Consider the following 57,671-nt stretch of genomic DNA (forward strand, 5'->3'; position numbering starts at 1 on the left):
TCGGCTTGCTGTGCCACACTCAACTTGCCTGTATAACCTTGATAATTATCTTGTAAATAGGCTTCCAAACCTACTTGCTCATATCGCTGCCGATAGTTCCTCACTGTTCCTTCACTGATGCCTAAACTGGCACTAATCACCTCCATACTTTGACCCAAATGAAGCATTAAAAGCACAGTTATCTTCTTGTACGCTCTGGCATAGCGTTCATTGTGTTGTAACTCCCTTAGTAAATCATAGTCTGCTTGTGATAACATTTTTACTAATTTGATTACCAAATATTGTACTTTTTTCGTAATTTTCCTAATCCAAATTTCAAAACCTTTTACTTTTTAGTATAAAACCCCTGCGATTTGGGGTACGGTTTCTTTGAAAACCTCTAAGGCATACCTAAAATCTTTTGCTTCTTGCCTCTCAAAACTGACAAATTTTTCCAAAATTGCCTTCAATGCCTTTGCATCAGACATTGGGCAGGTTTCTCGCTCATCGCTGCGAATGAGCATTACCTTCTGCGAATTTTCGAAAAGCAGATTATCTGTCGGGTAGCCGATTTTTATTTTTTGGGCAAGTTTCCTCTCAAAGTCGTCCTCTATGTCTTTGGATTCCCAATAGCCGTACTTAAATTGGAAAATATCAATCAGCACGCCGTCGGGCTGTTTAGTAGAATTTGGGATTTTGATTTCATCGACCAATCTCAAATTTCGTTCTTTTGCAAAATAATTGATGAGTCCGGCAAAATAACGGCGAATAGAGGTTTCCTTTCTGCTCCCTGAAAACTATTGGGCTTCCAGCACCTCGTTGTAATACTGATTGATGCGAGCTATGGACATGAGTTCAATGTATTTTTCAACTGTTATGTAAATATTTGTACTCCTTTTCTAAGGTTAAAATATTCCAAATTTATGAAAAAAGACGTTAGAAAGTACTTTCCATACTTCTTTTTCGGACTGCAAGGGTAGGAAGTTTAACAAAATTAAACAAGGAACGAAGCTTTTTTTGTCTAAATTTGTAGCTTTTATGGAAGCGAATGTTTCACGTTCATATTTAAAGTGAAAAAATTGAATTATAAAAATATCTATACTGCTATTATAGCAGTTCTGTTTACCTTCTTTCCTTTTTTCTTATTTGCCCAACAAGGACAAAGCCAAGCGCAAGGAAAAAAAGAATACCCCAAAGGTACGCAAGTCGAGCTGATGCCGGGAGCAAGCGAACTGATTGGGGATATAGTCAATGGCGAGGCTGTGCGAAAGGTAAAAAGAGGAATAAGCTCACAAGTCTTTTTCAAACAAGGGCTTACGCTCATGTATTGCGATAGTGCTTACCAATTCGTGCAGCGAAATAACATTGAGGCGTACGGAAATATCATGTTCATAGACGCAGATAGTACGGTTACTACAGGCGATACACTTTACTACGATGGGAATAAACGATACGCACGCCTGAGAGGAAACGTAGTTATGCGGGACAGGGAAAAAATTGTAACTACGCGCTTTTTGGACTATGATTTGAATACCAAAGTCGCTCACTATTTCAATGGAGGTATGGTGCAAGACGATAGTTCTGCCCTAATGAGTGAAGTAGGGTATTATAACGTTGGCACAAAAGTTTCTAATTTCCGCAAAAATGTTCGCTATCAAAGCCCTGATACTCAGTTAGAATCAGATACACTGACCTATAATGCTATTACTAAAATTGTGGACTTCAATGCTCGCACCAATATCCGCACTCGTCAAGGGGTAGTAGTGGCAGACAGAGGTAGTTACAACACTGTCTTAGGAACTTCGGTTTTCAAAGGGAGGGCAAAAATAGATACACAAGAATATACTATCAGTGGGGATTTTTTGGATTACGATAAAGTATTGGAAAAAGGCATCGCCAAAGGCAACGTAGAATTTATTGGCAAAAAGGACAATGTTATTATCTTAGGCGATATAGGTAAATATGATGGCATTAACGACCGCTCAGAGGTGTATGGGAACGCAGTGATGATTAAGCCTTCGGACAATTCCAAAGATACGCTTTTCGTTTCGGCGGATACCTTGATAGCCATTAATGAAACACCTGATACCTTGGAAATGAGGGTAAAAGAACAAAAAACAGTCAAAAATGAGAAAGGGAAAAATCTCAAAATAAAAGAATCCACAGGAAAAACAACCAACAACAGCGAGGAGAAAAAAGAAGAAAAAGCAGAAGAAAAAAAAGAAGTGCAAATCACGCCTAAAAAACAACTTTTTGCTTATCGCAACGTCAAAGTATATCGCAGAGACTTCCAAGCTAAGTGCGATTCTTTATTTTATAACATTGCGGACTCTACCATTCGCTTTTATTACGACCCCATTATTTGGGCAAAAAATGCACAACTTACTGCCGATAGTATTCGCGCTGAACTTCGCAACAATGTGATAGACAAGATGTTTCTCAAAGAAAAAGCCTTTGTGATTTCCTTAGATACGTTAAAACAGTTCAATCAAACCAAAGGCAGAGAAATAGAAGCTCGTTTTAGAAATAGCGAAATCCGCAATGTATATGTCAAAGGCAATGCGGAAAGTTTGTATCATATCTTAGAAGCAGATTCTATCTTGACAGGGCTTAACTATATCCGATGTAGCGATATGGATATTTTCTTTAACGATTCTGCTCGTTTAGAGGAAATCATGTTTCGCCAACAGCCCGATGCCAAACTGATTCCGCCACACGAAATTAAGCCTGAGGACAAAGAACTCAAAGATTTTCGCTGGCGTATCCAAGAAAAAACCGAACAAGGCGAAGTGCTTGGCATTCATGCCGCTAACCAATACAAAAGCGGAGAACTCAAAGGAGCGAAACTCATCATAGAAGATGTATTCAAAGTTTTTCTCAAAGAAAATACGCTTATTTTTTACAAGCAAAATGCAGAAAAGAAAGACATAGAGGGTAAGTTTTTTGTCCAACTCTACCCCAAAGACAAGAACGACATCAACATAGAACTGCGCAAAAAGGGCTATGAAAGCATAGAGTTTAAGTTTCCTTCTGAAAGTTTACTCAACAGCACAGCCAAGCACAGCATTTCCCTGCCTGATTACAAAGTACTGAGAATGGCTATCGGGCAGATGGGGGATAAAAACAAAGTGATTTGGCAAAAGTTGTATATTGTGAAATAGAAATATATATATACCTAACAGGCTTGCTAAACCTATTAGGTGTAAAAAATGGCTAATAATACTTTCTCAATGAAAAAAATATTGATTATTCAAACTGCTTTTATTGGTGATGTGATTTTAGCGACTGCGGTAATAGAAAAATTACGCACTTATTTTCCTGATAGCCAAATAGATTTTTTATTGAGAAAAGGAAATGAATCTCTACTTACAGCTCATCCTTTTTTGCATGAAGTCATCATTTGGGACAAAAAGAACAATAAGTATCAAAATTGGTGGAAAATCCTTCAGAAGGTTCGCAGAGAAAAATACGACCTGCTTGTCAATTTGCAAAGATTTGCATCTATGGGATTATTTGCAGGGCTTTCTAAGGCAAAAAAAATTATTGGTTTCCGCAACAACCCCTTTGCTTTCTTATTTGACGAAAAATACGAGCATCGCATAGGCGACGGTACTCACGAAGTAGAGCGTAACCAACTCCTCATTACAAAACTTACAGACAGCCATGCACTCCGCCCTCAACTGTATCCTTCACTACAAGACGAACAAGCGGCAAAACCCTTTAAATCCAAACCCTATATTTGCATAGCCCCTGCTTCGGTTTGGTTCACCAAGCAGTACCCCAAGCACAAGTGGGTAGAGTTGATACTTGCACTGCCTAAAACTTTGAAAATATACCTACTGGGAAGTCCCTCAGACCAAGCCCTTTGTCAAGCCATTATCCAAGAAATTAAAGAGAAAACCCATCATGAGCGAGAGATAGAAAATCTTTCTGGAAAACTCTCCCTTTTAGCTTCTGCGGCTCTAATGCGCAAGGCAGTTATGAACTATGTCAATGATTCTGCCCCACTGCACCTCGCTTCCGCTGTCAATGCTCCTACCTGTGCCGTCTTTTGCTCTACCGTTCCTGAGTTTGGTTTTACTCCTTTGGCAGAAGAATCACATATTGTACAGATAAATAACCGATTATCCTGCCGTCCTTGTGGCTTACATGGACAAAAGCAATGCCCTCAGCATCACTTCCGATGTGCAGAAGAAATACAAACGGAACAGTTAGTACGTATTTTATGAGATAATATGCCCAGTAAACTGAGCCGTATTGTCTATGATTCTCCCTCCACGCCTGAAACCCAAAGCAGCAGCTTCATAGGCAAAAAATACGCCTGCTTGATAGCAGTTACCTTGGTAATCTCTTAGAAAATCTACATATTCTTGGTAAATTTTTGGATAACCTCCATAATCACCTTCTTTGGCTAACATCGTTTGGGCATTTTTGTCCAAAATCTTTACGTTTGCCCCTTCTCTACCAAATAATACCTTTTCTACGTAATACTCTTTGTTTTTCAAAGGCTTATCACTTGTTTCCAAAAGTAAGGGGTGCTTAGGGTACAAATCCCAAAGAATTTTCAAGATTCCCTTAGATTGGAAAAGAAGATTGTAGGCGGGATTAACCACAATGGCTTTGTGATTCATGACTATTTGGTTCAAAATTTCCATGAGTTCAGGCTCATCATAGGCAATGTATTCCCAAGGCACTAATTTGAACCAAAAGTTGAATTTGAAATATTCATCAAAATCATTGCGAATAAAAATTCCTTCCTCAGCGGAAAAATGTACATTTTCAACATGGCAATAGTCCACCTCAAATCCTGCTTCCTTTGCCGCCTCGCCCAATACTTCTACATTCGTATCGTCCTCAGGAAAGTCTTTCATAGTGGAAATGAGCAAGGTGGGGGCTAAATCTTCATTGAGTTCTCGCAATCTGGCAAAGTTTTCTTTTAATAGTTCGTACAAAGAATTAAACTGCAAAGATTCATCTAACTGATTGGCTTTGAGGTGCGCCCATTGGATAACAGCCGTTTCAGGAATACAAGTAGCTGTATCGGAGTTAAACTCAATGAGTTTGATAGGGTGCCCGTCAGTGCCTCCGCTAAAATCAAACCTTCCATACAGATGCAAATGCCTATCACTTTCCCAAGTATATTTGATTTGTTCTACCATGTTGAGCGGAATCGCCAGTTGGTTAAACAAATTATTATCAATTACGTACTGCGCCGCTTGTATATACATTTCGTAGAGTTCGTTGGCAGCGGCAGCATAGGCTTCTGCTTCTTGTTCAGTAATCTGCACTATATCTCCCGTGATGTATTGAAGTGTGTCAAAGCCCATCATCCACCCCCAACCAAGTGCATGAATTTGATTCTCAGGGCTTTTCCACAAAGATTTTAGTTTAATCATCTTTTTTATTTTAACTTAGCCAAAGTAGCTCCATAACCAAACTTTTCCTTTTGAGCATCTTGGAAATAAGCTACATTTTTGTGCTTGCTTAACCTACGCTGAATCTCTGTGCGGAGTGTACCGTTCCCTACCCCATGAATAAAAACCACTTCCTCTACATTCTCAAAAATAGCACTGTCTAAGGCTTTTTCAAATACATCTAATTGCAAGTTAAGCATTTCCGAGGCGTTCATCTTCTCTGATTTGTCAGTGAGTTTTTCTATATGCAAGTCTATTTCTTTTTTTCTTACTTTGGGTGGAAGTACAATTTTTTCCATGACCTTAGGTGTAGTGGGCAAGGCAGGCTCGTTGGCAGAGAGCATACTCTCTTTGATTTTATCTGGCTCTATGCTTACTATTTTTTGGTCTATTTGGAATACATAGCCCTCTTTGTCGAGCAGTGGGGAAGTCATCTTACTTTTGAAAAAAGTACTTGCATTAAATACAATTTTTCTTATCAGAGGCTCTTTGATAGAGCCGAAACCTGCCCTGAAAATCAGGGCTTGGACAAGCAAAGGCGACCATTTTTCAAAGCGGTCTAAGTTTGCTTCATCTACTTTCTGCCAAGTTTTTTTCCTTAGATGCCCTGCAGCAAGTCCGCTATAGTTGTTGTCTTTGATTTCCCCAATGGTAAACAAAATATCTATTTCTGTATTATTTACTAAGTTTACAGTCAGCTGCTTATCATTGATGGGAATAAAAACCAAGAAAAAGCCCACTTCTCCTATAATTTTTTCAGGGCTTGCATTTTTATCGCTTATCTTTGATTTGGTATCTCTAAAAACAATCGTTTCCTCTGTAGCAATCAGCGTAACCTCGTTTTTGAGTACAGGGATACGAAAACCGTCTTCTATCTCTACTTCTATCATATTGTTAGGCAAGAAGTTAGTGATGATGCCCTCTTCTCTGTGGTGTAAAAGCCGTACTCTATCTCCTACGTGCATAGTTTTGTTTAATGGTTGTGAATATGGAATATTAATAGCTTAATGGTCAAACAAAATTAGTCTTTTTTGTAAAAGGATTTTTTAATAAAAGTTAAATTTTTTTTGTGTAAGTTTTTTTGAAAAATTACGAACATTCTTAAACAAAAGTAATATATTGAGTCTGGATTCATGTTCAAATAATTGAAAAACAATAGCTTATATAGTAATATACTTTTGCTTTCTTGAAAAAATCTAATTATAACTTTTCTTAACTAATGGTTTTTTTGTGTAAAATTAGCACAAAAATTTTATTTGCTAATATAATAAATAATTGATAAACAAATATTTAAGTATAAGTTAATTGAATTTTCGCAAATTTACTTATTTATTAAATTGTTTAACGATATTGAAAAATAATTAAACAAAAATTTGTAATTTTGTCTAAGGCTTTCTATATTTGTCCTAAACAAAATCATACATCAATATGGAAATCACAAACACCGATTTTAGCCGCTCTTTGAATGAAATGACTGTTTCATTAAGACCTTTTGCGCTCAAATTGACCAAAGATTCTGAAGACGCAAATGATTTGTTGCAGGAAACTATGCTCAAAGCCTTCACCAATCGCGAAAAGTTTGCCGAAGGTACAAATTTGAAAGCATGGTTATACACTATCATGAAAAATACTTTTATCACTAATTATCAGCGATTAGTTCGTAAAAATACTTTCATAGATACTACTGATAATCTTCATTACATTAACTCTTACAATACAGCTACTTACAACTTAGCTTATTCTACTTTTGCTAACGAAGACATAGAAAGGGCAGTAGCAAGTATAGATGAAGCCTACCGAGTGCCTTTTATTATGCACTTTCGCGGCTTCAAATATCACGAAATTGCTGATAAGTTACGTATTCCTATCGGAACGGTGAAAAATAGGATACACATTGCTCGCAAAGAATTGAAAGATAAGTTGAGCATTTATGCTAATAATTAGTATGTAATCCTTTACTTTTGCCCTAAAAAAATATATATCTTCATGAGATTCATCTTTTTTTTAAAGGGTACGGCATCAAAAAACTTATACTTTTTTACTTTACTCGTTTGTTATTTGTTTTTAGGTTGTTTTGTGTTATTTTCTGTCCGAAAAGGTGATGAAGTGATTTGGCTTAATCAGTTTCATACTACTTTTTCGGACTTTTTTTTTCAATATATTACCCATCTTGGCGATGGACTTTTTTGTGTTTTGCTGAGTTTGTTTTTTTTAGCTTTCAAAAAATACAAAAATGCACTTTTGATTTTCCTTAGTTTTGCTTCCTCAGGCATTCTTGCCCAATTACTGAAAAGGTTGGCTTTTCCCGATATGCCTCGTCCTACGGCTTATTTATCAGAAAAAAATATCAACTGGCATTTCGTAGAAGGAGTAGAGGTGTTTACCGCCAATAGCTTTCCCTCTGGGCATACAGCAACTGCTTTTGCTACTTTTCTGATGTTAGCTTTGATAAGTAAGCATAAAGCTTGGGCAGGAGTATTCTTCTTCTTGCTTGCTTTTTTGGTAGGTCTTTCTCGTATGTACCTGCTCCAACATTTTTTCATAGATACCTACTTTGGTGCTATGTTAGGGGTTGTATGCGCCTTGCTTATTTATTATTTTAGTAATTCAAGTAAATAAAATAGCTTTTTTCATAAACTTGCAAAAAAGCATAAGATTCATAATTTTGTACCCAATAAAAGCACTGGATACATACTTTGGTGTGTTTGTTTTCAAAACATATCAAAAATAGCAAAGCCTCACATCTATTTATTTTTCTCATCTTAAACTTAAACTTTTTTACTTATGAAAAAAACATTTTCACACTTTTATCTGCTTATCAGCTTATTTGTTAGCTTTCAAGCCTTTGCCCAAGAAGGGGCAACGGTCAGCTTCGAGAAATTCATCTCTTTAAGAAGCGTAGGCAGTCCAAGTATTTCGCCTGATGGTCAGCATGTTGCCTTTACTGTAAGCACTACGGATTGGAAAGAAAACCAGTTTGACAGTGAAATTTGGCTTAGTAAAAACGGGGAAAAGCCTTTCCAACTTACTCGCACTACCAAAGGAGGAAGTGGACAAATTCGCTGGTCGCCTGATAGCCAATGGCTTGCATTTACAGCAGACAGGGGAAACAAAGCTCAAATCCACGTCATTAGGATTAGCGGCGGCGAGGCACAAGCCGTTACTAATGAGGACGAGGGCATTAGTAGCTTTGAGTGGACACCCGATGGAAAAAAATTTGTTTTCACGATGAGTGAAAAAGAAAGCAAAAGTGAAAAGTCGCAAAAAGAACGCTACGGGGCTTGGGCTGAGGAGGATACGGAATACCGATTATCTCATTTGTGGATAGTAGATTTTATGCCTGATTTGCCTTTGAACGAACTGCCTTGCATAGAAAACAAGAAAGACTCTACGAACAAGCAGGATTGCATTATCCTACCCAAAGCAGAAAGATTGACAGAAGGCAAGTTTACAGTAGGAGGTTTTGGTATTTCCCCTGACGGAACCAAAATTGCATTTGCCCACCAACCCAATCCTTTGATTAATACCTCTTTCAAGTCAGACATTTCAGTTTTAGATTTACAAACAAAGAAAATCAGTGTTTTAGTACAGAATCCAAGTAACGACAACTTTGTTACTTGGTCGCCTGACAGCAAGTCTATTTTGTATTTTTCCAATGAAAGCGATACAGTTTCTAATTATTATAAGAACAATAAGGTATTCAGATTGGAACTTGCCAGCAACAAATCAGAGCAAATACTTACTGATATAGACGAAAACGTGGGGAATGTAAATTGGCTCTCTAATGGCATCTACTTCATTGCCAATCAGAAAACCAAGCGTTTTATTTACCAACTCGACGCCAAGACCAACAAAAGCAAAGCAATTACAGGCTTGCCCGAGTACGTATTTACCATGAGTTTTTCCAAAGATGGCAGCCAGATGGCTTTTTCTGCTCAAACGCCCGCTACTTTGGGAGAAATTTACAAAACCAATACAAGTGTCTATAAACCAATGATTTTAACAGAAATGACCAAACAAATTGCAGATTGGAAGGTAGGTACAGCAGAGGTTATTTCTTGGAAAAGCCAAGACGGGGTAGAAATAGAAGGCGTTTTGCATAAACCTAAGAACTACGACCCAAAGAAAAAATATCCACTTTTGGTCGTGATTCATGGAGGTCCTACGGGCATAGACTATCCTACGCCTGTAACGGGTTATGTGTATCCTATTTTGCAGTGGGTAGAAAAAGGGGCTTTGGTTTTAAGACCAAATTATAGAGGTTCTGCGGGTTATGGCGAAAAATTCCGCTCTTTGAACGTCAGAAATTTAGGCGTAGGAGATATGTGGGACGTGATGTCGGGCATAGATTATTTGGACAAACAAGGCATGATAGATACGGAAAAAATGGGTGCTATGGGCTGGAGCCAAGGTGGCTATATTTCTGCTTTTTTGACGACCAATACCAATCGCTTCAAAGCCATTTCCGTAGGGGCAGGGATTTCCAACTGGATAACTTATTATGTCAATACTGATATTCACCCATTTACAAGGCAGTACTTGCAAAATAATCCTTGGAAAGACATGGATATTTACCTCAAAACTTCGCCTATGACCAACATCAAAAATGCCTCTACCCCTACTCTGATTCAGCATGGAGAGTTTGACCGTAGAGTCCCTATTCCCAATGCTTACGAACTCTACCAAGGTTTACAAGACATGAACGTTCCGACCAAACTTGTTGTTTACAAAGGCTTTGGACATGGAATCACTAAACCTAAAGAAAGATTGGCGGCGATTTGGCACAATTGGCAGTGGTTTAATAAGTATATCTGGGGCGAGAATGTAGAAATACCAATGGATAAATAAGCATGTTGCAAGAGAGTATAAATATTTGAAAAACAAGTATTTATACTCTCTTGCAAAGAATCTTTGCATTTTCTTTTGCCATTTACTCTTTTTTCTATAATTTACTGCTATAAATCAAAGCGGATAGCGTATTATAGGCTTTATAGATTTGGATAATGATAACATAGTAAATATGAAAAGAAGAGAATTTGTTGCGAATAGTATTCTGGCAAGCACAGCGACTGCCTTTGCTCCACATTTTTTCATTTTTCCTAAAAGAGCCAAGTATCGCACTGCCTTAATTGGCTCTGGGTGGTGGGGCTTAAATATTCTGCGTGAAGGCATTAGGACAGGAGAAGTTCAAGTGGTTGCGCTTTGCGATGTCGACCAAAATCAGCTTAGCAAATGCAAAGAAGAAGTCGACAAACTTTGCAATGACCAACCGAAAACCTACACAGATTTTAGAGAATGTTTGCAAAAAGAAAAGCCAGATATTGTCATTAATGCCACTCCAGACCATTGGCACGCTGTTATCGCTATTGAAGCCATGAAAAGTGGAGCGCATGTGTACTTAGAAAAGCCTATTTCGCATACGGTCAAAGAAGGAACAGCCATAGAAAAAGTAGCCAGAGATACTAAACGAATTTGCATTGTAGGTTTTCATAGACGTTATTCTCCGCACAATGTCAGTGGCATGGAATTTCTGAAATCGGGTAAAGTAGGAAAAATAAGAGAAGTAAAGGCTTTTGTGAACTATAATTTTGGCAAAGGTAAATTAGAGGAGCAGGTAAATCCTCCACAAGGGTTGGATTGGGATTTTTGGTGTGGCATGGCACCCTTAGTGCCTTATAACCCAAGCATCCACCCAAGAGGATTCAGGCAGTACATGGAGTTTGCCAACGGCATGATTGGCGACTGGGGACCGCATTGGTTTGACCAAATTCTTTGGTGGACGGAGGAGAAAGCACCAAAAAAAATCTATTCCGTGCAGAAAGGTGGCTGGCGAGAAACAAGGGCAAATGCCCCAGAAATCCAAACAGCCGTATTCGAGTTTGAAGAGTTTACGTGTACTTGGGAACACTCTATCGTCAATCCACATAATGAAATCAAAACGGAAAACGTAGGCGTATATTTCTACGGTACAGAAGGAGTATTTCACATGGGCTGGCAGAAAGGCTGGACTTTTTTCCCTAATGACAAAAACAAAGAGGCAATTCACGAAGATGCCCAACTCAACAAGCCCGATGACCAAAACATTGACTTGGTATGGAAGGACTTTTTAGCTTGTATCCAATCAGGGAAATTGCCTTTTGCTGACATAGAAAAAGGGCGACACGCGACCAACATGTCCCTGCTCGCTAATATCTCTGCTAAAGTGGGCAGAAGTATCGCTTGGGACTATCAAAAAGACCAAATAATTAACGACAAAGAAGCCAATAAATTATTAGTTAGAGCCTATCGCAAGCCTTGGGAATATCCTAAGTGGTAAATCTTATAATCTTGCTGTTACTATGTCCTTGTCTAAGAAAGATTTAATATCATAAATGACAGTTTTCTCATGCCGAAGTGCAGAGAAATCTATGGTTTTAAATTCCTTGTGAGCCACTGCTAAAACAATAGCATCGTACTTTTTATTGGGTTGGCTGATGAGTGCTAAGTTGTACTCATGGTGTACTTCTTCTGTACTTGCCCAAGGGTCATATACCTCTACTTGCGTACCAAAATCCTGTAATTCTCTAATTACATCTATCACCTTAGAATTGCGAATATCAGGACAGTTTTCTTTGAAAGTAATTCCAAGTACCAATACTTTGGCATTTTTGATATTCATACTTTGCTGAATCATGAGTTTCACCACCTTATTAGCTACAAATATGCCCATGTCATCATTGATTCTTCGCCCTGCTAAGATGACTTGGGGGTGGTAGCCCAAACTCTCCGCTTTATGAGTAAGGTAATACGGGTCGACACCAATACAATGCCCTCCTACCAATCCGGGCGAGAAAGGCAGAAAATTCCACTTAGTGCGCGCCGCCTCTAAGACTTGTATAGTGTCCAAACCCATTCTATCAAAAATAAGAGCTAATTCATTCACAAAGGCAATGTTAATATCTCTTTGGGCATTTTCTATGACCTTTGCGGCTTCTGCTACCTTGATGGAGGGAGCAAGGTAAGTCCCTGCGGTAATGATAGAAGCATATAGTTCATTGATTTTTTTAGCTATCTCTGGGGTGCTACCACTTACTACTTTTCTTATCTTACTCAAAGTGTGCTGTTTATCTCCCGGATTGATACGCTCTGGCGAGTACCCACAGAAAAAATCCTCATTAAACTTCAAACCACTCATTTTTTCTAAAATAGGTACGCAGTCCTCCTCCGTACAACCCGGATAAACCGTAGATTCATAAACAACTATATCGTTCTTTTTCAATACTTTACCCACAGTTTCACTTGCTTTGATAAGCGGTGTAAGGTCTGGCTTTTTAGATTTATCCACAGGCGTAGGCACGGTAACAATAAATACAGTAGCTTGTAGCAAATCTTCTACTTGATAGGAAAAAGTCAAATGTTGAGCAAGCGATAGCTCTTCAGTGGATATTTCCAAAGTATGGTCTTTCCCTTGACGAAGTTCTCGTATTCTTTCTTTGTTGATGTCAAAGCCAATGACTTTGTATTTCTTGCCAAATTCTACGGCTAAAGGCAAACCTACGTATCCGAGTCCAATGATTGCAATGGTCATTTTTAAATCGAGATGATGAAACAATAATGCAAATTTAAACTAAACATCAGAAAACCTATACCTTTATCAAATTTCATGCTTTTCATATAGTCTATCGCCAAGAATCCATAAAAAGAAAGCACTGTCTTTGATTTTTCCAAAAACAGTGCCTCCATAAGCCAATAAATTATATTTTTACATACTAAGCAGTAGCCACCAACTTATTCACATACTTTGCTAATCGCGATTTCTTGCGAGCCGCATTGTTCTTGTGAATAATATTCTTCTTTGTTAATTTATCAATCATTCCGTGTACTACTTTTAGCAATAATTGAGCTTCTTCTTTGTCTTTTGTAGTAAGCAATTTCTTGATATGAGTACGTGCCGTTTTATGTTGGTATCTATTTCTCAAACGCTTACGCTCATCAGACCTAATTTTTTTAATCGCAGATTTATGATTCGCCATTACCTTTAATTGAATTTTATATGTAAAAACAAATGATTTTTAATTCTTTATGTGAGTTTTGGGTGGCAAAGGTAGCACAATTTTTTTTTTCTACAAAATATTTTTATCTTTATTTATGTCAAAACGTATATTTACAAAAATATTTTTCAGGCGCAAATCTATTCTGAACAGACATTACTCCCAAATTAAACTTTGTAAAAATCAGCACCTATGCAAGAGTTTTTCATTCACTACCTTTGGCAGTTCCAGTATTTTGACAAAAAACAGCTACAAACTACCGCAAAAGAGGATTTGGAAGTAATAGCCGTTGGACACGCCAACCCCAATGCAGGGGCGGATTTCACGCAGGCTTGTGTAGTTATTAACGGCATAAAGTGGTACGGAAATGTAGAAATTCACTTAAAGACTTCTGATTGGCTCTTGCACCAACACCATGAAAACAAAGCCTACGACAATGTCATCTTACATGTAGCTTGGGAAGATGATTTAAATGATGCTCAAAAAATCAAAAGAAAAGATGGTTCCTCGATTTCTACACTGACTTTGAAAGAAAGAGTAGATAAACTTTTAGTGGAAAAATACTATTTGCTGATTTCCAATAAGCAAGATACAATTCCATGTGCCCCTCAAATACCTAATGTTAAGCCTATTACAAAAATTTCTATGCTCGACAAGGCATTGATTCAACGTCTGCAAAGAAAGGCGAAAGAGGTAATCGCTTTATTAGACTCAAACAGAGGTGATTGGGAAACTACTGCTTACCTCTGGACAGCTCAGAGTTTTGGTTTTAAAGTCAATAATGAAGCCTTTTTAAGATTAGCCAAAGCCCTACCCTACTCGATTGTAGCCAAATACACTGAAAACTTACTTGCCTTAGAAGCATTAATTTTTGGACAAGCAGGTTTCTTATCCGACAAAGCAGAAAGTTCAGATGCGTATTTTGATAAATTGGCTAAAGAATATGCCTACCTAAGTCATAAACACAAACTACAAGCATCGGGTTTAGCCAAACACGAATGGAAGTTTCTAAGGTTACGACCTGCCAACTTCCCTACGATTCGTTTAGCACAATTTGCTCAACTTTTACACAAGAAAAAATCTTTATTTAATGCTTTTACCCAAACTGAAAATTTTGAGCAACTTTATCAATTTTTGGATATTCAACAGTCTGCTTATTGGCAAAAGCACTACACTTTTGGCAAAGAAAGTCAAGGCAAAATAGTAGGATTAGGTAAGCAAAGCATTGCTAATTTGATTATCAATACGGTAGTTCCTTTGTTAGTGGCATATAGCAACCAAAAAGATAATCAATTGTTTACAGATAGAGCCATTTACTTTTTAGAGCAAATTCAAGCAGAAAAAAATCATATCTTATCAGCTTGGGAAAAGCTTGGCATCAAAGCCCAAAATGCCTTTGATAGCCAAGCCTTAATAGAGCTTTACAATCATTACTGCTCAGAAAAGAGGTGTTTGCAATGCAACATTGGAATTAGCTTGCTCAAATAATCTGCCCTTATCGTAATGCCTCCACATTGTCTAAAAAATAGCAATGCTCCCATTGGCTCATACCAATTTTAGGGTAGTAATGAATTGCTTTGGGTGCAGCTAATAAAATTAACTTTGCCTTAGGAGCATGATTTTTAATCATTCGGATTAGCTCTTTTCCAATTCCTTGCTTTTGATATTCCCCATCTACTGCCAAGTCAGAAAGATAAGTACAAAACGCAAAATCCGTCAAAGCACGTGCCACCCCTACCAACTTCCCCTCATTTCTTGCCGTTGCAATGAGATTGGCGTGTTGTAACATTTGGTTAATCCTCTCTATGTCATGAATAGGTCGTCTTTCTCCTAAGGTAGAATTGACCAATACCTCAATAAATTCCTCTGCTGTTAGTTTTTCCTCTATTTGATAAGTAATCATTTTGCTTTATTTTTGAGATAAATGTTACATTAAAATATTTTTTACTCGTCAGTCATCAAACTTGTCAAATCTATTGCAAGATATTTCTATTTTTCTGAAAATATTTACCATTTCTGCACGTTTCTTGGTATATGAATAAAGCTAAAATATATTCTTTTCTTAAAATATCTACCCAAATGAATACTAATATGAATGCCAACAAGCTAATAGTCATGCTTTTACCCCTCATTATCTCCTCCACCGTACTTGCACAGGTAGCTTATCGATATGAGGGCTTTATAGAGGTAAGTCAAGCTAAAAAGCTACCTATTACTGTCAAACTCACCGTACAAGGCTCACAGTTCACAGGCAGTTATTATTACACCAACAACGGAGAGCCTCTGAACTTAGCAGGTACAATCATTCAACAAGCCAATAAACAGTTTGAATTGCGAGAAACCAACGCAAAAAACTCTGTTACAGGATATTTTATAGGAAATTGGGACGAGAAGGAATCTATTATCAGTGGAAAGTGGCAGACCTTAGACCGTAAGAAAACTTACAAGTTTGTATGGAAAAAAGTAACACCGATTCCTTACGACATCATTTCTAAAAGTGAAATCAAAGAACAGAGCAAAGGCTCAAGCAAAGCCGTCAAATCTTACACTATACCCCAAATCAAAAACCACCCTGATGCCAATCTACAAAACAAATTTAACCAAGCTATGGCTGCCTTGAAACCTGAGATGTCTATAGATGACACAGAAATAGGCAATAATCTTTATACTAATATTACTACAACAGTTATCAGTGCCACTGATGAATTTGTTAGCTATCAGACCGTTAGAAGCCAAACAGGAGAATCAACTACTACTCAAGATTTGTATGCTTTTGCTACCTTTGATTTGAAAAAAGGCGATGTCATTTACCTTTCTGATATTCTAAAACCGGGCATCAATGCAGACAAGTGGCTCGCTCCTCATAAAGAAAAATGGGTAAAAGAAACAGCTATTGACTACGAAGGAAGTTGGAGCTTAGTGCTGACTGACAACACTTTGCAAATGATGTTTACTGATATGGGTAACTCTATTAACTACGATGTGCTGACCTACCAGCCAATTATTTTGCTGTATAGTCAAATTAAAGACGACATCAATCCCGATAGTGCTTTGGGGAGGTGGTTAGCTAAAAAATAACAAAACTATGTGTGATACCTTTGTGGCGATGCCCTCTTTTACCAAAAACAAAACCCTTATTTTTGGTAAAAACTCAGACCGCGAACCCAATGAGGCTCAGGCGATTGTTCGTATTCCTGCCAAAGAGCCAAGAGAAAAAACTGTCCAATGTACCTACATAGCTATTCCCCAAGTTAAGCAAACGGCAGAAGTTATTTTGTCTAAGCCTTTTCAGATGTGGGGAGCAGAAATGGGAGTAAACTATCATGGCTTAGTCATTGGGAATGAGGCACTTTTTACTAAGGTAAAGTTTAAGAAAACGAACCAAGGTTTGACAGGTATGGACATGCTGAGGCTGGCTCTGGAGCGATGTCCAACAGCTATCTCTGCCCTTCAACTCATCACTGACCTTCTCCAAGACTATGGTCAAGATGCCTGCGGAGGTTATCAAAACAAAGACTTTTTTTACCACAATAGCTTTATTATTGCCGACATAAAAGAAGCGTGGGTATTGGAAACTGCAGGAAAAGAGTGGGTAGCACAAAAAGTCAAAGATTTTCGCTCTATTTCCAATGGAATTACTATTGAGCATGAATTTGACCTGCACAGCCCCAACGTTGTAGATTTTGCTTTGAGGAATGGCTGGACAAAAAAAGGAGAAGATTTTAGTTTTCGTAAAGCATATTCTGACTGGTTTTTTACCAAAATGAGCAGTTGTAAGATTCGCCAGCAAGTGAGTAATGACTTGGGAAAAGCCAAAACTGACCATTTCGACACCAAAGATGCACTATCTATTCTAAGCCATCATCACCTTGAAAATGAACTATTTGCACCCTATAAAGCCACTACCCAAGATATATGTATGCACGCTACGGGCTTAACTAACCCGAGCCATACGGTAGGTTCTATGATAGCAGAAATCCGCCATGACCAAGTTCCTACTATTTGGCTCACAGGTACTTCCAGTCCTTGCTTGAGTATTTTTAAACCTTTTTTCTTTCAAACTCTTACTATCTCAGAAGAATCCTTTGTCCAACCTACTGCAAAATTAGATGATTCGCTTTGGTGGAAAGCAGAGCGACTGCATCGTTTCATTGCTCAGAACTATCAGAAAGCTAAGCACATAATAGATGCTGAAAGAATAAAGTTACAAGAAACATTACTGGAACAGCAAATAGAGATTTTTACAGACCAATCCCCTAAAGCAACTGATTTACAAGTCTTTTCTGATAATGCTCTACAAAAGCACTTGGATTTGATGGCTACTTGGTATGAAAAACTAAGCACAGCCTCCTCAAAAAGAGCCAACTATTTTGCCCCAATGTATCAATGGCATTGGAAAAAATGGAATGAAAGTGTAATTATTTAAAAAAGAAATAGTTAAAAAATATTTTTCCCTTTTGAAGGGTTAAAATGTGCTATTTATTAGGTTTATACATTATTTTCGTTAATTTTACAAAAAATCATAAAACAGTAATGCTTTATGGTTTTTGGTGAAAATTTTTAATATAAATTACAATTCTTAAATGAAAACAGGTAAAGTTAAATTTTTTAATGAGTCCAAAGGTTATGGGTTTATTATCGAAGATGGTTCAAGCAAAGAAATTTTCGTACATATCAGCGAAATAGCAAATGGTCTGAAACTCAACGAGAATGATTCGGTTTCCTTTGAGGTAAAATCAGGAAAAAAAGGGCTAAATGCAGTAAACGTATCAAAAATGTAGTTCTGCCTATGAAAGTGAGTCTGGATTTAAGTACGTTCTTAAATGAGTTATTTTATCATTCTTAAGTCATTCACTTTTCAATAGTGCAGATATTTTAAAATACCTATTTGTAAAAGTTCGCTAAATCCAGACTTTAACTACGCTCACAATCTACTCTTTATCAACTCCAATACATAGTTCCTATCCTCCAAACTGTGCCTTACGTCCAACTCGTTTACGTCTATGACGAGCAGTTCTGAAAGGTTATAGTTTTTAAAGTACTCCTTGTAATGCTGGTTAAGAGACTCCCAATAGCTTCGCTCTACTACTTTCTCAAACTCTCTGCCTCTTTCATGGATTCGTGCAATTGCATTCTCTACTGTAATGTCCAAATATACCATAAGTTTAGGTCGCTCAATATGTTCTAACATATTGAATAACAGCTCTTCGTACAAATGATACTCCTCCTTAGACATCAGCTCTCCTTCCATAAGCAATCTTGCAAAAATTACATCTCCGTAAATACTTCTATCCATAATGCACCCCATAAGTTGTGCTGCTTCTTTGAGCATTTTAAAACGCTTATTCAAAAAATAAATTTGGATAGGGAAGCTATATCTTTTTTGATCGTAGTAAAACCTGTCCAGTAGCGGATTGTTGTCCACAGGTTCTTTAAAAAAAAGCAAGTCTAAATCTTTTGCCAAAATTTCTCCCAAAGTGGTTTTTCCCGCCCCCACTACACCGTCAATACAGATTACTGATTCCATAATTTTTTCTTTTACAACTGTTTGCTTAAAAAATACTTGGTAATAATCAAGATAATTTATCTCCATTTCTTTTTTTTTCGCCCAAAAGTAAAAGAAAGTTAGGAAGTGCGAAATGATTTGAGCCTTTATTATTTTACTTCACACATGCTTATACGTTGCTTTATTTTTTATACCAAGTTTGCACTTAATCTATTTAGATGAAAATAAATTCACTTTTAGGAACTTTCTCACATAGGTTTTAGTTTTCAATTTCCCTATTTATTAAGAAAACAAAAATCTCTTATGCCTTGGAAATTAGCTTTAAACACATTTTTTTATGTGTATGACCATGAAAATGAATTAGATATTGATACTTTTAAACTTCTTCTTTCTGCTCGCCAAGCTGCTGAGAATGCGTATGCTCCATATTCCAATTTCTTTGTAGGCGCGGCTATTCTTTTGGAAAATGGAGCCATAGTCAAAGGAAGTAATCAGGAAAATGCCGCCTATCCTTCTGGCTTGTGTGCGGAGAGAACGGCTATTTTTGCCGCAGGTTCTAACTATCCTACTCAAAAAATCCTTATGGTCGCTATAACTGCCAAACGCAAAAATGAATCCCTTTTCTTAGCGGCTAACCCTTGCGGTGCTTGCCGCCAAGTACTTTCTGAATATGAAAATAAACAAAATCAGCCTATCAAAGTTATTATGGAGGCGGGTAACGGCAAAGTTTACACTTGCGATTCGGTCAATATGCTGCTGCCTTTGAAGTTCAGTAGTGGGAACTTATGACGTATTCTAACAAAACATAATTTACTAACTATGAAGTCATTAGAGCTTATTTTTTCCATTTTCAATGCACTTATCCTGCCTCAATGGATACTGATGATTTTTGCGCCGCGTTGGAAATGGACACTTTGGTTGGTCAATTCTTACCTTATTCCTATTGGTATTGGCATCGCCTATGCCGTTTTAGTCCTTCCCAATCTCTTTGGCAGTGGACAAGTGCCAGATTTCGGTACGTTGGACGGCATAAAAAATCTATTCAAAATGGGGAATGATGAGGTAGTAGTAGGTGGCTGGTTTCATTACTTAGCTTTTGACTTGTTGGTGGGGAGTTGGATACTCACAGATAGCCAAAAAAACAGGATAAAGCATTGGTTTGTTGCACCTTGCTTGTTTTTTACGCTTATGGCTGGTCCGGTAGGCTTTGTACTTTATCAAATTATCAAGTTTATTTCACCCAAAACTCAAAAACAAGCATAAAGCATTTTCCTTAGATAGCTGGCTATTTTTTCTGCTTGCCTATACCCTATCAAATTGCTTAATAACCTCATTTTCAGAGATTTTTTAGGTATATAATTGGGCTGAAGGGCATAAATCTGTCGGATACACATTTCAAACTTTGCATTATCTTTGCCTATAAATGCCTTTGCACAATCTCGTAAGGCTTCTATGATTTCTGCTTTTCTCTCATTGTCAAGAGTTTGCTGGCTTTCCCAGCGTTGGATAAAATACATGAGTAACTTATAATAATCTGTGAAGTAAGTAATTACCCCATATTTACGAGAAAGTGATTGGGCATCTACGTTGTATAAGACCCCTACAATAGGTATGTGAACATATTTCGGTTTTATCTCCGAAACAAGCAAGTAAAAACGTACATCATTAAAAGTCTTAAAACTGCTGTTCCAAGCACCTATTTTTTCAATGATATTTTTAGTATATAAAAAACATGCAGTAGGTCGCCAAAATTTTCTTATGAAATCTACATCGGGACGGTTTGAAAGAGTTTTGGCATATTTGCTTGCCTTTCTCGCTCCGTCTATATACAGTTCTTCGTAATCACAAAAAGCCACCTCTGCCTGTTCCTTTAAAAGTGTATTTACTTGACTTTCAATCTTTTGCTTATCTAACAAAATATCATCACTGTCCAAGTATTGGAAAAAATCTCCCTTCGCCAACGTCCTCCCTATTTCTAAGGCATGAGAAACGCCTTGATTTTTTGTGCTGACGATTTGAAAAGGAGTAGTGGTAGATTCTTTGTACTTTTCCAAGATACTCAATGAACTATCAGTAGAACCATCATTGACCACAATAATCTCTAAATGAGGATAGCTCTGCGACAGCGCCGAATCCAAAGTACGCACAAGCCATTTTTCTGCGTTGTAACAAGGAATAATGACAGATACCAAATAGTTCATAACAAAAAATGAGTTTATGGCAAAAAATTTGTTAATAAGATTTAAAAGCACTAAATACTATGAGTTTATGTTCAGATATACCAATATACTCATTTCATTACTTACTCAAGAATAATACCTTCAAACTTTTGACGAATTTCATTATTTAAATAACCATTCAGATAAAGTAATTTCCTTTATTCCAAAATTATTCCAGTGGATTTACCATTTAAGAACTTCATCAAAAATATTACTCAGTTTTCTATCTCAGGGCATTACGAAGATTTTTCTTTGGAACATAGGCTATTTAACAACTTGTGTTTTTTCTCTATGGCTGCTTGTGTGCTTACTATTGTATCCAATGCTTTAGTAGGGATTACGTGGCAGATGCACATAGTAGTACTATTACTAATGATTTTTTTTTCTTATTTCTACTATCTATCAAGATTTAGAAAACTTTACAAATCACTTACGATTCCTTACCACTTCCTTGTAGCTATCTTTCTTTCTATCATGTGGTTTTTTAATGGCGGCATCCAAGGTCCTATCGGCTATTTTTACTTCATGGCTATCGTAGGGGCTATCGTGTTTATTAGGTCGTTTCATGTCACTGTAGTATTATTGTTAGTTAATTTTATTATTCTTGTTTTTATAGATTACTATTTTCCCACACTTATTGTGGCTTATAAAGATAGTTTTTCTCATCATTTAGATATATGCGTAGGGGTTTGCACAGTATCCTTATTAATCAGCATTGGCATTAAAAAGCTCAAGGAGAACTATAACGTAGAACATCAAAAAGTAGAACAACAAAAACAGCAACTTAGCCAACTCAATGCAATTCAAAGTAAACTCATTTCTATTATTTCTCATGATGTTCGTTCCCCTTTTAACTCTATCAAAGGTACGCTGAACCTACTTAAATCAGAAGCATTGAGTAGAGAAGAAATCGCTATGCTTTCAGAGCGTCTTTCCCAAGAGGTAGATAGTACTATCAACTTAGTGAACAATCTGCTTTATTGGTCACAAAATCAATTACAAGGTTTGCAAGCTAATCCTGAAAAATTTGATATACAAGAGGCTATATATGAGAATATTAAATTGGTTAGTCCACAAGCCCAAAAGAAAAACATACGTATTGAATATCCCGAACAGCTAACAGTAGAAGTATTTGCCGACAAAGAAATGATTAGAACTGTACTCCGCAACTTGCTGACCAATGCCATTAAGTTTTCTTATGAAAATAAGGAAGTATGTATTAAAAAGTACATCAAGGAAAAAGAAGTTGTCATAGAAGTTTGCGATACAGGCGTGGGGATTCCCCAAGCAGTCAAAGAACAACTTTTTCACCTTAGTCAATACACTACTTTAGGAACTTCTAATGAAAAAGGGAACGGTATAGGATTAATGCTTTGTAAAGATTTTGTAGAGAAAAATGGTGGGAAAATCTGGGTAGAAAGTGAAGAAGGCAAAGGAAGTAGATTTTTTTTCACCGTCCCTATTTATATTGCTTAGAAAAAGTGTTACAATAAATAAGCAAAGCTTTGCAAAAATGAAAAATTTTTCATAGTTTATCATAGTTTTCTCATGCGAGTAAATCTATTCTTAGTATAGAAAATGTCCATATTCTTTAAGTTATACTTAGATTTGCTCTGTAATTATTTGGTATTTCTTTAAACCCTTATATAGATTTTCTGTTTTAAATGCTAATGAGGATTTTGCTATATAAAAATTCTACTTATGAAATTTAAAAATTGTGTACTTAATAAGTACTGCAAACGATGTCAATTTCTTTGGTTACTTTTTTTAACAATTCATTCCTTTACATTCGCTCAGAGGCAATCTATAGAAGCTAAAAATGGCATTTTAGACCTTTCCAAATACAATTTTGAGGAGAAAGGCACAGTAGTTTTGAAAGGGGAGTGGGAGTTTTATTGGCAAAAATATCTTAGAGGCATTGATTTTACGCTCCAAACACCTTCTGGATTGGTAAATGTTCCTGACAGTTGGAATAATTATGAAATAGAGCAAGGAAAGAAGTTACAAACACAGGGTTATGCCACCTATCGCTTGCGCATTAAAGTTCCCTCTCAATATAAGCAAAATGAGCTTTTAGGCATCAAAGTTGGGTTCATTGCTACTAACTACGCCCTTTACGTGCAGAATAAACTCTTGAATAGAGCCCGAGATTTGGGCAAAGATGCTTCAAACACCAAAGGCTACTATAATCCTGATGTATATTATTTTGTTCCTCAAAGAGATACCGTAGAAATAGTCATGCACATTGCCAACTTTGCTGACCGCCTTAGTGGATTGACTCAGACACTTACCTTAGGGAAAGCAGAGCAAATTCGTAAAGACTACGAGAGTAGCTTGATGATAGATTTCTTTCTTTTAGGAATATTAGTCATCATGGGCTGTTACCATGTAAGTTTGTACATATTCAGACAAAAGGTAAAAGCGACGATTTGGTTTGCCTTGTACTGTTTTTTAATAGCTATAAGAATCTTAGTTACAGACAACTACTATCTAACTGACCTGTTTCCAGATATACACTTTGAGGTAGGCAATAAACTCTCTTATCTCACCTTCTACTTGGGCGTTCCTTTATTGGCTGTTTTTGTTCATTCTCTATACAAAGAGGATTTTTCCACTTATGTAGTCAAATTTTACTTATTACTTGGAAGCATATTTTCTTTGGTAGTATTGTTTACTGACGGATTTTTTTATTCTACATGGTTGGTATATTTTCAGTTAGCGGCGCTGCTTATCATCGTGTATTCTATTTATTTTGTTGTCAGGATTCTTGTAAAAAATAGAGAAAATAGCAAAACTTTCGCCTTGGGTTTGTTCACCATTTTTTGTACTGCCACCAACGACATACTCTTTTCAAACCTCATCATCAATACAGCTAATCTCATGCCTTGGGGGCTTTTTGTATTTATCTTCTCTCAGACGCTTATTCTTTCTAAGCGATTTTCTAATGCTTTCAATCGCGTAGAGGAACTCTCTGAACAGTTACAAAAGGCAAATGCAGCATTAGAAACCAAAGTAGAAGCTCGTACCCAACAGCTCAAGGAAGCCAATGAGGAACTTGCACAGAATTTTGAGGAACTAAAAGCCAACTTAGAACTAATTAATCAACAGAATAAAGAAATCAAGGCACAGCACTTCAGCATTACTTCAAGTATTAACTATGCCAAAACCATACAGCAGAGCGTTCTACCCAATTTTGATAATATACAAACTCATTTTTCAGATAGCTTTTTGATTTTCAAGCCCAAAGACATTGTTTCTGGTGATTTTTACTATTTTAATCAAAAAGGAAATAAAATCTTCTTAGCGGCGGCAGACTGCACAGGACACGGCGTGCCGGGAGCGTTTATGAGCTTGATTGGTTATAAAACGCTCAATGCAATCATAGAGGTTCACCAAATCACCGAACCCGCACATATTTTAAAAAGCCTTGACATAGGCATTAGGCAAGTTCTTAGGCAGGGAGAGGATTCAAAGAGTCGTGACGGCATGGATATAGCTTTGGTAGTGATAGAAAAAGAGCAAAAGCAGATAAAATTTGCTGGTGCCAAAAACCCCTTAGTCTATATGTTGAATGGGCAAATGGAAGTGGTTAGCGGGGACAAATATAGTATTGGCGGAAGTGAAAATAGCAGTTTTAATCAAACTACCGTCCATTTTTCAGAAAAGGACAATTTTAGTTTTTATCTATTCTCTGATGGCTACCAAGACCAGTTTGGGGGGGAAGCCAATAAAAAATTGATGAAAAGGCATTTTAGAGAGTTGCTTTTCCAAATTAAAGGCTTATCTATGCAAGAGCAAGGCAACCTGCTCCAAGAATGGCACGAGGCATGGAAAGGAAATTTAGCCCAAACAGACGATATTTTAGTGATGGGTTTTCGTTTGTAATCGCTCATTGTTGTAAGATAAGAATGTTATTTTTTCTGTATAAAAGTATTTTTTTCAGGTATCTCATATACTTGCTAACAACAACACTTTTTTTTGCTTGTAGTGCTAAGAAAAAAGAAACTACAAGAGCGGAGAAAGGAGTGATAGACTTTTCTAAATCTAATTTTGAAACTCATAGTGCTATTGCCCTAAATGGAGAGTGGGAGTTTTACTGGAAACAATACTTGATAGGGAAAGACTTTGAGCAGGCATCTCCCTCTTATGTAGAAGTACCTAATAGCTGGGACAGTTATAAAACTATTTCTGGTGAAGTCCCCACTACGGAAGGATATACCACCTATCGGCTTAGGGTCAAAATTCCTTCTGTGTTTAGAGGTAATGAACTCTTGGCACTCAAATTAGAGTTTATTACTACGAATTATGCCTTGTTCATAGATAATAAACCTATGAATCAGCCAAAAAAATTAGGGACTTCGCCTGAAACCACCGATGGGCATTACGACCCAGAAATATATTTTTTCATCCCTCAAAAAGATACAGTAGAAATCGTTTTTTTTGTGGCTAACTATGCCTATCGACTTGGCGGGCTTACGCAAACTATTTCTTTGGGGAAAGCACAACCTATTAGTACAGAGAGAGAAAGAACCATACTTATCAATTTTTTCTCTATTGGTGTACTTGTCATTATGGGTCTTGCCCACTTGATACTCTTCTTTTTCCGCAGGCGGACTTGGGCTATTCTTTATTTTGCTTCTTACTGTTTTATCATCGCTCTTAGAGCCTTTTTCACTGATGATTACTATTTTACAGATATATTTCCTAACGCTGATTTTGAGGTAGGAAATAAACTTTCTTACCTGACATTTTCAATAGGAATGCCTATGTTTGCAATGTTTGTTAAATCTCTTTATTCTGAGGACTTTTCTTCCTATGTTATCAAAGTTTTACTTTTTTTCAGTGCCATTTTTTCCTTATTAGTACTATTTACTCGAGGCATAGTGTATTCTAATTATCTGATTTACTATCAACTAATTGCTTTTTTATTAATTCTTTATGCACTCTATTTCACTATTCGCATTTTGATAAAGCGTAGAGAGGGGAGCGTTATTTTTGCTTTTGGTATGGCAACCATAATCGTTGCCGCAACAAATGATATTCTTGTAGCAAATGTGGTCATAGATTCCATTAATTTGATGCCCATAGGCTCGTTTATTTTTATTTTTAGTCATACCCTTCTTCTTTCTAAAAACCTTGCTTCTGCTTACAAAAAAGAAGAAACTTTTTCCAAAGAGCTTTTACAAACCAATCAGATGTTAGAAGCCAAAGTGAAAGAAAGGACATCGAGCTTACAAGATATCCAAACTAAATTATTTGAAAATCTTGAGGAGTTAAAATCAAAAATCAACACTGTCAATGTGCAGAATAAGGAAATCAAGGCACAGAATCTTTATATCACTTCCAGTATCAACTATGCCAAAACTATTCAATACAATATTTTAAGTGATTTCAAAGTCATACAATCTCATTTCCCTGATAGTTTTTTGGTTTTCAAGCCCAAAGACATTGTTTCTGGTGATTTTTACTATTTTAATCAAAAAGGAGATAAAATCTTCTTAGCCGCGGTGGACTGCACAGGACACGGCGTACCGGGAGCGTTCATGAGTTTGATTGGTTACAAAATTTTGAACGAAATTATTGATGTCCAGCAAGTTTTTACTCCTTCAGAAATACTGAGAAACTTGCATTTAGGTATCAAAGAAATTTTTAATCAAGAGGCAAATACACATAGAAATGGAATGGACATCGCTTTAGTCATGTTAGATAAAGGAAATAGCACTTTGACTTTTGCGGGAGCCAAAGCTCCGTTGGTATATATCAAAAATGGAAAAATGAACATGATAGAAGGGGAAAATTTTTACATAGGAGGCAATTCTTCCAAGTCAGAGGTAAATTTTTCTCAAAGTACTATCTTTTTCTCAGCCAATGACCAATTTAGTTTCTATCTATTCTCTGATGGCTACCAAGACCAGTTTGGGGGAGAAGAAAATAAGAAACTAATGAAAAAGCATTTTAGGGAACTACTTTTCCAACTTAAAGACTTTCCAATGAAAGAACAGGGCAACTTGCTCCAAGAATGGCACGAAGCATGGAAAGGGAATTTAGCCCAAACAGATGATATTTTAGTGATGGGTTTTCGCTTGTATTAGTATATAGGATATATTAGACTTCTTGCGAAAGTGTTTTTTTATCGCCTCACCCCTGCTTCTCTCCTTCTGAGAGGGGAAGTAGGTACTTTCGCAAGAACAATGGTAAAATTTTACTCGTAATTGTTAGTTTTATTTCTACTCAATATTTTATATCTTTACAAGACTTATTGCATCTTTCAGAAAAAATTACAATGAAACATTACAAAGTTGTAGTATGTCAGGTTTATTTATTAATCTTCTCTCTTGCCTTATTTGCCCAGGACGAAGATTCTACTCAATTAGATAAATCTTTTAAATTTTCAGGGGATATTTCTATAACCAACAATGGGATTTCGCTTATTCCTTCGTTTGCCTTGGGTAAACCTGCATTACTTGCTTTTTTCTCTGCAAAAAAAGGAAGATTCAGCTACGAACCCCAATCTGGATTTAGCTTAGAAGCTAAGCCGTGGTTTACTTCGCATTGGCTACGATATAAACTCGTTCATAGGCAGGTATTTGATTTAGGTATAGGGACTTCTTTTTCTGCTGCTTTTTTTAGTTCAAGTATTGTGAGCAATGGAGTAGTCAGGGAGGCTATCTTAGCAGAACGCTTCATTAACTTAGAAGTCATGCCCGTTTATAAAATTTCTGAAACATCTTCTATCAGCCTAATGTATTGGTATGGATTCAATGTAGGAAAAGAAGCCAATACAGAAAGATTGCACTTCCTGACACTCAACGGCAATTTTTTTAGTATCCCCTTGGGGAAAAACTGGCGGGGCAGGCTTATCCCTCAAGTTTTTTATTTGTTTCAAGATGGGCGAGAAGGCATATATTTTTCTAACACACTCGGCATAGCCCACCGCAAGTTACCTCTTTGGCTGTCTTCGCAAATTAATCAGCCTATCCGCACCAATGTAGAGCCTAATTTGGGCTTTTTGTGGAATATCCTACTAACTTATTCGTTCTAAGCAACTTTTCTAAAATCTATTCACTGACTTGTATATTAGCTTTTTTAGCAAGAGAGGCTTTCCAATACTTTTCCTTGAAGCGATTGAAGAAAATGTAATAAACATCTGCATCGAATAGACGAGAGTCGAAGTAGGCTTGGCGCAAGAAAAATAAGCCAAAAATAGCCAAGATACCATTTGCCATCCAAACCCCAGTCAGTAGCCCTGTTACCCCTTCTTTGGCATATTTTTGCCCTGTAATAGTCAATACATAAAACAGAATAAAAAATACTATAGAAACTAACACAGGTACACCAAAACCTCCCTTTTTAATAATAGCTCCTAAAGGAGCCCCGATAAGAAACATAATAAAACACGCCACCGAAAAAGTAATTTTCTGGTGCATTTCTATACGATATACGCGTGAGTCAGTACGCAGTGTTTCTACTCTTTCTTTGGAGGCTGTGATTAAGTTTTTGATATTGCGTGTCTTATTGATAGCCTTATCATAAAACATAAACATATCTTCGGGGTTTATGACTTTTTTAAATTGAGTATAGTGTTTAGGCAAGGTATCTATACCTCTGGTCAAACTGTCATGGAGTATCGCCCCAAACTGATAATCGTAGTAAGGTTTAGAAATATGCGGTGTATTAGATAAGTAATGAGAGGCTTCCCTGTCCAAAGAATCTGCTACTTTCCTTAGTTCAAACATGGTCATCATTACCCTGTGAGATTTGAAAAGTTCTTCTGGAGTGCGATTCATGCCTAAGGCTTCCAAAGAAAAAACAAATTTAGCTTTTTTAAAATTATCTCTAACGAACTCCCTTTTGTAAGTATTTTCTGTTTGAGGCTCTGAAAAGCGATAACCATTTTGCAGTTCTATCACCAAATAGCTATCATTCAAGATATTATACATTTTCCCTGTATCTGCAATAATTAGGTCAGTATTTCCTCTTCTCGTAGTATGGTCATAAATCATTACGCCGTAAATGCCATTCCCGCCATCTCGGTCTTTGCGTTCTATGCGAATGCGGTAATCTGGTAAGTCATTGTAAAATCCACCTTCTTTGAACTCTAAGGCTGGTTTTTTCTGTCTAATATCATAAATGAGGCTATAAGCACGCAAATTTGCCTCTGGAGCTACGTAATTGTTAGAAAGAAAAGCAACCACAGAAATAAATACTGCATATACGCCCACAGGCAATAAGATACGCAAAAGAGAAATACCTGAACTTTTAATAGCGGTCAGTTCGCTATGCTCTCCCAAATTCCCAAAGCACATCAGCGAAGCTAAGAGCGTAGCTAAAGGAAAAGTCATTTGTGTCAAAGTGAGTGCAAAATAGAAAAATACTCTCAAATAGACATCTAAGCCCAAATCTTTGCCGACCAAATCCTCCAAGTATTGGGAAATGAAAACAGTAAAAAGGATAAATAATACTACAAAAAAAGTAAGAAAAAAGGTAGGAATAAAGGCTTTGGTAACAAGTTTGTCTATTTTGGTAAACACTTTGTATAGTAAATTATAGGTAATCAGACTGATTTTAGTATTTTAAATACAATTTACAAAAATAATGTTTAAGTATTGAAAGCTAATAAGTTGTCAGTTAATTATTCTTAAAAAAAATAATAAAGTCATAAATACAACTCAGGTATTGGCTTTATTTTGTAATTTTGAATGAGTAAAAATCAAAAGTCATAGGATTTGCCTCTACTTTTTCATATTGGATTTTTAGAAATTGCTTGGGTAGATATAATTGATATAGCCTTAGTGAGTGTATTGCTTTTTCAACTTTATAAGTTGGTAAAAGGCACAGTAGCATTGAAAATCTTTATTGGATTTCTGGTTTTATATCTCATTTTTCTTATCGTACAAGCTACACAGATGAAACTGCTGTCCGTCATCTTAGACCAGTTCATGGGGGTAGGCGTATTGGCGGCATTGATTCTTTTTCAGCAAGAAATCCGTTCTTTCCTCTTGCTCTTAGGTAAGTCGGCAGAGTTTCAAGGCTTTGACTTTTTCAAATGGAGTAAAAACAATAAAGAATATGACTTGAAAATTACTCCTATTATAGATGCACTCAAAGTCCTTTCAGATGAATATACAGGCGGTCTTATTGTCATTTCAAAAACCTCTGACCTCAACAATTACGCTGAAACAGGAGATTTGTTAGATGCTGAACTCTCTAAGCGGCTACTGCTTGCCATTTTTAATAAAGAGAGTCCTTTGCACGATGGAGCGGTACTCATCGTAGAAGGACGCATCAAAGCAGCTCGTTGTATCCTACCTGTTTCTCAAAATCCCAATCTCCCCGCTAACATGGGGTTAAGGCATCGCGCCGCTTTAGGTATTTCAGAAGTAACTGACGTATTGGTGTTGGTAGTTTCCGAGCAGACAGGACATATTTCCGTTATTCAGAACGGAAAAATAAGCACCAATCTAATGCTATCAGAAGTAAGGCAAAGAATCAATTTGTATATTTCTGCCGAAATAGAAACTCAGGAAGAGAAAGACAAAAAACCTCTTTCCGAAGAAATCCCTCCTCCCCAAGCTATCAAACATTAGTTTTTGCTTATTGGGTAAGATAATCTTATATCTTTTGATAGCTTTGCATTATTTCCAAAGTCAAAATAAAGAAAATGAAAGATAATTGGTTCAAAATCAAAAATGAGCAAGACTTAGACACTCCTTCACTGCTCATTTTCAAAGAGAAAGTATTGCACAATATCCAAGAAATGTTACATATCGTAGGTATGCCTGATCGCCTCATGCCCCATGTAAAAACCTACAAGATGGTAGAAATAGTACAAATGCAGTTGGCAAGCGGAATCACCAAGTTCAAAGCCTCTACTATCGCTGAGGCAGAGATGACCGCTATGGCAGGAGGCAAGTTCGTACTCATTGCTCATCAGTTAGTAGGTAATAAAATAAACCGCTTATTTCACTTGCAAAAAAAATATCCCGAAGTGCATTTTGCTTCTTTGGTAGATTGCAGAGTAGTTGCTGAGGCTATCAATGCCACTTTTGCCAAAGAAAATAGTTGTGCGTATGTGTTTATTGATGTCAATAATGCTATGGACAGAAGCGGCTTAGAGGTCAATGAAGAATTATTAGCTTTCTACCAAGACTTAGTTTACTCAAAAAAATATCCACACCTGATTTGCGAAGGTTTGCATGTGTACGATGGCAATTTTAGACAAAGTGATTTTGAAGAAAGAAAAAATGAAATAAACAAAGCCTTTGAGCCTGTTAATCAAATCATTGAAAAAATACAAGCTATGGGTTTGCCTACACCTATGGTAGTTTGTGGAGGGACTCCCGCCTTTACGGTTCATGCTTTACGACCACAAGTGTATTGCAGTCCAGGAACTTGCCTCATTTCAGATTGGGGGTATAGTGATTCTCTCCCAGAGCAAGCCTTTGAATGGGCGGGTGTCTTAATGACCAGAGTGATTTCTAAACCTAAACAAGGCTACATTACCTTAGACCTCGGGCACAAAGCCGTTGCCTCAGAAAACCCCTTGACAAAGCGAGTAAAATTCCTTAACTTGGCTGATTACCAATTCGTCTCTCAAAGTGAGGAGCATTTGGTCTTAGAGGTCAAAGACTGGGAAAGTATCTCCATAGGACAAATTCTATACGGGATTCCTTACCATATCTGCCCAACTATCAACTTGTATAACGAGGTATATGTGGTTGAGCATCAAGAAGTAGTCGGCACTTGGCAGGTAATTGCCAGAAATAGAAAAATTACATTGTGATAATACATTAGCATAAAAATATATCCATGAAAGTAGAAATTATCTTATTCGGAATTACCAAAGAAATCATAGGAAAAGATAAGCTAACTCTTGATTTACAAGAAAATAGCAAAGTCATTCAAGTCATGGAAAGACTCTATGTGGACTATCCCAAGCTAAAAAATCTAAAGTCGCTCTTAGTAGCCGTCAATAGCGAATATGCCGAAGATGAGCAGGTACTTAGCGAAAAAGATGAAATAGCCTTGATTCCTCCTGTAAGTGGTGGATAATAGCAGTTCAATAACTTTTCAGCACTTTGACTACTTTTTCCAACATGGCATCATCAAAATCTAAATGTGTTACCATGCGAATACTTTGCTTGCTAAAAGGATTGGCTAATATACCTTGCGCTTTGAGCCAAGCACTGAAATCAGCAGGAGAAAGATTATCAATAAGTTGGAAAATGACAATATTGGTGTAAACAGGAACTACCTGAGCTATATAAGGAAGTTCTGCCAAAGTTTCGGCTAATGTTTTGGCTCTTCGGTGGTCATCGGCTAACCTTTCTATATGATTATCAAGAGCATAGATAGCTGCCGCCGCTAAATAACCTGCCTGCCTCATGCCTCCCCCAAATAGCTTGCGGACTCTTTTGGCTTTTTTGATGTGTTCCTCTGTTCCTAACAAAGCAGAACCTACGGGCGCGCCCAATCCTTTGGAAAAGCATACAGAAATCGTGTCAAAGTATTTTCCATGTACTTCAGCCTTCTCACTCGTAGCTACCAAAGCATTAAAGATACGCGCTCCGTCCAAGTGCATTTTTAAGCCTTTTTCTTTGCTCAATTTACTAATAGCTTCTATTTCAATAGCATTATAATAACAACCTCCACCTTTGTTCACTGTATTTTCTAAGGCAACCAAGGCAGTAGGAGGAAAATGAATATCGTCAGGATTAATATTTTCTAATACATCTTCTGGCGTAAACTTTCCATAAGAAGAATGAATCAAACGTACCGAAGCATGAGAATTTGCCATGATTCCCCCCGCTTCATAGTTATAAATGTGTGCCATGCGGTCGCAAATGACTTCCTCTTGTGGTTGGGTCAGAATGCGAATAGCAATTTGGTTGGTCATCGTTCCAGATGGGCAGAAAAGTGCAGCTTCTTTACCAAATAAATTAGCCACTTTTTGCTCTAAGGCATTCACGCTGGGGTCTTCCCCGTAAACATCGTCGCCTACTTCCGCATGAAACATCGCTTCTAACATTGCTGGCGTAGGCTTGGTAACAGTATCACTTCTTAAGTCTATAAAACGCATCGAGTCTAATCGTTTAAGTTATACTCACCTCTGGCAGGTTTTGTAAACCTGCCAGAGGTAAAAGATTGATAATAATACTTTTTTACTCAAAATAAATTCACAAACTAATTTTGCTTGGGTATATTTTGTAATTCTACCTACAAGATTAAACTTTTTAAAAGAAAATAACAAAATCTACTGCAAAGTAAGTCATTAGTAATGGTTTTATCCATTATTTTTGGGCATCAAATTCTCAACCTTATAACTTAAAATTTTACATGGTCATTACTTTTGGTGAAATGATGATGCGACTTTCTCCTCCTGATTTCCAACGTTTTGAGCAAGCCAACACTTTGGAAATTATCTTTGGAGGGTGTGAGTCCAACGTGGCAGTAGCTTTGGCGAATTGGGAGATGCCCGCCTCGCATGTTACTCGCTTCCCTTCCAATCCTTTGGGGAAGGCAGCAAAACAATTTTTAGATAAAAACGGAGTTCATACCTCTTTCATTCAGCTACAAGGGGAAAGATTGGGCTTGTATTTTCTGGAAAATGGGGTAGCCATGCGTGCAGGACGCATTGTGTATGACAGATACCATTCCGCTTTTGCAGAAATAGAAGTAGGTGCATTTGACTGGGAGCAGATTTTTGAAAGTGCCAAATGGTTTCACTGGTCAGGCATTACTCCTGCACTTTCAGAAAACTGTGCTAAAGAATGTTTAAGAGCCTTAGAAGTAGCTAAGCAGAAAAATGTCTTTGTTTCTGCGGATATTTACTATCGCTCCAATCTTTGGAAATACGGCAAAAAGCCCCAAGAGGTCATGCCTGAACTGGTGCAGTACTGTGATTTGGTGCTGGCAAATGAGCAAAACTTAGAGGAGATTTTTGGAATAAAAATGGAAAAAACAGCCAATCCTTTTGTGAGTTCAGCAAGTAAAATGATAGAAAAGTACCCTAAAATCAAAAAAGTAGTAGATACAGAACGCATTTCTATCAGTGCCTCTCACAACCAAATCAAAGCAAAGATGTTTAACGGCAAAGATTTTTTAGAAACAGAGTATCAAGAAATCAATCCTATAGTAGATAGAATCGGTGGAGGCGATGCTTTTATGGCAGGATTGATTTATGGTTTGCTTAGCTATCAAGATGACCAAAAAGCTCTGGATTTTGGGATATGTGCTTCCGCATTGAAGCATACCATAGAGGGAGATACTAACTTAGCTACTGTAGCAGAGATAGAAAACTTGATGCGTGGAGATGCCTCTGGAAGATTAAAAAGGTAAACGCAAAGACCCATAGCTTGTCATTTGAAGTCCTTGCGTTCCTTTACTATTGCATCCACCTAAAAACTTGCTGCAAAGTTATATTTGATACTGAAAATAAGCCTAAAAATCGGATTAGAAAAGCATTAGAAGTTTCTTAGACCTTTATAAACTGTATGAAAGCATATATAGTCGCATTACTCTTTCCGCAGTATGCTCCAAAAGCATATCTGCTTGGTTCATAGCATCTTGCAAGCTCATAGGTCTATCAACAATAGCAAATAAGCCATCAAAGCCATGTTGATAAAGTATGTGATGCTCTTTTCCAAGTGTCCCCGCAATACCTATTACAGGTAAGTGGTATTGCTTAGCCAATTTAGCCACTCCCCAAGGCACTTTCCCAAAAACAGTTTGAAAGTCCATAGCTCCCTCTCCAGTAATTACTAAGTCGCGGTTTTGAGGAGAAAATTTCTTAATAACATGCTCTAATTGCGTGATTCCTAAGACTACTTCTACCCCTTTTTGCATTTTTGCTTGCAGAAAAGCCATAAGACCATATCCCAAACCTCCTGCTGCGCCTGTGCCTTGTTGATGTTGTAAACCTTTTAGATTCGGAAAAGTATTTTCTACTAAACCAGCAAAATAAGTCAAATTTTCTTCTAAAATCTGTACCGCTTCTGGGTCTGCTCCCTTTTGTGGAGCAAAAACAGCAGAAGCTCCCTTTTCTCCAAGTAAGGGATTGGTAACATCACAAGCCACAATAAATTCGATATGCGCTGGTTTATGAAAATTTGAAACCTCTATTTTTTTGATTTCTTTCAAATTACCTCCACATACCTGTATTTCTTTTCCATTTTCATCTAAAAATTGTACCCCTAAGGCTTGTAGCATACCCGCACCAGCATCATTTGTTGCACTTCCGCCTATACATACAACTATTGTAGCTGGGGAAGCACCAGATAAATTTTGCCAAGCGTTTTGAATCAGTTGTCCTGTACCGAAGGTGCTGGTTTTAAGCGGATTGCGTTCCTCTAAGGCAAGCAAGGGCAAGCCAGAAGCCGTTGCCATTTCTATAATTGCTGTATTTTCTTGCTCTAAAATGGCGTAAGAAGCTAAGATTTCCTTGCCAAGTGGGTTTTTAGCTTGGATAGCAACTTTTCTTCCTTTTTTCGCTTCAAGGATTGCATCTATCGTTCCCTCTCCCCCATCTGCCATAGGTATTTTAAAAATCTCTGCCGAGGGACAGACTTTGAGTATGCCTCTTTCTATGCTATTAGCTACCTCTTGGGCAGAAAGCGAACCTTTGAAGCTATCAGGAGCAATGAGAATTTTCATGGTAGGCTTATATTCTTCAGCTCAGTCTTCTGGTAACTTCCTCTAAAACTAAATCCTCCCAAATATGCTCTATATGAGGGAGTTGCATAATCTCGCTCATGATTGCATCTTGTTTTTTACCTTTGGCTAAGGCTTCGGAGTATCGAGTTTCAGGGCTAAAAGTTACCATGCTGTAAAGTGGAGTCCATTTCTCAGGATAGAGTTCATACATTTTTGCCTCTATTTTTTTTCTAAGCAAAAACTTCTCATCAGCTACTAAGTCCCTCATTTCTACAAAGTTGTTCAATGCCAACTCTGCAATCGCATTGGCGTCTGGAATACGTTTTTCTTGGTATTCTTGCAAACTGATTTCCCAGTTGTCTAAGTGCTTGTCCAAAATTTCATTGAGTACATAGCAATCTTCAAAACCAGCATTCATGCCTTGCCCGTAAAAAGGCACGATAGCATGGGCGGCATCTCCTATCAAAGCCACTCCAGAGCGATATACCCAAGGCTGACTCTTGACCATGACCAAAGAGGAAGTAGGATTAGTAAAAAATTCCTCTACAAGATTTGGTAAAACCGAGAAAGCATCAGGAAAAGTTGCTTTGAAAAAGTCGGTAACGTCTTGTGAAGATTTTAACGTAGCAAAAGAAGGTTTGCCCTCATAAGGAAAAAACAAAGTACAAGTAAAACTTCCGTCTATGTTAGGCAAAGCTATCAACATAAAACTCTTTCGAGGCCAGATATGGAGTGCATTTTTATCTAAGGCATGACTTCCGTCTGGCAGAGAAGGGATGGTAAGTTCCTTGTATCCATATTCTAAGTAGGTCTGAGCATAATTGAACCTGTCTGTTTTTTGCATTGCCAGCCTGACCGCAGAAAAAGCCCCGTCAGCCCCAAATATTATATCTGCACTGATTTGGCTTTTTTCTTGACTTTCAGTATCTTGTAGATAAATTACTTTTTTTTCTAAGTCTAAATCTTCACAACGCTGATGAAAATAAAACTTTACTTTTTCTTCTTTCTCGGCATAATCAATAAGTTCAATGTTTAATAAAGCCCTTGATACCGAGTAAATTGCTTGCCCTTCTTTGCCGTATGGTTGGAAAGTGAGATGTCCCTGCAAGTCGTGAATCATTCGCCCGTGCATAGGAATAGCAATTTTTTTGATTTTCTCTGCAATACCTACTTTTTCCAAAGCCCTCCATCCTCTATCGCTCAAAGCCAAGTTGATAGAACGACCTCCCACGTACCCTTTGTGGCGAGGGTCGTCTCTTCGCTCATACACTTCCACTTGATATCCTCTTTTAGACAAAAAAATAGATAAAAGTGAACCTACTAAACCTGCTCCAAGGATAGCTACTTTTTTCATACCAAAGCGTGTTATTTTTTATTTTCAAAATCTAATTTGATGGGAATTTCTACATCTATGCTTTTTTGGATACTATTGGTAATCCTTTTACGCAATAACCAAAAAACAAAAAACAAAGATAAATAAAACAAGCCAATGATAAAAAAACCATAGAAAGCACTCCCTAACAGCGTATCTAAGTAGAATGCAAACGCCAGACTTACAAAAAGTATGGTAAACGAGCCAAGAATTATCATCAGCACAGCCTTCATCATTTTAGCAATCAGACGCACCATGACCTCCTTAGCTTCCAACTTGGCTATTTCCAAATTGACTTCTATGTATTTGATGATATTATCTAACATGAAAAATACGAAACTTTACGATTAATTGTCAAAGGTATAAAAAAATTGTACTACCTATCGTACAAGTTAAAAGAAATAATAGTGTCCAAATTCTAAATATTCTATTTGCTCATTTCAAAATAATATCTCATATTTGCAACATTGTTGCATTTTTTATAACTATGAAAAAGCTAACTATTTTATTTTCAAGTGCTTTAATTTTTTCTCTGACACATGCTTTGTGTTGTATCCTTCCCTATCTTATTTGGGGCTTAGGACTTATGGGTTTACCTTTCTATATGAGTTTTTTACTGCCCCTTCAACCTTATTGGATAGTTTTGCAAGTAATTGTAATGATTTATACTATACATAGAATTCGTCTGAGATATAAACACCATCAAAGAAAAACTAAAATAGGAATTGGTGTGTTGGTGGTATTACACATTTTACTGCTTATTTTTCTGCATTTTCAACACGCTCAAGCAGAAAAGAAAAACCATTTCGGGAAAAAAATTATTCAAAACATTAGATAATTGATAATTAATAATTGATAATTAATAATTGAATTTTTACTTATATGAAACAACAGACCTACTTTCCAATCGCATTATTTGCCTTACTACTTCTTTTTTCCTGCAATGGAAAAGATGAAAAGTCAGAAGCCTTGCTCAAAGAAGCAGTAAAATGGCACAATGAAGCAATGGCTATTCACAAAGAATTGATGCCCAAAATGAAAGCCCTCGAGGAGTTAAAAGCCAAGCTGACTGCACAGAAGGATTCTTTAGCTGGTAAAGATGAAAATGCTATCAGCCAATTAGATGCTAAGATTATGAACTTGGAGAATATCTCTAAGGGAATGAAAGAATGGATGGAAAACATAGTGGAAGTCCCTCATGACGAGGAGCATCACCATCATCACGAAGGTGATGCACATGACCACGACCACTCACGCGAACATGAGGCAAAAATAGACCTCACCCCAGAACAAATGCTTGAGATTCAAAAAGAAATGAAAGCCAATATCCTACAAATCCAAGAAAAGATAAAAGCAGTTTTAGAGCAAAAGTAACAAATTAAAATTTGTTAAATACAAGCTTTTTATTGCAACAATATTGCAAAAAAATTTATGTTTGCAATATTGTTGCATTTTTATTCTAACCATTAAATCTTAAATCAAAAATTTATGAAACTCAATCGTACTCTACTTTTATTATTCTTGGTATTAGCGATTGGTTTTTCTTCTTGTAAGAAGAAAGAGGAAGACCCCAAAGGCGATAATGAAAGCGAATTGATAACTACCGTAAAATTGAAATTTACAGAAGGAGGCACGGTTCGTACTTTTACTTTTAGGGATTTAGACGGGGCAGGCGGCAATGCTCCTGTCATAGATAATATCATTTTGAATAATGGCAGAACTTACACTATGGAAATAGAGGTACTTGACGAGTCCAATCCTGCCAAAGCAGTGGACATCACAAAAGAAATATCAGAAGAAGCAGACGAGCATCAGTTTTTCTTTACAGGCTCGGCAGTCGCTAACTTATTGACCATTACATACGACGATAGGGACAGAAACAATAGACCTGTGGGCTTAAAAAATCGCATAGCTACAAGAAGCACAGGAACAGGACAACTTACTGTTACACTTAGGCATGAACTAAATAAGGCGGCAAGTGGAGTTGCTAATGGACAAATAGCCAACGCAGGCGGAGAAACAGACATAGAAGTTACTTTTAACGTAACCGTCCAATAAAATTTTATAAAAGTTTTGATTTTTCTAAGGGTACTTGTATGTTTGCATTACAAGTACCTTTTCTTTCTCCCACATTCTTACATACAATTCTAAGCAACAATTATTTACATTCTTATATCATTTATGAAGGCAGTTCAGATAATAGAGCTATTGGCAAGTCCCTATAAGGAAAAAATATCGTCCCAAAACTCAACTACTAATTCAGAAAGTAGCAAGGATTTTTCTATGATTGAGGGTATTCCTATTTTTTTAGTAGGGGATACTCAGCAAAACTTTTATGAGGAATTTTACCAAAGCCAAGCTGAACCATGGGCGTATAGTGGGCGCGCTGCGGAGGTGCTAAGACATGAGTACGTAGCCGAGCAGGTAAAAAATATTTACCAAGAAAAAGGTAGGAAATTGACTATCTTGGACTTAGGCTGTAGCCTTGGACATATTACCGAAAGACTACACCCTTACGGAGAAACTATCGTAGGTTTAGATATTTCGCTGACTGCCGTAGCCAAAGCCAAAAAACGCTGTGAGGAAGTAGTCAAAGGGAAGGACAATCCTTATCAGTTCATCGTGGCAAGTTGCTTAGAGTTGCCTTTTCAGGAAAATACTTTTGATGTGGTAATTGCCTCTGACGGCATTTGGGGCTGGTTTGTAGAAGATACAGAGAAAAGCAAAAAAGCAGTAGCGGAAATTTATAAGGTATTGAAAGACAGTGGTATAGTTATTCATACGGATTATCTACACCCTCGCAAGTTTGCCAAGTTTGTCCAATTAACCATGTCTGCCCCTTTCCAACTTATCAAAGAAGAACCAATGTATGACAGACTTTGGTATCGCTTAGAATCATGGACTAAATCTTTACAGGGTTTTACTTGGATAAAAAAATTGCTCGCTAATGTGGGATTTGCCAAAAAACTACGCACCCTTGCCCGCCTGTTTGGTCGCAATTATTCCAAACACATTAGCGTAATTGCTAAAAAGTAATCATTGATAATTCAAACAATTCATTGTCAGTGATTTAACTAATCCTCGTAATAGTAACCAAAAATAATACCCATTTCATCTTCGCTGGTCAAGCCGAAGCTAACTATTCTGCTGGTGGTATTGTTGTAAGTAATTTCAGAAGTTAGCCCTTCCCCAACGTTTAGAACTATGGGCGTAGGATAGTTGATGATGTCGGGATGTTCCCAGTCAGTAGAGGTATAGACAATCTCGCCGTTGCGCGCTCCTCCTGCGATTTTGATGACAAACTTTTCTCCCAGCTTGTGCATGTGCGAGGTAAGAGCAACTATACGAGTCCTCTTATTTACTCTAAATGTACGAGTTATAGTCGTTCTTTGATTGGGAGGAAGATTGATACTATTATTGCCCCAATTAATTACTTTGACTTTGTGTTTGACTGTAGAGGCAGGCACGGTATATAGGTTAATACTGACCTCACCGGGAATAGGCGCACTCGTCTTATTAACATAATGCGAGTTCATATCAAAAGCAAAATTAGCTGGGATTTCTAAGGCTGTTCCTTCAGGGAAAGTATAATTGTGGTAGGGAGTTTGTGCTCCAGCCCAAAATATATGATAACCCATAGATACCACTGTATTGATATTCAGATTTCCGTTAGGGTAGCGTAAATCTCTAATAACATCAAACTGAGGTATTAGGGAAGCAGGAGTATTTTCATTAAAACCATACAAAATGAAATGATGGCTACCAGTTCGCATTTTGATTTCTACCTTATTGACCAAGAGAGGTAATGAGTTTCCTACTTTTCTATACATAAAAAGTTCTCTTTCAAAGTTAGGAGCAACCTCAAAAAGAGGCAGACTCATTTGCAGACCCTGCCCCACAGGAGGCGGAGCTAATGCCTCAAATTTAGCATAAGTAACAGAACTATCTTCTAATACTTTTTCATCTACTACACTGCCTTTCTCAGGTGCCCCAGCCTCTATCCAACGGCGTATAAACTCTATCTGTCCATTAGTCAAAGGTCTGCTACCCAAAGGCATAGGACTGCCATAATTTTTTTTGCTATGATGCTCAGAAGGATTTTGCTGGAGTTTGTGAAAGAGAAAACTTTGGTCTGATTTAAAGGGTTTTACTCGCAGCAGCCCGTCAGCTTTGGCATCGGTATTGGTAGGAAGTGCATTGACCAAGTTAGTAAAAGCAACAGATTTTTCCAAGACTAATCCGTGCTGTCTGAAACTGCCATCGTTTTTAGAGGCATGACAGCCACTTGTAGCACAGCCTTTATCAAAAATTTGGCTTTGAATAATTTGGAAAGAATCCATTTTTTGCTCTCTCAAGTTTAGCTTGCAGGCATGTACCCCTAAAAGCATAGCCGCACTAACTATCAATAAAGTGATATGCAATAGCTTTATTTTCATGTAATTAATCAATTTTCTAAGTTTTTACAAAATCTTGAACCCAACGATGAGTTGCAAAGAGATGACTCTCTGGTCTTTCTGGTCTATTTTGAGTGCATCTATAGTCTGTCCTGGTGTATAGCCTTCATATAAAGAGGTCAGATTTTGCTGTATGCGTATATCTACACTCCATCTTTCTAAAAAGTCTAAACCTATGCCTCCTTGCAAAGCGGCTTGGAGTGTATTTACTTGACTTTTAATGTCTTGCTCCGAAGAGATTGTTCCTGCTTCATACTGCTGTTTAGCATTGAGAATAGTACCTATTAGCCCTCCTCCCTTGATGCGCAAGCCTAAATCATCACCAAGCGGGAAGGTATAGCCTATGGAAAGTGGGAACTCTAAATTGGTCAGTGTAATATTTTTGATATAATTAATTGGAGTTCCTATGCCAGAGTTAAACTGATAAGAATATTTGCCACCTGTTTGTGAGATAGTTAGTTCAGGCTGTATGAATAACCCTTCTATCAGATTGATTCTCCCCCATAGCCCAGCTACATAGCCAATTTTAATGCTTTCACTGCTTGCTTGTATTTGGCTGGTACTGGTAGGCAGGTTTCCTATCCAAGAACCATTAACAACAGCCTTAATTCCCAGATTAAAAAATTGCTGTCTTTGCCCGCGTCTTTGGGCAAGAGAAAAAGAAGAAAATACTAATAATAAGATAATTATGGTAAAAAGTTTTCTCATATCCTATAACATTGTAAAAAAGAAATTTTAATCTCAAAAACATATGCAAGATACAAATTTGACTGAAATTAAAAAATAAAAAGCAACCCTAATTTTACTTATATGTCTATCTTGTACTTTTTTAAGAGAAAAAAGTATTTTTTTGGGGGAAAGAGTGGAGTTTTATGAAAACTTGGCACTTTTTTTATTTTTAATTATATTGCTGTGAATTTTTAAAAATATAATTTATTTGGTCTTTGTACCAACTTTACCCCAAGAGAAAACACAGCATGTTTTTTTATCTAACCAAATACGTTCGCGAAATCTTGATAAAGCTACCTCCATATACTCATTTGATAGTAGCCTTATTCTTTTTGCTGTTTACTGTGTTGCTAAGTGCAGTAGATTTTGATTTTTTTGCCTCCTCCCCCGACAGCTATGCCCAAGAAGTTTCAGCAAATTTACGTCGTGAGTTTGACATTGCACATAGTTCTCTTACTGATTTCAAATCGCAGCTCGCTGCCCAGCCTCTTGCGCTTGGTTTCTTTGATAAACTTACTTACAGAGGAAAATATCCTATTTTCATTTATAGAAATGACGAAATTATCTATTGGACTGACCATAAGTATGCTATAGACCCAGAAAATCTCACAGGAAAGTTTGCAGAGTTTGTTATAGAGTCGGGCAATGGAGTGTATGCAGTGATTAAAGAGCATGAACGAATCGCAGGAGAAAGGGTTTCTTTGGTAGTAGTGATCCCTATCTATCAACGATATAAAATTGATAATCAGTACTTAAAAAAGACTAATCTCAATCCTGATATTTTCCCTGATGACAAGGTTTCCATAAGTATTAGCTATTTAGAAGGCAAGCCTATCAAATCAGGCGATGGGAGGTATTTGTTTTCTATTGTATTCCCTGAAAATTATAGCTATGCTGTTTTCTTATCGCAAAAAGATTTATTGCTCATTTGCATTGCGCTCACTATCCTATTTGCCTTGTTGCAGATAAGGGGCAATCTCTTGGAATATATACAGCATCAAAAAATTTGGGAAGGTTTAGTATGGTTGATGGTTTCTCTGTCAAGTATTCGCCTTCTTATGTTATTATTTAACTTTCCTTCAGGCTTAACTAAGCACGACCTTTTTAACGCCAAAATATATGCTTCTTCTATTATAGCCCCTTCTTTGGGAGATTTGTTTTTAAATATTTTATTTCTGTTTGTTATCTCGGGTTACATTTATCTCTACCATCACCAGCTATTCAACTACCGTATTTACTCTCATTATACCTTAGCAAAAAAAATAGCGATTGCCATTATTTTTACTCTGGGAACTATCGGGGTGCTACATTTACAATATGTTACGCTGGAAACCATTTATTTCAACTCCCAAATTCGCTTAGATATTACTTCCAACTTAACTTATGATATTTTAAAGGTTACTTGCTTGCTCATTTTTGTCATGAGTTCCTTTATCTATTTCTTTATCTCCCATGTAAGCTCTCATCTCCTTTTGGCTATCAATTTTTCACAAAAGCAGATATTAGTAAGCATAATTTTAGCCTCATTGATTTATCTGATAACCAGCCTATTTCTGAAAAATTTTAGCTATGTAGTTTTATTGCTCAACGCCTTTTATTTGTCAGCTATTACCTTTTTGAAATTTTTTAGAAATATCCGCTTGTCCAGCTACTTCACCTACATCTACTTATTTTTTATTGCGCTTACTTCTGCCCTTTTGGGGGCTTACTCCAATTATATTTTTGAGGGTAGAATGGATATTGCCAAAAAGGAAAAATTTGCAAATCGTATCCTCATAGGCAATGACAAATTAGGTGAGTTTTTGCTCAGTGAGGCAGTAAAAAAAATACAAGAAGACCAAATTATCTCTACTCGCATGCTGTCTTCTCTCGCTCCGATAGATTTAGTTGTGCAAAAAATCAAGCGACAACACTTGGCAGATAGCTATTTTGACAAGTATGACCTTAACATTTTACTTTTTAATAGCAATGGACAACCTTACAATTATGATTTGCCTTATGACTCGCTTTGGATTAAATACAATGTAGAAAAATACCGAACTGAAGACCCTCATACTTTTTTTATCAATGACCTGCCTGCCAATGCCAAACGATACCTGTCTTTCATTAGTATTAAACGAAAAGACATGGAGATAGGCAAAATTATTTTGGATTTGAAATCAAAAAAAGTAGTGCCTAACAATGTATATCCAAGATTATTCTTGGACAGGAGGTTTGCTAATTATTACGAAGAGGAAAACCTAAGTTATGCTATTTATAAAAACGGCAAATTATGGGATAGTTTTGGAAGTTTTAGTTATGACAATAGTTTTTTAAATGAATTTAAAGACCAAGACCCTGAAAGCGAATTAGTGATTAATAATCATAGGCATTTTTTGGTCAGAGGGAGCGACGAAAGGCAAGTGATAGTAACCTCTACGATTTATCCGTTGAAAAATATTATTTCTAATTTTTCATTCCTGTTCTTGCTGCTTTTGCTTTTTAAAGTACCTTTGGCTTTGCTTTACGAGTGGTGTTATCGTCATTCTGACTTACATTTTAGCTTTTCTTCTCGTATCCAACTCTATTTGAATATTGCTTTCTTCTTACCTTTACTAATTGTTAGCGTATTGATTATCAGCATTTTAAACTCAGATAATAAAAGTACTATTCAGGAAGAGTACATCAAAGTAGCAGAGAACGTAGCCGTCAATCTCTCGAGAGAGGTAGAAGAATACCAAAAAAATATTATCCTAAGAGAGCAACTGCTCAATAAACTAAGTGAATTGGCTCGCTTTACCCAGACAGAAATTAGTTTATTTGGGAAAAAAGGGAAATTGATTGGGGCAAGTAATCCTACTATTTATGAGAACAATCTGCTAAGCGAACTGATTAATCCTGCAGCATTGACGCAGATTTTGCAAGAGCATCAAAGCAGAGTTATGCTCACAGAGTCAATTGGCTCATTGGAGTATAACTCTGTCTATGCAAGTATCAAAAGTGCTGAGGGAGAATTGCTTGGTATCATTGGTTTGCCTTTTTTTGAATCTCAAAGAAAGTCAGAGGAACAGATTATTAATATCCTATCCACCATTCTCAATGTATTTACGTTTACATTTTTAGGTTTATTAGTCCTTTCTTATTTTGCTTCTCAAGTGCTTACAGAACCCTTGCGTATGATTACGCAGCGATTGAAGGGTACAAACTTAAATATTCACAACGAACCTCTTGACTACAAGTCTGATGATGAAATTGGCTTACTCGTAGGGGCTTACAACAAAATGTTGGTGCAATTAGAGGAAAGCAAAGAGGCACTATCAAAAAGTGAAAAAGAATCTGCTTGGCGCGAAATGGCAAAGCAAGTTGCACACGAAATCAAGAATCCGCTTACGCCTATGAAACTGACTTTACAGCACATCAAGCGGGTCATTGGCGAGGAGAACCCAAGACTGAATATGTCTTTGGAAACTTTATTGACGCAGATAGACATTCTTAGTGATATTGCCACCTCATTTTCTTCTTTTGCCAATATGCCTATCCCTAAAAATGAAGAATTTGAAATTACGGAAGTACTAAAGCAAACCGTAGATTTGTATGAAAACGATGGGGGAAATGCCAAGATACTGCTCAATATGATAGAGGGCAAATACTATGTCAATGGGGACAAGCAACTGATGGGTAGGATACTGACTAACCTAATCATTAATGGAATCCAAGCAGTCCCTAACACGCGAACTCCAGAAATTGTTATCTTTTTTAGACTTTCAGGTACGCACAATGTATTGATAGAAATAGCAGATAACGGCATTGGAATTGCAGAAAGCATCAGACATAAAGTATTTTTGCCAAATTTTAGCACTAAGTTTACAGGCTCAGGCATAGGCTTGGCATTAGCCAAAAGAGGTATAGAACATGCTGACGGTAAAATTTGGTTTGAAACAGAGGAAGGCGAAGGTACGTCCTTTTTCATAGAACTACCGCTTATACGTTACCAAGCCTCAGAAAAAGAAGAATTTAAACTTGTACTACAATGAACTTACTGACGCATCACCCCTTAGAAGGACTTTTAGACAATAAGCCCAAAGTATATTTTTTTCTATTTTTATGCTTTACTGTGCTATTGGAAGTGGTGCTGACCTTATCAGGTACTAATCTCAAAACTGCGGCAGCTCCTTTGGGCATTATCTCTTATGAGCTTGCCTTTGATATAGAAAAAGCACAGTTCATCGTAAACTCTTGGGATAAAAGTGCCTCTATTTCTGCCTCTTTCAATATTGGTTTTGACTATCTATTCTTAGTTTTGTATTCTACAACCATCGCCTTTGCATGCGTCTGGTTGGCTAATTTGGCAGGGAACGTTAAATTTGCTAAAATTGCATATCTGATAGCTTGGCTACAATGGCTTGCTGCTTTTTTAGATGCCGTAGAAAATACAGCCTTGTATTTTTTCTTGCAATCTCCTACCCAAGCCTTTCTCCCCCCTATTGCCTTTTGGTGTGCTATATGTAAGTTTTTGTTAGTAGGTATGGGCTTGCTCTGTTCTTTATTGGGCTTAGGTTTTCTGCTTTATAAGAAACTTAAAAGCTAAAAATCCTTCATTTCAATGCGGTTTTTTCTTTTTGAAAAATTAACTTTGTATAGACAAAAAAGCTTTTACATAGAAATACAAACCTTATTTACTCTTATATTACAAACTTATATGGCTGATAATCAAAATAAACCAATAAGCTACTCTCGCACTGTGATTACTGAACTCATGCTTCCTACGCACCCCAATATAGATGGCAAAATGCTTGGAGACGTATTGCTAAACTTGATGAATAAAGCGGCTTTTACCTGTGCTACTCGCCATGCTAACAACTTTTGCGTAACTGTTTCAGTAGATGATGTAGAATTTACCCAGCCAATAGAAGTGGGAGATTTCGTTAGTTTTAAAGCCTCAGTGAATTATGTAGGCAACTCCTCGATGATTATAGGAGTAAGGATAGAGGCAGAAAGTCTGAAAACAGGAGTAATCAAACACACTGGCTCTGGTTACTTTACTATGGTTGCCAAAGATGAATATGGAAGACCTACCCAGGCACCGGGCGTGGTGCTTGAGAATGAAGATGACATCAGACGCTTTTTAGCTGCAATGATTCGCAAAGAAGCCAAATTGCTCAGTAAAGTACAAATGAGCGATAAAATCAAGAAAATCAACGTATTTGAGGATATAAAAAAACTCAAAAAAGAGCGTTGTGAAATAGGCTTTGAGTGGTGAAATAGGTCATCTCAATTTTCCTGTATCAAAAATACTCTGCTCCACCACTAAGCCACTTTCTATGATGCCCTGTCCCAAACAGTTCCTTGAACGGTCTTGGCAGTAAACAACCCTGTCTGATTTCCTGTAAATCAGCCCTATCCCTTTGGCATATACCTCAGTGCGAAAATCCTTGTTTACCAAATTGGAATCTCTATTTTGTATTACAGTTACCGTTTCATCATAATTTTTGAAATCGAAACGGTAGCTTTTTCCCAAATCACGCATCAGATACATTTCTCTACCTAAGTCATTAAAGGTATTTCCGTCCCACGTCTTTCCCTCTGCCAAAGGAAAGACCAATTTGAGAAAAGGCTTATTCTCCTCAGTGCGTACTGCCCCGCTTGCATCTAAGCGTGCTGTCCACACGTTCCTAATTTGCCAGTTTTGCCTACCGTTTTCCCTGATATAGCGTACTATGCGGTAGCTTTGTCCTCCTGTTTCATCTGTAAAAGCATTTTCTACAACTTCGCGGAGTTGGTAAGTAAAAATTCGTGGAGGCTGATTCAGGGCATATTGAGTTTCTTTGACATTATAAGATACAAAATGCCCAATATCTAAAATAAAGTAGTCCCTGCCAAAGGTCATATCTCTTGGGGCAATCTTGTCCGTATCACAAGCCCAGAGAATTAAAATGATTAATATTATAAAAAGTATTGATTTACAGTATTTTAGATTCTTCATAATAAGATGGTAAAAGAAATTGATGCTATGCTATTTATTTATTAAAAACTATACCATAATGCAAATTTACCTAAAAAGTAAGATAAAATTTATCCTGTTTTGATTTTAGTCCCAGCAGGCGATATTTATGAAAACTAAAAAAATTAATGAATAAATATTTTGCTTATTTTGAATGAATTACTAACTTTCAAAAAAAAATTACATTGTAATTTGCAGTAATACAGATTTTTGTAAGTAAAATTAGATAAAAAACAACTTAAACCCTTTCATAAAATATGAGTAATGTGCAGGCTTTTTTGAATGCTCGCCAAGTATTTAGGGTAGGTGTAGCAAACGAAGGCTCTCGTAATAGATATGATGTTTCCTTTCCACGCCCTACAGGAGGGGTCGGAACAGCTACTTTCAGAGATAACGTGCCGAGTTCTTTTGCCGTCTATAAAGAGGGTATTTCTTATGCAGGCTCGCCTACCGCAAGCATTGAGAACTTACCAGCCCAAGCCTTTACCGCAGCGGGTCTGAATGCCACCTTGACCAAAGCACTTCGCTTGGTTTCTTCTCATGAGGCAAAATTTGACGGAATTAATAGTTATGATAGAGCTATTTTTTCTTTTGGGTTTATTCAGTTTGCAGGTGGTTCAGTTTCGGCGGGGCAGTTACCCAATATGATGCTACTTTTTAAAACTAAGCAACCCCAAATGTTTCATCAGCTTTTTGGACAGTACGGCATAGATGTAGTAGCGGGTTCACCACGCCCAGATGTAAGAATTTGGACGGAAAACGGTACACAAGTCAGCGGTGATGATGCTTGGCTCTATGTAATGAGAAATAAGCAACTTACTACTGCTTTCATTGCCGCAGGAAATAGCCCTATTTGCATGGCAATTCAGATAGAGCAAGCGGCAGTAGGCTATGTGTTCCCTGCTTTGAAAATGCCCTTAGACTTGGGAGCATTGGGTAGAATACCTGCAAGTTCTATTTTGCGGTCTGAGGCGGGAAACATCGCTTTGATAGACCGCACTATCAACATGGGAGCAGGAGGGGCAGGTAGGCTTTTCAAAGAAGCCATAGACACGCTCGCTCCTAACGGTTCTTTGGCACAGATACAAAACCTGAGCGACCAGCGAATTTTACAACAAGTAGTTTCTATTGGGCAGGCGCGCAACGATAAGCGTATCGTAGATAGAATTAACAGTATTCTCAACGGGGGCTACAGTTTTGCAAAGTAAACAATCATCTCACTTATTTTTTATTAAAAATTGTAATTAATCATTTATGGTCATTGAAAATCATACAATTGAAAATATAACCCAAGCAAGAAAGGCATTTCAGATAGGAAAAGAAGAAAAGTTAGGGTATAACGAATATACAGCTACTTTCCCTAAGCCTAATGGAGAGATTACTACCATTATGTTCAGGGACAACGTACCAAGTCCACACATGACTTATATTGACGGGATAGTATATACGGGTACGTTTATGCCCAAAGATATACAAGAGGGTTCGCTGCCTCATGTGGCTATCTCACCTACTTTGGCTAAGGCACTCCAATACGTGTACGCAGAGGAGGGCTGTTTTGATGCAGTCAATAGCTATGACAAAGGCATTTTTTCCTTCGGATTCATTCAGTTTTCTGGGGGAATGGGTGGAAGTTTAAATGATTTTATGTTGCTTTTAAAACTTAAATACCCTGATACTTTCTATGAACGCTTCGAGAGATACGGTATAGATGTAGAGGAAGGCACCCCCAGAGCAGTAGTTTCTGTATTGGACGCAGAAGAATATAAAGTAGTTTCAGGTGATGCGGCATGGATGCACATTATGCAGAACAAGCAACTTACCACTGTTTTTATAGCCGCAGGACACGACATGAACGTAGTTTCTACACAAATAGAGTACATCATGTATGCCTACATGAACCCCGCCCTCAACTCCTTGATAGACTTGGAAATAGCAGGTGAAAACTACTATAATGTGCCTTTGCACTCTATTATCAATTCAGAAATGGGGGTAGTAGCCATGATAGACCTTACTATCGTGATGTGGGTAAGAAAAATGAGTGCTTTATTCAAGCAAGCCATCGAGGAGGTAGCCAGAGAATTTGGCTTGTCTTCGCTGGAAGATGTTAAAAATATAGATGAGAGAAGTGTCATTCAAAAAATTATCAGCTACGAGGACTCCAAAGCATTGACAGATAGAAGATTAAATAAAGTACTAAGTAGTGGAATGAGTTTTGAAAAAAATACTTTGTAACAAACCCGCTCCGACTGCAAATATAACTCAAAGTAATTAGCGTTTTAACTTAGTAGGTTTAAGAAATTGTTGGTCAATCTCTTAAACCTGTTCCTATTCTATCCATACAAATTTTCCTGCAAAGCTTTCTGAGCCATCAGCATTGGTACTGAAAACGTAGTAAACGCCTGACTTAGATTTATTGCTTTTATAGTCCTTTCCGTCCCAGACGGCAGTGCCTCCGTTTGCCATAGTTTCATACACCAACTTCCCTGAAACATCAGTGATTTTGACATTGGCATTATTTGCCAAACCTGAAATACTCACCACTCCGCTAAAATTAGGAGGCACGGGATTAGGAAAAATTTTTACTGTTGAAAATGAATTATCTGCCGTTGTCGCTGTCCCTCTATAAGAAATAAGTCCTCTGTCCGTAGCGAAAAATACTTCTCCCGTCTGCTCATGAATGGCTATGTCAATGATTTTATTGGAAAGCAAAGGACTATTTTCTGCGGTAAAGCGACTAATTAACTGCGAACCATCTGCTGAGAAAAGCCAAACTCCTTTTTCTGTACCTATCCACTTGCGGTTGCCTCCATCTACTTTGAGGGCAGTGATAGCCTCCCCTCTGAGCAGCTCACGGGATTCAAAAACCACTACGCTTGCGTCCACATTGCTCCTATCTAAGACAGAACTTGCATCAAAAATTACTCTTAGTCCTGATTCCGTACCTATCCACATATTACCTTGTTTGTCGTTGGCAAAGCATGTAACATTAATATCATTCAAACCTCCACGTCTTGGCTCAGTCGTGAGTGTTCTATTTCTATTTTGCCTGTCAAAAACCAAAATTCCTCCCCCTAAATTAGGGCTTTGACGCACCCAAAGGTTATCTGCGTCATCTGTAAGGATGTCCAAAGGATTTGCTGCCCCAAAAGTATTGAAAGTATAAGATTGCCAAGAACTGCTCCTTGTCCTTCGGTATATAGAAGGTTCGCCTAAGCGAACTCCATGCACCGTTGTCCATAAGTTGCCTTCTCTATCTACTGTACAGCCAGCTAATCTATTGCTAATCAGAGGGCTATTATTCCTATTAATTACAGAAAACTGATTATTGGCTAAATTCCACTCCAGCAAGCCATCTTGGAAGGAAGTAAACAAGAGCTTGTTTTCCAAAGAATTGTATGCTACTCCTGTCAAATCTCTTACCGCAGGCGTATTGACCGAGCCGAGTACCCTATCCACACTATTATAGTTTGTCCATTGCCCATTTTCAAATACATAAAAGCCAGACAAGGAATTAGTTGGCTGATAGGCACTGGTATATCCCCCGCTTATGCAGACTATTTTATCATTAAAGTAGAGTAGCCTAAAACTCTCGGGACTGTAAGTACCAGAGGGATAGATATTTTCAAAAGTTCCATTTGCATTGGTTACTAAACCTAACGCATTATCTGCTACCCAAATCTTAGCATTAGCATCTAAAAAGGCTTGCCTCGGGTGAATGATTTTGGCATTAGTCAAGGTTTGAGTAGCATTATTGGCTTGAATAATACTGATTTGGTTATCTAAGCAAACAACGACCTCATTTCCACTTGTGCTAATATTGGTGTAATTACTGCCTTTGCGAATATTTAATGCCTGAAAAGTACCGTTTTGGTACTCGAATACATCATTGCCATTGATTCCTAAAAAAAGGCTATTACCTCTTGCAGAGAGGCTTCTGAGATTACCTTGGGGAATAGGTAAAAAACGCCAATTCCTGAAATCCAAGCGATTGGTAGTGGGAGAAAGCGAAGCAGCCATTAACCCTTGGGCAGAAGCTAAAAAAAGACTATCCTTAGCTACTGTACTTGCAAATATAGCGTTAGGAGTTCCATTCGCTCCTATGTTGCTATATGTTTCTCTTACTTCATTCCTTTGCAAATCAAGCACTACTACCCCAAAAGGCATGGAAAGATAGGCAAAATTTTCATGGAGTAAAATGTGTTGGGTTTGCTTGTTTTCAAAACGCGAGTTTAGCACGGAGCGAATATTGACAATCTCATTTTCTTTTACCAAATCTATATTGCCATTTTGATAGGTGATTAATAAGATTTTCAATGCTTTATGGTAGGCTATTTGGCTAAAACTAATATCGCTTAACCCTTCTATCTTAGAGAGTGTACCTAAACTTTTTACGCTTTTATCATAATAAAAAAGTCCATTAGCAGAAGCCACATATACGCTTGTTTCGCTCTCGGCGATGCTTTGTGCATTGTGATAAGTCAGGTGCATGCGCCAAGCCCCTACTGGAATATCAATAGGTTGAGAAGAACAGGTAAAGCATTGAATAAAAAATAGATATGCCAATAGAGAAAGAATATACTTTTGCATAGAGTCCAATCGTTAGTCCAAATTAGATGTGCTTATTGCAAAGGTACATATAATTTGCCTAAGTATGATGATTAATTCATCTCAATTATAACTGACTATTTATGGAACACAGGTAGTACTGATTTTACGGATAAAACACAGATTTTAGAGTAATTTATCAGTGAAAATCAGTGTAATCTGTAAAATCTGTGTTCTAAAATTGTTATTTTAGAAATTTATCTATTTAACTCATTGATTATGAACAAGCAAAACCATAAATTACAAACGGAGTTTAGTAAGGCAATCGCTTTTTGTAGCTACTATTGCCCGCAACATAAGGTAGAATATTCGCTCACCGAATTTGGAAAAACGCTTATCCCTGCTTTAGAGGCTATTGCAAAATGAGGGCGAGATTGGGCAAATAACATCAGCGATTATATTTGTCATGTAGCCCTACTCCATTAAATATCTGCTCCTTATACTTCTCTATTCTCCCTATCCTTGTTTGTGATTGCTTAGGTTGTGAAAAATGAATGATATATCCCCTTTGCCGCCCAGCCGTCAAAGCATAAAAAGCTTTCTTAAATGCGGGGTCATCTTCGAAGGCTTGTAAAAGTTCCTCAGGGATTGGTTCAGGATTTTTTTTGAACTCTACTCTCTTCCCACTTTTTTCGATTTCTACAGCCTCTAAAATGTATGACTTCAAAACATCTTTTAATTTTTCTATATCCTCGACCTTAGTGAACTTCACTATCCTATCCGACTGCATATTTTTTCCTTGTTGGGAGAGAATTTTGTTTTTATCACTTAATAATACCCCTTTGTAAAAGCCAATATTTGCCGAGTCTTTGAGTGCATTCACAGTTACGATATTTTTTCCATTCATGGTATATACAGGAACGCCCCACTTTATTTCCTCTGTTAAGCCTGTTTCTAAGACAATCTGTCTGAGCAGTTCTAAGGCTGCTCGCCAATTATTTACTTTGCACTGAGGAGTGCCACCGTATTGGCAACGCATACAACCCTCGATGAGATACTTATCAACTTTGGGATTCATTGGGTATTTTTAAAAATAAAATAGATATTTGCAATCAATTAGTTATGCAAGCAATAAAGAAATATTATGTTATCAAAAAGGGAGAAAAATAAACCCTCTCGTAACATAAAAATAGCATTTTTATAAAACTTTTCATTATTTTGAAACAAGTTTTTTAAATATTTTATTATATTTGAAAGTTTAGATTAAAATTCTTTAAAAATCTGATTACTTTATTGAAACTATGATAGAAATTATCCCTTCTTTGTATATTTTGGAAGGAAAGTGTGTCAAAGGAGAAAATGACAACGAACAGGTGTACGATGAGAGCCCTTTGATAATCGCAGAAAGATTCCAAGAACATGGTCTTGAAAAATTGCACCTTGTAGATTTGGACGGAGCGAATGTGGGAGAGGTAGTCAATTATCATCTCTTAGAAGTCATCACAGAACACACTAACCTCTCTGTTGATTTTGGTGGAGGAATCAATACTGATGGAGATATTAGTAAGTGCTTTGAGTTTGGGGCAAAACGCGTGCATATTAGTAGCATGGCGGTCAAAGACAGGCAGTTTTTCGCCTCTTGTATTATTTCCTATGGTCGTTCAAAAATGATATTGAGTGCAGACGTCATCAATGGTAAAATCTCTATCGCAGGCAGACACCATGATACCAAGATAGACATGATGGAGCATATCGATTACTTCTATACTCGTGGGTTACTGTATCTAAAATGTGCTGACATCACCAGAGATGGTACCTTAGTAGGTCCTTACTTCGAAATGTACAAAGATATTCTAAAAAACTTCCCAGACATTAGGTTGTATGCAAGCGGTGGTGTACGTAATTTAGACGATATCAAACGCTTAGAAGATATTGGGGTGTACGGTGTAATCATTAGAAAGGCACTTTACGAAGGGAAAATTACACTTACTGACATTGAACGCTTCATTGCCCAACCCGCCTAAGCCTCTAAATTTACAGATGACAATTCCGAAGAAATATGTCATCTGTAAATTCTTAAAACTTACCAATTCATTTTTTCTTTCATAAACACTGTCAGTTCTGTGGCATTGATTTCATGCTGAGCAACATTAGGATGCCAATCGCAACCATAGCCTACTTTGCCCTGAGCAGACATTTCAAAGAAATATACTTTTTTATTTCCCTTTGCTGTTTGATGACTAAGCACTTGTTCTATGTACGACTTGATGACCTGTAAGTTTTTTCCATTCAACATAGAACCCACTAAGCAAAAAACGCTTGCATTAGGATAGTTAATTAAAATACTGTCAATCAGTAGGTTATATGCCTTAGTAAATTCGGTGGAGTCTGGGATAGCATGTGCAAAATCGTTTGTCCCCAAATTAATACAAACTGCATCGGGAATCCATTGCTGAAAATTCCACTTTTGACCACGCTGAGGGTAAACAAGCTGATAGAGCATTGGCATAGTATTTTCCTTGCTTTTATCATAATTTTGAATCAGTCCTTTTCCTGAATAACAAGTAGTTACGTACTCTGCCTCTAAATTTTGTGCAGTAATTGCAGCATAAGCCAACTGTCCGTTTTCAGTTTCAGGAGTGAAAGGACAAGACTGCCTATCTCCTTCATTACCATAGCCACAAGTAATCGAGTCGCCAATAAACTCTATTTTTTTACTTGCTGTTTTTTCCGCAGGCAGAACTTTGGCTTTCTTATCTATTTGAAAACCTAAAAACTCACATACACCAATCAATGCCTCTGTCCGTTTAAAAATCTGAACAGTATGCTTGCCTTGGGGTAGGTTTTCTGCTATGCTGTATTCGCTTTGATGATTTTCTGCTTTTAGTACTTTTACTAAGCGTCCATCAATGAAAATATTAAAATAATTGGCGTAAGGCTTACCCGTTTTATCTTTCCCCTCAGAGAAATTGCGCATGAGCAACTTACAAAAAGTTCCTTCAAATGTCAATGCAATACTTGAACCTGTCCACGCAAATTTAGCTTGTTTGGGGTCAGAGAAATCAAACCTTCCTATGTATTGGAGGTGAGGGTGGTTGGGCGTAACGATTTGATACGGCGGCAGTGAATTATCCAATTTAGTCAGTGCTAAGGTAGCTAATATTAGCATGTACAAAGGTTTCATCTACTTATTGATTTATATAGACAATTACATCTAAGATTTATATTGTTAAGTAATTAAAATATTCCTCTGCCTCTATCTAAATTTTTCCCCTGTGCGGGAAAGACTTTTTGATAATCAAAGACTTGACTCCCTTCCTCTTGGGGGAAGGTCGGGGATAGGGCAGTTATTTTTGCTCATATATTTATGATTTGTGCTACAAATTTCAAAAAAAAATTGTCGTCCAACTCCAAAAATTTTTGAGGCAGTCGCCACAGCACCCTGAAAACGAAAGCCACATACCCAAACCAATGTTTGATTGCCGAGCCTTTAAGTGAAAAGACCTACAAACGATTAGAAAAATTTAGCATATAGTTCTGGTAGAAAAAACTCAAAATTTCCGACTTCCTCAATGTTATGCACTTCCCATTTCTTTGGTAAAGAACAAAGGTCTAATGTACGAATTAAAGATTTTGCCAAACGCTTTTTTACCTGTCCCTCACCGCCCCCCTCCACTGCTTGCCACAGTGGGAGATTTCAGAGGGCTTCCCTCCAAAAGTTTTGATAGCCGTACTCCTCTTTGCTTAACGGAAAGGCTGGGTCTATGGTTTTTACTTCCTCATAGCTTAATGCGTACAACTGATACACAAGCCTATCTATTTCCTGCTCATACGCACGCGTATTCGCTTGCGAATTTTGCCGCTTTGTTTGCAATATCTTTTCTACTAATGCCTCTATTTGCTTCACTATGCCCAAGTTTGACTCAGTAATGGGGGGAATGGGTAAATTCTCTAAAAATGCTTTTTTGTATCTATATCCTTCCTCACCTAAACCTCCGCCTGCATACCATTGCTTGAAAAAGTACGTAACAGGCTTTGAATTTAATAAGCCACATAAGTACTTTACGTTATCACCTGTCATTAAAAAACTTGTTGCTTCAACATAAAACTTTTCTTTGTCAAAAAAGAATTGTGGTTGTCTAACAATCTCTGACCACACCACTTTTTCCTTTTCAAACTCTTGGTAATAAGCAATTTGGTCTTGGGTTTCAAACCATTTATTTCCTGTTTTTTTGCGTGCATCAAAACCTAATTCAGGGTATTTTTTACCTGATTGCTCTAACTGACGAATATCAAAATTATCTAAAAAATACTTTTTCAATGCAGGAAATTGCTCTATATCTAAACGTAAGGCAGGAAACGTTCCTATCACCCACAAATTCGCCCATTCGTAGGAATAGCGTTTAATATCTCTGCCCCGCAAGATAGGTTTAATAATCGCTTCGGTACGTGTGCGTTCGGCTTCGGTTTGGCAGTTGGCTAATATCTCATTGCGTTTTTCGGTAGTAATAATAAAGGCTTCATTCAGTCCTGTTTTTATGCCATAATAGATATTCACGTCCCATTCTTTCAGGGGCTTGCCTATGCGTTCTATTTTTTCTTTTAGCTGCTGCTCGGCATTACTGCCAATAAACCATGCGTCTTGGGTAAGTTTTTGCAATATTGTGCCGTTTTTACGCAACTGTTCCTCAATAGAAACATTTGCCTGCTTTTGCAAAGTAACGGCTTGCAGTTGTATCTGTGCAGGTTTTTGCTTTTGTACAAGCAAGATATTCGTATCTACGGTAGCAC

At 37.2% G+C, this 57,671-nt stretch carries 52 protein-coding genes (1 of these 52 running past the window's edge); 31 read left to right on the top strand and 21 right to left on the bottom strand.

Translation table 11 applies throughout. The features are described from left to right. Together BM141_RS16240 and BM141_RS16245 are read right to left on the bottom strand one after the other, a co-directional pair. Nucleotides 1-257, bottom strand: a 257-nt coding sequence (locus BM141_RS16240; protein WP_143090922.1) for a helix-turn-helix domain-containing protein, incomplete at its 3' end; no start/stop codon positions are given. A gap of 75 nt (nucleotides 258-332) precedes the next feature. Further along, nucleotides 333-698, bottom strand: a complete 366-nt coding sequence (locus BM141_RS16245) for a hypothetical protein (RefSeq protein WP_091548524.1) — start codon at nucleotides 696-698, stop codon at nucleotides 333-335. A gap of 360 nt (nucleotides 699-1,058) precedes the next feature. On the opposite strand from BM141_RS16245, the gene BM141_RS16250 reads away from it, so the two are divergent. Together BM141_RS16250 and BM141_RS16255 are read left to right on the top strand one after the other, a co-directional pair. Continuing rightward, entirely contained in the window at nucleotides 1,059-3,140 is a 2,082-nt protein-coding gene (locus BM141_RS16250; protein WP_221407695.1) for an OstA-like protein, read from the top strand. A gap of 69 nt (nucleotides 3,141-3,209) precedes the next feature. Beyond that, entirely contained in the window at nucleotides 3,210-4,208 is a 999-nt protein-coding gene (locus BM141_RS16255; RefSeq protein WP_091548571.1) for a glycosyltransferase family 9 protein, read from the top strand. Here BM141_RS16255 and BM141_RS16260 read toward each other — a convergent pair. Both BM141_RS16260 and BM141_RS16265 read right to left on the bottom strand, forming a co-directional pair. After that, entirely contained in the window at nucleotides 4,203-5,375 is a 1,173-nt protein-coding gene (locus BM141_RS16260) for a glutathionylspermidine synthase family protein (protein WP_091548526.1), read from the bottom strand. The two genes, BM141_RS16255 and BM141_RS16260, sit on opposite strands and share 6 nt — an antisense overlap. Nucleotides 5,376-5,380: 5 nt before the next feature. Next, the gene (locus tag BM141_RS16265; protein WP_091548527.1) at nucleotides 5,381-6,358 is read right to left on the bottom strand and encodes a Smr/MutS family protein; all 978 of its coding nucleotides are present in this window, start codon (nucleotides 6,356-6,358) and stop codon (nucleotides 5,381-5,383) included. A 463-nt stretch (nucleotides 6,359-6,821) separates the two neighbouring features. Between BM141_RS16265 and BM141_RS16270 the strand changes: the two genes are divergently transcribed. The 4 genes from BM141_RS16270 (at nucleotide 6,822) to BM141_RS16285 (ending at nucleotide 11,709) form a co-directional block, all read left to right on the top strand. Next, a complete protein-coding gene (locus BM141_RS16270) occupies nucleotides 6,822-7,337 on the top strand; it encodes an RNA polymerase sigma factor (protein ID WP_394331688.1) in 516 nt (171 codons plus the stop codon). 42 nt (nucleotides 7,338-7,379) lie between these two features. Continuing rightward, on the top strand, nucleotides 7,380-8,012 hold the full coding sequence (locus BM141_RS16275) for a phosphatase PAP2 family protein (RefSeq protein WP_091548528.1): 633 nt from the start codon (nucleotides 7,380-7,382) through the stop codon (nucleotides 8,010-8,012). 165 nt (nucleotides 8,013-8,177) lie between these two features. After that, the gene (locus BM141_RS16280) at nucleotides 8,178-10,241 is read left to right on the top strand and encodes a S9 family peptidase (protein ID WP_091548529.1); all 2,064 of its coding nucleotides are present in this window, start codon (nucleotides 8,178-8,180) and stop codon (nucleotides 10,239-10,241) included. A 172-nt stretch (nucleotides 10,242-10,413) separates the two neighbouring features. Continuing rightward, a complete protein-coding gene (locus tag BM141_RS16285; protein ID WP_091548530.1) occupies nucleotides 10,414-11,709 on the top strand; it encodes a Gfo/Idh/MocA family protein in 1,296 nt (431 codons plus the stop codon). A gap of 3 nt (nucleotides 11,710-11,712) precedes the next feature. On the opposite strand, the gene BM141_RS16290 is transcribed toward BM141_RS16285, so the two are convergent. Both BM141_RS16290 and rpsT read right to left on the bottom strand, forming a co-directional pair. Then, the gene (locus tag BM141_RS16290; protein ID WP_091548531.1) at nucleotides 11,713-12,960 is read right to left on the bottom strand and encodes a nucleotide sugar dehydrogenase; all 1,248 of its coding nucleotides are present in this window, start codon (nucleotides 12,958-12,960) and stop codon (nucleotides 11,713-11,715) included. A gap of 181 nt (nucleotides 12,961-13,141) precedes the next feature. Then, the gene (gene rpsT / locus BM141_RS16295; RefSeq protein ID WP_091548532.1) at nucleotides 13,142-13,405 is read right to left on the bottom strand and encodes a 30S ribosomal protein S20; all 264 of its coding nucleotides are present in this window, start codon (nucleotides 13,403-13,405) and stop codon (nucleotides 13,142-13,144) included. A gap of 210 nt (nucleotides 13,406-13,615) precedes the next feature. Between rpsT and BM141_RS16300 the strand changes: the two genes are divergently transcribed. Beyond that, nucleotides 13,616-14,911: a DUF2851 family protein gene (locus tag BM141_RS16300; RefSeq protein WP_091548533.1), complete on the top strand. Its 1,296-nt coding sequence runs from the start codon at nucleotides 13,616-13,618 to the stop codon at nucleotides 14,909-14,911. A 7-nt stretch (nucleotides 14,912-14,918) separates the two neighbouring features. Here the strand turns inward: BM141_RS16300 and BM141_RS16305 are convergent, their stop codons facing one another. Beyond that, complete coding sequence (locus tag BM141_RS16305) at nucleotides 14,919-15,326, bottom strand: GNAT family N-acetyltransferase (protein ID WP_091548534.1); 408 nt, start codon at nucleotides 15,324-15,326, stop codon at nucleotides 14,919-14,921. A gap of 176 nt (nucleotides 15,327-15,502) precedes the next feature. On the opposite strand from BM141_RS16305, the gene BM141_RS16310 reads away from it, so the two are divergent. The 3 genes from BM141_RS16310 to BM141_RS16320 all read left to right on the top strand — a co-directional run bounded on the left by BM141_RS16310 (nucleotide 15,503) and on the right by BM141_RS16320 (nucleotide 18,204). Then, nucleotides 15,503-16,501 (top strand): hypothetical protein, encoded by a 999-nt coding sequence (locus BM141_RS16310; protein WP_143090960.1) that lies wholly within the window; start codon nucleotides 15,503-15,505, stop codon nucleotides 16,499-16,501. Between the two features lie 7 nt (nucleotides 16,502-16,508). Then, nucleotides 16,509-17,849, top strand: coding sequence for a C69 family dipeptidase (locus tag BM141_RS16315; RefSeq protein ID WP_091548536.1), 1,341 nt, complete (start codon nucleotides 16,509-16,511; stop codon nucleotides 17,847-17,849). A 157-nt stretch (nucleotides 17,850-18,006) separates the two neighbouring features. Then, nucleotides 18,007-18,204, top strand: a complete 198-nt coding sequence (locus tag BM141_RS16320; protein WP_091548537.1) for a cold-shock protein — start codon at nucleotides 18,007-18,009, stop codon at nucleotides 18,202-18,204. Between the two features lie 143 nt (nucleotides 18,205-18,347). Here the strand turns inward: BM141_RS16320 and BM141_RS16325 are convergent, their stop codons facing one another. Continuing rightward, nucleotides 18,348-18,950, bottom strand: a complete 603-nt coding sequence (locus tag BM141_RS16325; RefSeq protein ID WP_091548573.1) for a deoxynucleoside kinase — start codon at nucleotides 18,948-18,950, stop codon at nucleotides 18,348-18,350. A gap of 282 nt (nucleotides 18,951-19,232) precedes the next feature. Here BM141_RS16325 and cdd point away from each other — a divergent pair, with 282 nt between their 5' ends. Both cdd and BM141_RS16335 read left to right on the top strand, forming a co-directional pair. Then, nucleotides 19,233-19,718, top strand: coding sequence for a cytidine deaminase (gene cdd / locus BM141_RS16330; RefSeq protein WP_091548538.1), 486 nt, complete (start codon nucleotides 19,233-19,235; stop codon nucleotides 19,716-19,718). Between the two features lie 30 nt (nucleotides 19,719-19,748). Then, a complete protein-coding gene (locus tag BM141_RS16335; protein WP_091548539.1) occupies nucleotides 19,749-20,192 on the top strand; it encodes an ABA4-like family protein in 444 nt (147 codons plus the stop codon). Here BM141_RS16335 and BM141_RS16340 read toward each other — a convergent pair. After that, the gene (locus BM141_RS16340; protein WP_091548540.1) at nucleotides 20,177-21,130 is read right to left on the bottom strand and encodes a glycosyltransferase family 2 protein; all 954 of its coding nucleotides are present in this window, start codon (nucleotides 21,128-21,130) and stop codon (nucleotides 20,177-20,179) included. The two genes, BM141_RS16335 and BM141_RS16340, sit on opposite strands and share 16 nt — an antisense overlap. Before the next feature lie 195 nt (nucleotides 21,131-21,325). Between BM141_RS16340 and BM141_RS16345 the strand changes: the two genes are divergently transcribed. From BM141_RS16345 to BM141_RS16360, 4 genes are all read left to right on the top strand, one after another. After that, complete coding sequence (locus BM141_RS16345) at nucleotides 21,326-22,624, top strand: ATP-binding protein (RefSeq protein ID WP_143090961.1); 1,299 nt, start codon at nucleotides 21,326-21,328, stop codon at nucleotides 22,622-22,624. A gap of 225 nt (nucleotides 22,625-22,849) precedes the next feature. After that, the gene (locus BM141_RS16350; protein WP_091548542.1) at nucleotides 22,850-25,033 is read left to right on the top strand and encodes a 7TM diverse intracellular signaling domain-containing protein; all 2,184 of its coding nucleotides are present in this window, start codon (nucleotides 22,850-22,852) and stop codon (nucleotides 25,031-25,033) included. 71 nt (nucleotides 25,034-25,104) lie between these two features. After that, on the top strand, nucleotides 25,105-27,240 hold the full coding sequence (locus BM141_RS16355; RefSeq protein ID WP_177217418.1) for a PP2C family protein-serine/threonine phosphatase: 2,136 nt from the start codon (nucleotides 25,105-25,107) through the stop codon (nucleotides 27,238-27,240). Nucleotides 27,241-27,431: 191 nt separating this feature from the next. Next, complete coding sequence (locus tag BM141_RS16360) at nucleotides 27,432-28,190, top strand: hypothetical protein (protein WP_091548544.1); 759 nt, start codon at nucleotides 27,432-27,434, stop codon at nucleotides 28,188-28,190. 16 nt (nucleotides 28,191-28,206) lie between these two features. Here BM141_RS16360 and BM141_RS16365 read toward each other — a convergent pair whose 3' ends face one another. Next, on the bottom strand, nucleotides 28,207-29,679 hold the full coding sequence (locus tag BM141_RS16365) for an LptF/LptG family permease (RefSeq protein ID WP_177217419.1): 1,473 nt from the start codon (nucleotides 29,677-29,679) through the stop codon (nucleotides 28,207-28,209). A gap of 195 nt (nucleotides 29,680-29,874) precedes the next feature. Between BM141_RS16365 and cdaA the strand changes: the two genes are divergently transcribed. The 3 genes from cdaA (at nucleotide 29,875) to moaD (ending at nucleotide 32,200) form a co-directional block, all read left to right on the top strand. Further along, nucleotides 29,875-30,735, top strand: coding sequence for a diadenylate cyclase CdaA (gene cdaA / locus BM141_RS16370; RefSeq protein ID WP_091548546.1), 861 nt, complete (start codon nucleotides 29,875-29,877; stop codon nucleotides 30,733-30,735). Between the two features lie 74 nt (nucleotides 30,736-30,809). Then, nucleotides 30,810-31,931 carry a D-TA family PLP-dependent enzyme gene (locus tag BM141_RS16375; RefSeq protein WP_091548547.1) on the top strand — a complete coding sequence of 374 codons (1,122 nt, stop codon included), beginning with the start codon at nucleotides 30,810-30,812 and terminating at the stop codon, nucleotides 31,929-31,931. 26 nt (nucleotides 31,932-31,957) lie between these two features. Further along, nucleotides 31,958-32,200, top strand: a complete 243-nt coding sequence (moaD, locus tag BM141_RS16380; protein WP_091548548.1) for a molybdopterin converting factor subunit 1 — start codon at nucleotides 31,958-31,960, stop codon at nucleotides 32,198-32,200. A 7-nt stretch (nucleotides 32,201-32,207) separates the two neighbouring features. Here moaD and ltaE read toward each other — a convergent pair whose 3' ends face one another. Beyond that, the gene (gene ltaE, locus BM141_RS16385; RefSeq protein WP_091548549.1) at nucleotides 32,208-33,227 is read right to left on the bottom strand and encodes a low-specificity L-threonine aldolase; all 1,020 of its coding nucleotides are present in this window, start codon (nucleotides 33,225-33,227) and stop codon (nucleotides 32,208-32,210) included. A gap of 257 nt (nucleotides 33,228-33,484) precedes the next feature. Between ltaE and BM141_RS16390 the strand changes: the two genes are divergently transcribed. Next, nucleotides 33,485-34,486 carry a sugar kinase gene (locus BM141_RS16390; RefSeq protein WP_091548550.1) on the top strand — a complete coding sequence of 334 codons (1,002 nt, stop codon included), beginning with the start codon at nucleotides 33,485-33,487 and terminating at the stop codon, nucleotides 34,484-34,486. Between the two features lie 144 nt (nucleotides 34,487-34,630). On the opposite strand, the gene BM141_RS16395 is transcribed toward BM141_RS16390, so the two are convergent. The 3 genes from BM141_RS16395 to BM141_RS16405 are packed head-to-tail and all read right to left on the bottom strand — an operon-like array spanning nucleotide 34,631 to nucleotide 37,498. Beyond that, on the bottom strand, nucleotides 34,631-35,800 hold the full coding sequence (locus BM141_RS16395; RefSeq protein ID WP_091548551.1) for a glycerate kinase: 1,170 nt from the start codon (nucleotides 35,798-35,800) through the stop codon (nucleotides 34,631-34,633). Between the two features lie 16 nt (nucleotides 35,801-35,816). Then, the gene (locus BM141_RS16400) at nucleotides 35,817-37,154 is read right to left on the bottom strand and encodes an FAD-dependent oxidoreductase (protein ID WP_091548552.1); all 1,338 of its coding nucleotides are present in this window, start codon (nucleotides 37,152-37,154) and stop codon (nucleotides 35,817-35,819) included. 11 nt (nucleotides 37,155-37,165) lie between these two features. Next, nucleotides 37,166-37,498 (bottom strand): phage holin family protein, encoded by a 333-nt coding sequence (locus BM141_RS16405; RefSeq protein ID WP_091548553.1) that lies wholly within the window; start codon nucleotides 37,496-37,498, stop codon nucleotides 37,166-37,168. 161 nt (nucleotides 37,499-37,659) lie between these two features. Between BM141_RS16405 and BM141_RS16410 the strand changes: the two genes are divergently transcribed. The 4 genes from BM141_RS16410 (at nucleotide 37,660) to BM141_RS16425 (ending at nucleotide 40,208) form a co-directional block, all read left to right on the top strand. After that, nucleotides 37,660-38,010, top strand: a complete 351-nt coding sequence (locus tag BM141_RS16410; protein ID WP_091548554.1) for a hypothetical protein — start codon at nucleotides 37,660-37,662, stop codon at nucleotides 38,008-38,010. A gap of 44 nt (nucleotides 38,011-38,054) precedes the next feature. Then, nucleotides 38,055-38,546, top strand: coding sequence for a hypothetical protein (locus BM141_RS16415; protein WP_091548555.1), 492 nt, complete (start codon nucleotides 38,055-38,057; stop codon nucleotides 38,544-38,546). 114 nt (nucleotides 38,547-38,660) lie between these two features. Then, on the top strand, nucleotides 38,661-39,230 hold the full coding sequence (locus tag BM141_RS16420; RefSeq protein WP_091548556.1) for a hypothetical protein: 570 nt from the start codon (nucleotides 38,661-38,663) through the stop codon (nucleotides 39,228-39,230). Between the two features lie 123 nt (nucleotides 39,231-39,353). Further along, nucleotides 39,354-40,208, top strand: a complete 855-nt coding sequence (locus BM141_RS16425; RefSeq protein WP_091548557.1) for a class I SAM-dependent methyltransferase — start codon at nucleotides 39,354-39,356, stop codon at nucleotides 40,206-40,208. A gap of 38 nt (nucleotides 40,209-40,246) precedes the next feature. Here the strand turns inward: BM141_RS16425 and BM141_RS16430 are convergent, their stop codons facing one another. Both BM141_RS16430 and BM141_RS16435 read right to left on the bottom strand, forming a co-directional pair. Then, nucleotides 40,247-41,608, bottom strand: a complete 1,362-nt coding sequence (locus tag BM141_RS16430; RefSeq protein ID WP_091548558.1) for a monooxygenase — start codon at nucleotides 41,606-41,608, stop codon at nucleotides 40,247-40,249. 24 nt (nucleotides 41,609-41,632) lie between these two features. Continuing rightward, entirely contained in the window at nucleotides 41,633-42,334 is a 702-nt protein-coding gene (locus BM141_RS16435) for a porin family protein (RefSeq protein ID WP_091548559.1), read from the bottom strand. Between the two features lie 269 nt (nucleotides 42,335-42,603). Here BM141_RS16435 and BM141_RS16440 point away from each other — a divergent pair, with 269 nt between their 5' ends. The 3 genes from BM141_RS16440 to BM141_RS16450 all read left to right on the top strand — a co-directional run bounded on the left by BM141_RS16440 (nucleotide 42,604) and on the right by BM141_RS16450 (nucleotide 47,594). Further along, a complete protein-coding gene (locus BM141_RS16440; RefSeq protein ID WP_091548560.1) occupies nucleotides 42,604-46,368 on the top strand; it encodes a sensor histidine kinase in 3,765 nt (1,254 codons plus the stop codon). Beyond that, nucleotides 46,365-46,922, top strand: coding sequence for a hypothetical protein (locus BM141_RS16445; RefSeq protein ID WP_091548561.1), 558 nt, complete (start codon nucleotides 46,365-46,367; stop codon nucleotides 46,920-46,922). Before BM141_RS16440 ends, BM141_RS16445 begins: the two co-directional genes overlap by 4 nt. A 111-nt stretch (nucleotides 46,923-47,033) precedes the next feature. Beyond that, nucleotides 47,034-47,594, top strand: a complete 561-nt coding sequence (locus BM141_RS16450; protein WP_091548574.1) for an acyl-CoA thioesterase — start codon at nucleotides 47,034-47,036, stop codon at nucleotides 47,592-47,594. A 6-nt stretch (nucleotides 47,595-47,600) separates the two neighbouring features. Here the strand turns inward: BM141_RS16450 and BM141_RS16455 are convergent, their stop codons facing one another. Further along, a complete protein-coding gene (locus BM141_RS16455) occupies nucleotides 47,601-48,317 on the bottom strand; it encodes a hypothetical protein (protein WP_143090962.1) in 717 nt (238 codons plus the stop codon). Nucleotides 48,318-48,592: 275 nt separating this feature from the next. On the opposite strand from BM141_RS16455, the gene BM141_RS16460 reads away from it, so the two are divergent. Together BM141_RS16460 and BM141_RS16465 are read left to right on the top strand one after the other, a co-directional pair. Next, entirely contained in the window at nucleotides 48,593-49,543 is a 951-nt protein-coding gene (locus BM141_RS16460; RefSeq protein ID WP_091548563.1) for a hypothetical protein, read from the top strand. 46 nt (nucleotides 49,544-49,589) lie between these two features. After that, nucleotides 49,590-50,567, top strand: coding sequence for a hypothetical protein (locus tag BM141_RS16465; RefSeq protein WP_091548564.1), 978 nt, complete (start codon nucleotides 49,590-49,592; stop codon nucleotides 50,565-50,567). Between the two features lie 93 nt (nucleotides 50,568-50,660). Here BM141_RS16465 and porZ read toward each other — a convergent pair whose 3' ends face one another. Further along, entirely contained in the window at nucleotides 50,661-52,922 is a 2,262-nt protein-coding gene (gene porZ, locus BM141_RS16470) for a type IX secretion system anionic LPS delivery protein PorZ (RefSeq protein ID WP_143090963.1), read from the bottom strand. 237 nt (nucleotides 52,923-53,159) lie between these two features. On the opposite strand from porZ, the gene BM141_RS22625 reads away from it, so the two are divergent. Then, on the top strand, nucleotides 53,160-53,306 hold the full coding sequence (locus BM141_RS22625) for a winged helix-turn-helix transcriptional regulator (protein ID WP_143090964.1): 147 nt from the start codon (nucleotides 53,160-53,162) through the stop codon (nucleotides 53,304-53,306). Nucleotides 53,307-53,328: 22 nt separating this feature from the next. Here the strand turns inward: BM141_RS22625 and BM141_RS16475 are convergent, their stop codons facing one another. After that, nucleotides 53,329-53,958 (bottom strand): YdeI/OmpD-associated family protein, encoded by a 630-nt coding sequence (locus tag BM141_RS16475; protein ID WP_091548566.1) that lies wholly within the window; start codon nucleotides 53,956-53,958, stop codon nucleotides 53,329-53,331. Between the two features lie 223 nt (nucleotides 53,959-54,181). Here BM141_RS16475 and BM141_RS16480 point away from each other — a divergent pair, with 223 nt between their 5' ends. Next, nucleotides 54,182-54,904, top strand: coding sequence for a 1-(5-phosphoribosyl)-5-[(5-phosphoribosylamino)methylideneamino]imidazole-4-carboxamide isomerase (locus BM141_RS16480; RefSeq protein ID WP_091548567.1), 723 nt, complete (start codon nucleotides 54,182-54,184; stop codon nucleotides 54,902-54,904). 59 nt (nucleotides 54,905-54,963) lie between these two features. Here BM141_RS16480 and BM141_RS16485 read toward each other — a convergent pair whose 3' ends face one another. Together BM141_RS16485 and BM141_RS16490 are read right to left on the bottom strand one after the other, a co-directional pair. Beyond that, nucleotides 54,964-56,064, bottom strand: coding sequence for an SGNH/GDSL hydrolase family protein (locus BM141_RS16485; RefSeq protein ID WP_091548568.1), 1,101 nt, complete (start codon nucleotides 56,062-56,064; stop codon nucleotides 54,964-54,966). Nucleotides 56,065-56,577: 513 nt separating this feature from the next. Then, a protein-coding gene (locus tag BM141_RS16490; RefSeq protein WP_221407696.1) for an Eco57I restriction-modification methylase domain-containing protein crosses the window boundary here: on the bottom strand, nucleotides 56,578-57,671 show its end. The gene runs 2,449 nt beyond the window's last position; the window shows 1,094 of its 3,543 coding nt (coding positions 2,450-3,543); its start codon lies beyond the right edge, outside the window; it ends in the stop codon at nucleotides 56,578-56,580.

Source organism: Thermoflexibacter ruber (assembly GCF_900113045.1).
In the GTDB taxonomy this organism is placed as follows: domain Bacteria; phylum Bacteroidota; class Bacteroidia; order Cytophagales; family Thermoflexibacteraceae; genus Thermoflexibacter; species Thermoflexibacter ruber.

Excerpts from the sequence above, each read along its gene's own strand:
- BM141_RS16255 (WP_091548571.1), top strand. The coding sequence starts at position 3,210 with ATGAAAAAAATATTGATTATTCAAACTGCTTTTATTGGTGATGTGATT.
- BM141_RS16260 (WP_091548526.1), bottom strand. The coding sequence starts at position 5,375 with ATGATTAAACTAAAATCTTTGTGGAAAAGCCCTGAGAATCAAATTCAT.
- BM141_RS16265 (WP_091548527.1), bottom strand. The coding sequence starts at position 6,358 with ATGCACGTAGGAGATAGAGTACGGCTTTTACACCACAGAGAAGAGGGC.
- BM141_RS16270 (WP_394331688.1), top strand. The coding sequence starts at position 6,822 with ATGGAAATCACAAACACCGATTTTAGCCGCTCTTTGAATGAAATGACT.
- BM141_RS16275 (WP_091548528.1), top strand. The coding sequence starts at position 7,380 with ATGAGATTCATCTTTTTTTTAAAGGGTACGGCATCAAAAAACTTATAC.
- BM141_RS16280 (WP_091548529.1), top strand. The coding sequence starts at position 8,178 with ATGAAAAAAACATTTTCACACTTTTATCTGCTTATCAGCTTATTTGTT.
- BM141_RS16285 (WP_091548530.1), top strand. The coding sequence starts at position 10,414 with ATGAAAAGAAGAGAATTTGTTGCGAATAGTATTCTGGCAAGCACAGCG.
- BM141_RS16290 (WP_091548531.1), bottom strand. The coding sequence starts at position 12,960 with ATGACCATTGCAATCATTGGACTCGGATACGTAGGTTTGCCTTTAGCC.
- rpsT (WP_091548532.1), bottom strand. The coding sequence starts at position 13,405 with ATGGCGAATCATAAATCTGCGATTAAAAAAATTAGGTCTGATGAGCGT.
- BM141_RS16300 (WP_091548533.1), top strand. The coding sequence starts at position 13,616 with ATGCAAGAGTTTTTCATTCACTACCTTTGGCAGTTCCAGTATTTTGAC.
- BM141_RS16305 (WP_091548534.1), bottom strand. The coding sequence starts at position 15,326 with ATGATTACTTATCAAATAGAGGAAAAACTAACAGCAGAGGAATTTATT.
- BM141_RS16310 (WP_143090960.1), top strand. The coding sequence starts at position 15,503 with ATGAATACTAATATGAATGCCAACAAGCTAATAGTCATGCTTTTACCC.
- BM141_RS16315 (WP_091548536.1), top strand. The coding sequence starts at position 16,509 with ATGTGTGATACCTTTGTGGCGATGCCCTCTTTTACCAAAAACAAAACC.
- BM141_RS16320 (WP_091548537.1), top strand. The coding sequence starts at position 18,007 with ATGAAAACAGGTAAAGTTAAATTTTTTAATGAGTCCAAAGGTTATGGG.
- BM141_RS16325 (WP_091548573.1), bottom strand. The coding sequence starts at position 18,950 with ATGGAATCAGTAATCTGTATTGACGGTGTAGTGGGGGCGGGAAAAACC.
- cdd (WP_091548538.1), top strand. The coding sequence starts at position 19,233 with ATGCCTTGGAAATTAGCTTTAAACACATTTTTTTATGTGTATGACCAT.
- BM141_RS16335 (WP_091548539.1), top strand. The coding sequence starts at position 19,749 with ATGAAGTCATTAGAGCTTATTTTTTCCATTTTCAATGCACTTATCCTG.
- BM141_RS16340 (WP_091548540.1), bottom strand. The coding sequence starts at position 21,130 with ATGAACTATTTGGTATCTGTCATTATTCCTTGTTACAACGCAGAAAAA.
- BM141_RS16350 (WP_091548542.1), top strand. The coding sequence starts at position 22,850 with ATGAAATTTAAAAATTGTGTACTTAATAAGTACTGCAAACGATGTCAA.
- BM141_RS16360 (WP_091548544.1), top strand. The coding sequence starts at position 27,432 with ATGAAACATTACAAAGTTGTAGTATGTCAGGTTTATTTATTAATCTTC.
- BM141_RS16375 (WP_091548547.1), top strand. The coding sequence starts at position 30,810 with ATGAAAGATAATTGGTTCAAAATCAAAAATGAGCAAGACTTAGACACT.
- moaD (WP_091548548.1), top strand. The coding sequence starts at position 31,958 with ATGAAAGTAGAAATTATCTTATTCGGAATTACCAAAGAAATCATAGGA.
- ltaE (WP_091548549.1), bottom strand. The coding sequence starts at position 33,227 with ATGCGTTTTATAGACTTAAGAAGTGATACTGTTACCAAGCCTACGCCA.
- BM141_RS16390 (WP_091548550.1), top strand. The coding sequence starts at position 33,485 with ATGGTCATTACTTTTGGTGAAATGATGATGCGACTTTCTCCTCCTGAT.
- BM141_RS16395 (WP_091548551.1), bottom strand. The coding sequence starts at position 35,800 with ATGAAAATTCTCATTGCTCCTGATAGCTTCAAAGGTTCGCTTTCTGCC.
- BM141_RS16400 (WP_091548552.1), bottom strand. The coding sequence starts at position 37,154 with ATGAAAAAAGTAGCTATCCTTGGAGCAGGTTTAGTAGGTTCACTTTTA.
- BM141_RS16405 (WP_091548553.1), bottom strand. The coding sequence starts at position 37,498 with ATGTTAGATAATATCATCAAATACATAGAAGTCAATTTGGAAATAGCC.
- BM141_RS16410 (WP_091548554.1), top strand. The coding sequence starts at position 37,660 with ATGAAAAAGCTAACTATTTTATTTTCAAGTGCTTTAATTTTTTCTCTG.
- BM141_RS16415 (WP_091548555.1), top strand. The coding sequence starts at position 38,055 with ATGAAACAACAGACCTACTTTCCAATCGCATTATTTGCCTTACTACTT.
- BM141_RS16420 (WP_091548556.1), top strand. The coding sequence starts at position 38,661 with ATGAAACTCAATCGTACTCTACTTTTATTATTCTTGGTATTAGCGATT.
- BM141_RS16425 (WP_091548557.1), top strand. The coding sequence starts at position 39,354 with ATGAAGGCAGTTCAGATAATAGAGCTATTGGCAAGTCCCTATAAGGAA.
- BM141_RS16430 (WP_091548558.1), bottom strand. The coding sequence starts at position 41,608 with ATGAAAATAAAGCTATTGCATATCACTTTATTGATAGTTAGTGCGGCT.
- BM141_RS16435 (WP_091548559.1), bottom strand. The coding sequence starts at position 42,334 with ATGAGAAAACTTTTTACCATAATTATCTTATTATTAGTATTTTCTTCT.
- BM141_RS16440 (WP_091548560.1), top strand. The coding sequence starts at position 42,604 with ATGTTTTTTTATCTAACCAAATACGTTCGCGAAATCTTGATAAAGCTA.
- BM141_RS16445 (WP_091548561.1), top strand. The coding sequence starts at position 46,365 with ATGAACTTACTGACGCATCACCCCTTAGAAGGACTTTTAGACAATAAG.
- BM141_RS16450 (WP_091548574.1), top strand. The coding sequence starts at position 47,034 with ATGGCTGATAATCAAAATAAACCAATAAGCTACTCTCGCACTGTGATT.
- BM141_RS16455 (WP_143090962.1), bottom strand. The coding sequence starts at position 48,317 with ATGAAGAATCTAAAATACTGTAAATCAATACTTTTTATAATATTAATC.
- BM141_RS16460 (WP_091548563.1), top strand. The coding sequence starts at position 48,593 with ATGAGTAATGTGCAGGCTTTTTTGAATGCTCGCCAAGTATTTAGGGTA.
- BM141_RS16465 (WP_091548564.1), top strand. The coding sequence starts at position 49,590 with ATGGTCATTGAAAATCATACAATTGAAAATATAACCCAAGCAAGAAAG.
- porZ (WP_143090963.1), bottom strand. The coding sequence starts at position 52,922 with ATGCAAAAGTATATTCTTTCTCTATTGGCATATCTATTTTTTATTCAA.
- BM141_RS22625 (WP_143090964.1), top strand. The coding sequence starts at position 53,160 with ATGAACAAGCAAAACCATAAATTACAAACGGAGTTTAGTAAGGCAATC.
- BM141_RS16475 (WP_091548566.1), bottom strand. The coding sequence starts at position 53,958 with ATGAATCCCAAAGTTGATAAGTATCTCATCGAGGGTTGTATGCGTTGC.
- BM141_RS16480 (WP_091548567.1), top strand. The coding sequence starts at position 54,182 with ATGATAGAAATTATCCCTTCTTTGTATATTTTGGAAGGAAAGTGTGTC.
- BM141_RS16485 (WP_091548568.1), bottom strand. The coding sequence starts at position 56,064 with ATGAAACCTTTGTACATGCTAATATTAGCTACCTTAGCACTGACTAAA.